Annotated in this window: 54 protein-coding genes and 1 pseudogene (2 of these 55 cut by a window edge); 19 read left to right on the forward strand and 36 right to left on the reverse strand. The window is 61.0% G+C overall.

All coding sequences use genetic code 11. From position 1 onward, the window contains the following. Positions 1-59, reverse strand: the start of a protein-coding gene (locus ACWHVV_RS12490; protein ID WP_447926529.1) for a hypothetical protein. It extends 256 nt beyond the left edge of the window; the window shows 59 of its 315 coding nt (coding positions 1-59); the start codon lies at positions 57-59; the stop codon falls past the left edge of the window. Between the two features lie 93 nt (positions 60-152). Further along, positions 153-908 (reverse strand): ArsR/SmtB family transcription factor, encoded by a 756-nt coding sequence (locus ACWHVV_RS12495; RefSeq protein ID WP_447926530.1) that lies wholly within the window; start codon positions 906-908, stop codon positions 153-155. 71 nt (positions 909-979) lie between these two features. Here ACWHVV_RS12495 and ACWHVV_RS12500 point away from each other — a divergent pair, with 71 nt between their 5' ends. Both ACWHVV_RS12500 and ACWHVV_RS12505 read left to right on the forward strand, forming a co-directional pair. Next, positions 980-1,327: an NIPSNAP family protein gene (locus tag ACWHVV_RS12500; RefSeq protein ID WP_447926531.1), complete on the forward strand. Its 348-nt coding sequence runs from the start codon at positions 980-982 to the stop codon at positions 1,325-1,327. Then, the gene (locus ACWHVV_RS12505; protein WP_447926532.1) at positions 1,324-1,671 is read left to right on the forward strand and encodes an antibiotic biosynthesis monooxygenase family protein; all 348 of its coding nucleotides are present in this window, start codon (positions 1,324-1,326) and stop codon (positions 1,669-1,671) included. The genes ACWHVV_RS12500 and ACWHVV_RS12505 overlap by 4 nt, the downstream gene beginning before the upstream one ends. Here the strand turns inward: ACWHVV_RS12505 and ACWHVV_RS12510 are convergent, their stop codons facing one another. Continuing rightward, on the reverse strand, positions 1,672-2,625 hold the full coding sequence (locus tag ACWHVV_RS12510; RefSeq protein ID WP_447926533.1) for a LysR family transcriptional regulator: 954 nt from the start codon (positions 2,623-2,625) through the stop codon (positions 1,672-1,674). 98 nt (positions 2,626-2,723) lie between these two features. Between ACWHVV_RS12510 and ACWHVV_RS12515 the strand changes: the two genes are divergently transcribed. Continuing rightward, the gene (locus ACWHVV_RS12515) at positions 2,724-3,215 is read left to right on the forward strand and encodes a GNAT family N-acetyltransferase (RefSeq protein WP_447926534.1); all 492 of its coding nucleotides are present in this window, start codon (positions 2,724-2,726) and stop codon (positions 3,213-3,215) included. 42 nt (positions 3,216-3,257) lie between these two features. Here ACWHVV_RS12515 and ACWHVV_RS12520 read toward each other — a convergent pair whose 3' ends face one another. Then, entirely contained in the window at positions 3,258-3,644 is a 387-nt protein-coding gene (locus ACWHVV_RS12520; protein ID WP_447926535.1) for an NUDIX domain-containing protein, read from the reverse strand. Between the two features lie 174 nt (positions 3,645-3,818). On the opposite strand from ACWHVV_RS12520, the gene ACWHVV_RS12525 reads away from it, so the two are divergent. After that, on the forward strand, positions 3,819-4,649 hold the full coding sequence (locus ACWHVV_RS12525; protein ID WP_447926536.1) for an AraC family transcriptional regulator: 831 nt from the start codon (positions 3,819-3,821) through the stop codon (positions 4,647-4,649). A gap of 39 nt (positions 4,650-4,688) precedes the next feature. Beyond that, on the forward strand, positions 4,689-5,303 hold the full coding sequence (locus ACWHVV_RS12530) for a LysE family translocator (RefSeq protein WP_447926537.1): 615 nt from the start codon (positions 4,689-4,691) through the stop codon (positions 5,301-5,303). Positions 5,304-5,331: 28 nt separating this feature from the next. Here ACWHVV_RS12530 and ACWHVV_RS12535 read toward each other — a convergent pair whose 3' ends face one another. Further along, complete coding sequence (locus ACWHVV_RS12535; RefSeq protein ID WP_447926538.1) at positions 5,332-5,799, reverse strand: 2TM domain-containing protein; 468 nt, start codon at positions 5,797-5,799, stop codon at positions 5,332-5,334. 320 nt (positions 5,800-6,119) lie between these two features. Between ACWHVV_RS12535 and ACWHVV_RS12540 the strand changes: the two genes are divergently transcribed. Next, positions 6,120-6,854, forward strand: a complete 735-nt coding sequence (locus tag ACWHVV_RS12540; RefSeq protein ID WP_447926539.1) for an SDR family oxidoreductase — start codon at positions 6,120-6,122, stop codon at positions 6,852-6,854. An 89-nt stretch (positions 6,855-6,943) separates the two neighbouring features. Here ACWHVV_RS12540 and ACWHVV_RS12545 read toward each other — a convergent pair whose 3' ends face one another. The 3 genes from ACWHVV_RS12545 to trpB form a co-directional block, all read right to left on the reverse strand. Continuing rightward, entirely contained in the window at positions 6,944-8,461 is a 1,518-nt protein-coding gene (locus ACWHVV_RS12545) for a Fic family protein (protein ID WP_447926540.1), read from the reverse strand. A gap of 189 nt (positions 8,462-8,650) precedes the next feature. Next, positions 8,651-9,511, reverse strand: a complete 861-nt coding sequence (gene trpA / locus ACWHVV_RS12550) for a tryptophan synthase subunit alpha (protein ID WP_447926541.1) — start codon at positions 9,509-9,511, stop codon at positions 8,651-8,653. Beyond that, positions 9,508-10,725 carry a tryptophan synthase subunit beta gene (gene trpB / locus ACWHVV_RS12555; RefSeq protein ID WP_447926542.1) on the reverse strand — a complete coding sequence of 406 codons (1,218 nt, stop codon included), beginning with the start codon at positions 10,723-10,725 and terminating at the stop codon, positions 9,508-9,510. The genes trpA and trpB overlap by 4 nt, the downstream gene beginning before the upstream one ends. Positions 10,726-10,843: 118 nt before the next feature. Here trpB and ACWHVV_RS12560 point away from each other — a divergent pair, with 118 nt between their 5' ends. Beyond that, positions 10,844-11,743 carry a LysR family transcriptional regulator gene (locus ACWHVV_RS12560; protein WP_447926543.1) on the forward strand — a complete coding sequence of 300 codons (900 nt, stop codon included), beginning with the start codon at positions 10,844-10,846 and terminating at the stop codon, positions 11,741-11,743. 13 nt (positions 11,744-11,756) lie between these two features. Here ACWHVV_RS12560 and mmuM read toward each other — a convergent pair whose 3' ends face one another. The 4 genes from mmuM to ACWHVV_RS12580 form a co-directional block, all read right to left on the reverse strand. Then, positions 11,757-12,713, reverse strand: a complete 957-nt coding sequence (gene mmuM / locus ACWHVV_RS12565) for a homocysteine S-methyltransferase (RefSeq protein WP_447926544.1) — start codon at positions 12,711-12,713, stop codon at positions 11,757-11,759. Continuing rightward, positions 12,710-14,140: an amino acid permease gene (locus ACWHVV_RS12570; protein ID WP_447926545.1), complete on the reverse strand. Its 1,431-nt coding sequence runs from the start codon at positions 14,138-14,140 to the stop codon at positions 12,710-12,712. The genes mmuM and ACWHVV_RS12570 overlap by 4 nt, the downstream gene beginning before the upstream one ends. Positions 14,141-14,379: 239 nt before the next feature. After that, entirely contained in the window at positions 14,380-15,417 is a 1,038-nt protein-coding gene (locus ACWHVV_RS12575; RefSeq protein WP_447926546.1) for a DUF2235 domain-containing protein, read from the reverse strand. A 52-nt stretch (positions 15,418-15,469) separates the two neighbouring features. Then, positions 15,470-16,099, reverse strand: coding sequence for a LysE family translocator (locus ACWHVV_RS12580; protein WP_447893863.1), 630 nt, complete (start codon positions 16,097-16,099; stop codon positions 15,470-15,472). Positions 16,100-16,388: 289 nt separating this feature from the next. Here ACWHVV_RS12580 and ACWHVV_RS12585 point away from each other — a divergent pair, with 289 nt between their 5' ends. Beyond that, positions 16,389-17,324: a glycerophosphodiester phosphodiesterase gene (locus tag ACWHVV_RS12585; RefSeq protein WP_447926547.1), complete on the forward strand. Its 936-nt coding sequence runs from the start codon at positions 16,389-16,391 to the stop codon at positions 17,322-17,324. A gap of 16 nt (positions 17,325-17,340) precedes the next feature. Here the strand turns inward: ACWHVV_RS12585 and ACWHVV_RS12590 are convergent, their stop codons facing one another. The 4 genes from ACWHVV_RS12590 to ACWHVV_RS12605 are packed head-to-tail and all read right to left on the reverse strand — an operon-like array spanning position 17,341 to position 20,906. After that, the gene (locus ACWHVV_RS12590; RefSeq protein ID WP_447926548.1) at positions 17,341-18,264 is read right to left on the reverse strand and encodes a LysR family transcriptional regulator; all 924 of its coding nucleotides are present in this window, start codon (positions 18,262-18,264) and stop codon (positions 17,341-17,343) included. Then, positions 18,265-19,146, reverse strand: a complete 882-nt coding sequence (locus tag ACWHVV_RS12595; RefSeq protein WP_447926549.1) for a dihydrodipicolinate synthase family protein — start codon at positions 19,144-19,146, stop codon at positions 18,265-18,267. Positions 19,147-19,180: 34 nt separating this feature from the next. After that, positions 19,181-20,059 carry an SMP-30/gluconolactonase/LRE family protein gene (locus tag ACWHVV_RS12600; RefSeq protein ID WP_447926550.1) on the reverse strand — a complete coding sequence of 293 codons (879 nt, stop codon included), beginning with the start codon at positions 20,057-20,059 and terminating at the stop codon, positions 19,181-19,183. Beyond that, positions 20,046-20,906, reverse strand: a complete 861-nt coding sequence (locus ACWHVV_RS12605; RefSeq protein ID WP_447926551.1) for an SDR family NAD(P)-dependent oxidoreductase — start codon at positions 20,904-20,906, stop codon at positions 20,046-20,048. The genes ACWHVV_RS12600 and ACWHVV_RS12605 overlap by 14 nt, the downstream gene beginning before the upstream one ends. 166 nt (positions 20,907-21,072) lie before the next feature. On the opposite strand from ACWHVV_RS12605, the gene ACWHVV_RS12610 reads away from it, so the two are divergent. After that, a complete protein-coding gene (locus ACWHVV_RS12610) occupies positions 21,073-21,993 on the forward strand; it encodes a LysR substrate-binding domain-containing protein (protein WP_447926552.1) in 921 nt (306 codons plus the stop codon). On the opposite strand, the gene ACWHVV_RS12615 is transcribed toward ACWHVV_RS12610, so the two are convergent. From ACWHVV_RS12615 to ACWHVV_RS12640, 6 genes and pseudogenes are all read right to left on the reverse strand, one after another. Continuing rightward, positions 21,982-22,803 (reverse strand): hypothetical protein, encoded by an 822-nt coding sequence (locus tag ACWHVV_RS12615; RefSeq protein WP_447926553.1) that lies wholly within the window; start codon positions 22,801-22,803, stop codon positions 21,982-21,984. The two genes, ACWHVV_RS12610 and ACWHVV_RS12615, sit on opposite strands and share 12 nt — an antisense overlap. A gap of 95 nt (positions 22,804-22,898) precedes the next feature. Next, the gene (locus ACWHVV_RS12620; RefSeq protein ID WP_447926554.1) at positions 22,899-23,735 is read right to left on the reverse strand and encodes a hypothetical protein; all 837 of its coding nucleotides are present in this window, start codon (positions 23,733-23,735) and stop codon (positions 22,899-22,901) included. Between the two features lie 59 nt (positions 23,736-23,794). Then, the gene (locus ACWHVV_RS12625) at positions 23,795-24,199 is read right to left on the reverse strand and encodes a hypothetical protein (RefSeq protein WP_447926555.1); all 405 of its coding nucleotides are present in this window, start codon (positions 24,197-24,199) and stop codon (positions 23,795-23,797) included. A 71-nt stretch (positions 24,200-24,270) separates the two neighbouring features. Further along, complete coding sequence (locus ACWHVV_RS12630; RefSeq protein WP_447926556.1) at positions 24,271-25,314, reverse strand: SDR family oxidoreductase; 1,044 nt, start codon at positions 25,312-25,314, stop codon at positions 24,271-24,273. A gap of 165 nt (positions 25,315-25,479) precedes the next feature. Further along, positions 25,480-27,080: pseudogene (locus ACWHVV_RS12635) on the reverse strand (PQQ-dependent sugar dehydrogenase). 101 nt (positions 27,081-27,181) lie between these two features. Next, the gene (locus ACWHVV_RS12640) at positions 27,182-27,448 is read right to left on the reverse strand and encodes a DksA/TraR family C4-type zinc finger protein (RefSeq protein WP_447893875.1); all 267 of its coding nucleotides are present in this window, start codon (positions 27,446-27,448) and stop codon (positions 27,182-27,184) included. 342 nt (positions 27,449-27,790) lie between these two features. Here ACWHVV_RS12640 and ACWHVV_RS12645 point away from each other — a divergent pair, with 342 nt between their 5' ends. Both ACWHVV_RS12645 and ACWHVV_RS12650 read left to right on the forward strand, forming a co-directional pair. Then, a complete protein-coding gene (locus ACWHVV_RS12645) occupies positions 27,791-28,282 on the forward strand; it encodes a hypothetical protein (RefSeq protein WP_447926557.1) in 492 nt (163 codons plus the stop codon). A gap of 154 nt (positions 28,283-28,436) precedes the next feature. Next, positions 28,437-31,247 (forward strand): EAL domain-containing protein, encoded by a 2,811-nt coding sequence (locus ACWHVV_RS12650; RefSeq protein ID WP_447926558.1) that lies wholly within the window; start codon positions 28,437-28,439, stop codon positions 31,245-31,247. A gap of 31 nt (positions 31,248-31,278) precedes the next feature. On the opposite strand, the gene nfsA is transcribed toward ACWHVV_RS12650, so the two are convergent. Further along, positions 31,279-32,016, reverse strand: a complete 738-nt coding sequence (nfsA, locus tag ACWHVV_RS12655; protein ID WP_447926559.1) for an oxygen-insensitive NADPH nitroreductase — start codon at positions 32,014-32,016, stop codon at positions 31,279-31,281. Between the two features lie 184 nt (positions 32,017-32,200). Between nfsA and ACWHVV_RS12660 the strand changes: the two genes are divergently transcribed. Then, positions 32,201-32,989 (forward strand): class I SAM-dependent methyltransferase, encoded by a 789-nt coding sequence (locus ACWHVV_RS12660; RefSeq protein WP_447926560.1) that lies wholly within the window; start codon positions 32,201-32,203, stop codon positions 32,987-32,989. Between the two features lie 83 nt (positions 32,990-33,072). Here the strand turns inward: ACWHVV_RS12660 and ACWHVV_RS12665 are convergent, their stop codons facing one another. Next, positions 33,073-34,134, reverse strand: coding sequence for an NAD(P)-dependent alcohol dehydrogenase (locus ACWHVV_RS12665; RefSeq protein WP_447893879.1), 1,062 nt, complete (start codon positions 34,132-34,134; stop codon positions 33,073-33,075). A 173-nt stretch (positions 34,135-34,307) separates the two neighbouring features. Between ACWHVV_RS12665 and ACWHVV_RS12670 the strand changes: the two genes are divergently transcribed. Further along, positions 34,308-35,201 carry an AraC family transcriptional regulator N-terminal domain-containing protein gene (locus tag ACWHVV_RS12670; protein WP_447529422.1) on the forward strand — a complete coding sequence of 298 codons (894 nt, stop codon included), beginning with the start codon at positions 34,308-34,310 and terminating at the stop codon, positions 35,199-35,201. Positions 35,202-35,234: 33 nt separating this feature from the next. Here the strand turns inward: ACWHVV_RS12670 and ACWHVV_RS12675 are convergent, their stop codons facing one another. Beyond that, entirely contained in the window at positions 35,235-35,660 is a 426-nt protein-coding gene (locus tag ACWHVV_RS12675) for a VOC family protein (protein WP_106373480.1), read from the reverse strand. Positions 35,661-35,922: 262 nt separating this feature from the next. Here ACWHVV_RS12675 and ACWHVV_RS12680 point away from each other — a divergent pair, with 262 nt between their 5' ends. Beyond that, positions 35,923-36,159 (forward strand): DUF3820 family protein, encoded by a 237-nt coding sequence (locus ACWHVV_RS12680; RefSeq protein WP_447926561.1) that lies wholly within the window; start codon positions 35,923-35,925, stop codon positions 36,157-36,159. On the opposite strand, the gene ACWHVV_RS12685 is transcribed toward ACWHVV_RS12680, so the two are convergent. The 5 genes from ACWHVV_RS12685 to ACWHVV_RS12705 all read right to left on the reverse strand — a co-directional run bounded on the left by ACWHVV_RS12685 (position 36,156) and on the right by ACWHVV_RS12705 (position 40,639). Beyond that, a complete protein-coding gene (locus tag ACWHVV_RS12685) occupies positions 36,156-36,494 on the reverse strand; it encodes a hypothetical protein (protein WP_447926562.1) in 339 nt (112 codons plus the stop codon). The genes ACWHVV_RS12680 and ACWHVV_RS12685 overlap by 4 nt on opposite strands. Before the next feature lie 64 nt (positions 36,495-36,558). Then, the gene (locus tag ACWHVV_RS12690) at positions 36,559-37,032 is read right to left on the reverse strand and encodes a metallophosphoesterase family protein (protein ID WP_447926563.1); all 474 of its coding nucleotides are present in this window, start codon (positions 37,030-37,032) and stop codon (positions 36,559-36,561) included. Positions 37,033-37,040: 8 nt separating this feature from the next. Then, positions 37,041-37,667, reverse strand: coding sequence for an SDR family oxidoreductase (locus ACWHVV_RS12695; RefSeq protein ID WP_447926564.1), 627 nt, complete (start codon positions 37,665-37,667; stop codon positions 37,041-37,043). A gap of 80 nt (positions 37,668-37,747) precedes the next feature. Beyond that, positions 37,748-39,787, reverse strand: coding sequence for a methyl-accepting chemotaxis protein (locus ACWHVV_RS12700; protein WP_447926565.1), 2,040 nt, complete (start codon positions 39,785-39,787; stop codon positions 37,748-37,750). A gap of 237 nt (positions 39,788-40,024) precedes the next feature. Continuing rightward, positions 40,025-40,639: a flavin reductase family protein gene (locus ACWHVV_RS12705; protein ID WP_447926566.1), complete on the reverse strand. Its 615-nt coding sequence runs from the start codon at positions 40,637-40,639 to the stop codon at positions 40,025-40,027. A gap of 162 nt (positions 40,640-40,801) precedes the next feature. On the opposite strand from ACWHVV_RS12705, the gene ACWHVV_RS12710 reads away from it, so the two are divergent. Next, positions 40,802-41,749 carry a D-2-hydroxyacid dehydrogenase family protein gene (locus ACWHVV_RS12710; RefSeq protein ID WP_447926567.1) on the forward strand — a complete coding sequence of 316 codons (948 nt, stop codon included), beginning with the start codon at positions 40,802-40,804 and terminating at the stop codon, positions 41,747-41,749. 9 nt (positions 41,750-41,758) lie between these two features. Beyond that, positions 41,759-42,172 carry an alternative ribosome rescue aminoacyl-tRNA hydrolase ArfB gene (gene arfB, locus ACWHVV_RS12715; RefSeq protein WP_447893888.1) on the forward strand — a complete coding sequence of 138 codons (414 nt, stop codon included), beginning with the start codon at positions 41,759-41,761 and terminating at the stop codon, positions 42,170-42,172. Between the two features lie 172 nt (positions 42,173-42,344). Here the strand turns inward: arfB and ACWHVV_RS12720 are convergent, their stop codons facing one another. From ACWHVV_RS12720 to corA, 3 genes are all read right to left on the reverse strand, one after another. Continuing rightward, positions 42,345-43,391: a proline racemase family protein gene (locus ACWHVV_RS12720; RefSeq protein ID WP_447926568.1), complete on the reverse strand. Its 1,047-nt coding sequence runs from the start codon at positions 43,389-43,391 to the stop codon at positions 42,345-42,347. A 31-nt stretch (positions 43,392-43,422) separates the two neighbouring features. Next, positions 43,423-44,586 carry an alcohol dehydrogenase catalytic domain-containing protein gene (locus ACWHVV_RS12725; protein ID WP_447926569.1) on the reverse strand — a complete coding sequence of 388 codons (1,164 nt, stop codon included), beginning with the start codon at positions 44,584-44,586 and terminating at the stop codon, positions 43,423-43,425. Positions 44,587-44,698: 112 nt separating this feature from the next. Then, positions 44,699-45,667: a magnesium/cobalt transporter CorA gene (corA, locus tag ACWHVV_RS12730; protein ID WP_447926570.1), complete on the reverse strand. Its 969-nt coding sequence runs from the start codon at positions 45,665-45,667 to the stop codon at positions 44,699-44,701. A gap of 166 nt (positions 45,668-45,833) precedes the next feature. On the opposite strand from corA, the gene ACWHVV_RS12735 reads away from it, so the two are divergent. Further along, entirely contained in the window at positions 45,834-46,520 is a 687-nt protein-coding gene (locus tag ACWHVV_RS12735; RefSeq protein ID WP_447926571.1) for a hypothetical protein, read from the forward strand. 69 nt (positions 46,521-46,589) lie between these two features. On the opposite strand, the gene ACWHVV_RS12740 is transcribed toward ACWHVV_RS12735, so the two are convergent. The 3 genes from ACWHVV_RS12740 to ACWHVV_RS12750 form a co-directional block, all read right to left on the reverse strand. Next, entirely contained in the window at positions 46,590-48,089 is a 1,500-nt protein-coding gene (locus ACWHVV_RS12740; RefSeq protein ID WP_447926572.1) for a CoA-acylating methylmalonate-semialdehyde dehydrogenase, read from the reverse strand. A 277-nt stretch (positions 48,090-48,366) separates the two neighbouring features. Further along, positions 48,367-49,368: an alpha-E domain-containing protein gene (locus ACWHVV_RS12745; protein WP_447926573.1), complete on the reverse strand. Its 1,002-nt coding sequence runs from the start codon at positions 49,366-49,368 to the stop codon at positions 48,367-48,369. Further along, positions 49,349-50,857 (reverse strand): circularly permuted type 2 ATP-grasp protein, encoded by a 1,509-nt coding sequence (locus tag ACWHVV_RS12750; protein ID WP_447926574.1) that lies wholly within the window; start codon positions 50,855-50,857, stop codon positions 49,349-49,351. The genes ACWHVV_RS12745 and ACWHVV_RS12750 overlap by 20 nt, the downstream gene beginning before the upstream one ends. Before the next feature lie 257 nt (positions 50,858-51,114). Here ACWHVV_RS12750 and ACWHVV_RS12755 point away from each other — a divergent pair, with 257 nt between their 5' ends. Both ACWHVV_RS12755 and ACWHVV_RS12760 read left to right on the forward strand, forming a co-directional pair. Next, the gene (locus ACWHVV_RS12755) at positions 51,115-54,342 is read left to right on the forward strand and encodes a transglutaminase family protein (RefSeq protein WP_447926575.1); all 3,228 of its coding nucleotides are present in this window, start codon (positions 51,115-51,117) and stop codon (positions 54,340-54,342) included. A 33-nt stretch (positions 54,343-54,375) separates the two neighbouring features. Beyond that, positions 54,376-55,567: the 5' end (the start) of a circularly permuted type 2 ATP-grasp protein gene (locus tag ACWHVV_RS12760; protein WP_447926576.1), read on the forward strand. It continues 1,202 nt past the right edge of the window; 1,192 of the gene's 2,394 nt are visible here — the first part of the coding sequence; it begins with the start codon at positions 54,376-54,378; the stop codon falls past the right edge of the window.

The following is a 55,567-nucleotide window of genomic DNA, read 5'->3' on the forward strand; positions in this document are numbered from 1 at the left end:
AAATAAACGCCCGCATAACCCAGTGCCAGCACCCCGATCAATGAAATCAGCTTACCCATGAAAATCCTTTCAAAATTGCCGCACTTGGCGGACAGAGGGCGACGATAATGGCGAGTGTAGGTTAAACAAACAAGCGAAACAGGGCCTGCGTGTTATTCAAGTCCAAGGGCTAACGGCGTTACCGTTTCGTGGGTAAGCGATTGCTCCGCCCTGGCCGATTGCTCACCGGGCAGCGCCAAAGTAGCCCAAAGTGCTTTTTCACCCGCTTCGCTGAACGTGATGATGCGCGATTCGTGTTCACGTCTCGCCCAGCCGAGCGCCTGGATGCGGGTCAGCAGCGCGCTGCCCAAGGCGCCTGCCAAGTGGTGTCGGCGCTCGCTCCAGTCAAGGCAGGTTCGACATAGCGGGCGCTTGGCGCGGGCAAGAATGTCGGCGTCGATGCCCCACTGCATAAACCAGCTGCGACCCTGGTCGGTAAGCGTTAACCCGTCCGTATGCGGCTGCAAGATAGCGGCTTGCAGCATCCGCTCGTACATCGCCACGCCCAACTCCCCCGCCAAATGGTCGTAGCAGATACGCGCCTTACGCAGTGCCGGGTCGCGCGGGCCGGTAAAACGGGGTGTGCTCTGGCTTTTAAACGCCAGGCCCATCAGCGATTCGAGAAGACTTGCCAACTCTGGGCCCGCCAACCTGAAATAGCGGTGGCGGCCCTGCTTTTCCACCGCGAGCAGCTCGGCCTCGAGCAACTTGCCCAAATGAAAACTGATGGTCTGTTTGGTGACCCCGGCGGTATCCGCAAGCTCCGTGGCGGTTAACGCACAGCCGGACATCAGCGCCGAAAGAACTTCGGCTCTGGTGTTATCTCCGATAAGCGCGGCAACGCGCACGATGTTGGGGCCTTCACTCATGGTTCGATTCTAATCGAACCATCCTGGGTCAACAACGCGGTATCGTTCTTGCGACTTCCAAGGAGAACGCCATGACGATTACCTGCATGATTCGCTACGAGATCGACCCTTTCCAGCTTAGTGCTTTCAAGGAATACGCCGAGAAATGGGGCGAGATCATTCCCCGCTGTGGCGGCCATCTCATCGGCTATTTTCTGCCCCACGAGGGCACCAATCATGTTGCCTGGGGATTGGTGGCCTTCGACAGCCTGGCGGCTTACGAAGCCTATCGCGCAAGGCTTCAAGAGGACGACGCTGGGCAGACAAACTTTGCCCTGGCGCAGACCCGACGCTTCATTCTCAAGGAAGAACGCAGTTTCGTGGAAGCGGTACCCGGGACGCTTGGCATAAAACCCCGGGATGCCTGGAGCGCGCTATGATCGCCGTCCTGTTCGAAGCGCTCCCCCACCCGCACCGTAAGAATGATTATTTAAACGCCGCCAGCGCCCTAGCCCCGCACTTGCAGGAGGTCGACGGTTTTATCTCCATCGAGCGCTTCGAAAGCCTTGCCCAGCCGGGCAAGGTTCTATCGCTCTCGTTCTGGCGCGATGAAGACGCGGTCAAGCAGTGGCGCACGTTCGAGGCCCACCGCACCATTCAGAAAGCCGGGCGGGAGACCATCTTTGCCGATTACCGGCTGCGCGTTGCGGCGGTTATTCGCGATTATGGAATGAACGATCGCCGCGAGGCCCCCGTGGATTCAAATACCGCCCACCTTCTCTGATCACGAACGCCGCCCTGGGCCTGTCAAATCCGCATCATTACTCTGCAGTGCGGCCAGCAACTGTTCGCGTATCCATTGGTGGCCAGGCTGGCCGGCGTGACGAACGTGAAAAAGCGCACGCAGCGTGTAGCCTGGCATCTCGAAGGGGACGTCGTGCACGGTGAAAGGCACCGAAGCTACCCACTGCTGGGCGGCTCGGCGTGGCAGCATGAACAGATAATCGGAACGCGCGAGGAGATAGGGCGCGGCCATGAGGCTCGGCAACTCAACGGCGACATCCCGCTGGAGTCCTTGCCGCGTCAAAGCGGCGTCGGCCACGCTAGTCGCATCATTCCAGGGCAGGACGGCGATATGCCGCTCGGCCAGATACTGTTCGAGCGACAGGTACTCATCGATGCGTGGATGACCCTGGCGGGCGATTACCACATAGTCATCCGCCAGGCAGTCCAGCGCTTCGATACCCTCAGGCAGCACCGACTGCCCATGGGAGACGCTCAGCGCGAACTGAACTCGCCCTTCGCGCAGATCGTTGAGCGATTCGCGGTGGGCGGCGTGGATGATCCTAAGATGCAACCAGGGCGCAAGACGCTCCAGCCGAGCGACCAGCGGAGGTAACAGAGCGTAGGCGGTATAATCGGTCGCCGCGAAAGTGAAGGTTTGTACGCTGGTAGCAGGCACGAACGGCTCTGCCCCCACGAGCCTGTCCGACAAAAGATGCAGCGCTTGCGCCACACCACCGGCCATCCGTTCGGCCTGCGCCGTAGGTTGCATGGCGCTGCCGGTACGAACAAAGAGCTCGTCGGCGAGTGCATCGCGCAGGCGCGATAGCGCATGGCTGCAGGCCGACGGGCTCATGGCAAGCTCATCGGCAGCCAGCGTCACGCTGCGGCGGCGGTATAGGGCATCGAAGACCAGCAGCAGGTTCAGATCGAGACGGCGAAGAGTGGAGTGCATGGTGTGCATTACCGCTTGAATAGAATGCAGAGCATACACCTTTGATTTTCTTTATCCTGCTGTCAACGAATCATACGGAACACCAAGGAGCCCACCTTATGAATCAACCCGCCCTGCGCACCGCCACACCCGCCGATGCCGACCGCTGCTACGACATCGAGGCCGCCGCCTACGAGGGCGACGAAGGCGCCACAAAAGAGAAGATCGCCACGCGCATCGCGCAGTACCCGGAGGGGTTTCTGGTCATGACGCTGGACGAAGAAGTCATCGGCTTTATCAACAGCGGCTGCGCGCAGGATGTCGTGATGTCCGACGAGGCGTTCAAGGAGCTCGTGGGCCACGACCCCGCCGCGCCTAACGTGGTCATCATGTCGGTGGTGATCGACCCCGCCTACCAGGGCAAGGGCTACGCCTCTACCCTGATGCGCGCCTTCGTGGAGCGCATGAAAGGGCTTGGCAAGGAAACCATTCACCTGATGTGCAAGGAGCACCACGTCGAGCTCTACCGGCGTATGGGGTATCGCTACGTCAAACCCTCCGATTCCGACCACGGTGGCATGGCGTGGCACGAGATGATGATGGCGTTATAAAGGCGCGTGCCACCGCTAACGAGCCCATGGCGAACAGCGCCGCTACCGGTTAGCGACGCGCCGCCATGCATCAATGGAGCGAACGTAGCCCTTGGGCAAGTTGCCAGGTAACGCATCGACAGGAAAAGTATCGATTTTGGCATGTTCGTGGCTAACCCGCGGCTCAAAGCCGCCCACCAGCCGACAGCCATAGGTCACGATGAACACGTGCTTGCCGGGAATAACCTCGAACAGGTAGCTGTCGATAATGCCCTGAGCGGCTACCTCGACATCCAGCTCCTCTTTGAACTCTCTCTCCATACACCGACAGGAGCTCTCGCCGACTTCGATACGCCCGCCGGGCAACTCCCACTCGTTGCGATCATTGAGCGCCAGCACGACCTCGCTTGAGGGCAGTAGCAAGACGCCTTTAATGGAGACTGGAAACATGCTTTTCCTTGTTATCGATCAGTTAGCCTTGATGGATACGGCATAGCGCCAGGCCTGACGCCATACCACTGACCATACTCGCCCCTTCAAGCCTCATCGATTGAGCAATTATGTACAAGCACAGAATGGCCATGCTGGCTTAAGCTAGCGGGGTAACGCATCAGGGAGCGCGCAATGCCTAACGCTAGCCAATTTCAGTTCATCAAGAGCCAGCACGTGCCAGGCCTGACGGTGCTACACGCGGCCCTCGACGACTTTCGCTACGACCGCCACGCTCACGAAGAGTACGCCTTCGGTGTGACGCTTTCCGGGCGCCAGGATTTCTTTAGCGGCGGGCAGTTTCACAAAAGCCCGCCGGGCAACGTCATTGTGTTCAACCCGGAGGAAGTGCACGACGGCCAACCCGGCGGCGAGCACACGCTGGGTTACCTGATGCTGTACGCCGACCCGGCGCAGGTGAATCCGCTGTTTGCCGAGGTGCTGGGGCGCCATACCAGCGCCGGCTTTCGCTCCCCCAATACGCTCATTCAGGATACCCGCTTGCGCGGCGCTATCATGGAACTGGCGCGGCTGGTGACCCGTAACGTAGGCAGCGCCATCGACCAGGAAAACGCGCTTTACCAGATCGTGGAGCGAAGCGTGCAGCTGGGCGGCGCGCCGTCTACCGATACGCTCACCACACGCCCCGAGGCCCTGCTGACTCGGGCGAAGGCGTATATTCACGCCCACCTGGAACGGGATATTTCCCTCGATGAAATAAGCCAGGCGGCGCATCTTTCCAAGTACCACTTTTTGCGCCTGTTTCGAGCGCATTACGGCATCACGCCGCACCAGTACGTGATCAGCTGCCGCATCAACGCCGCCCGCGCGGCGCTCGCCCAGGGCGTTTCGCTGAATGAGGTCGCCCTGCGTTTTGGCTTTGCCGATCTCAGCCATTTCATCCGCCGCTTCAAGCGCATTTACGCCGTGACGCCCCACCAGTACCAGCGCGACATCGTCCGCTAATCACTCGCCAACCGACCGACCACCGCACGAGGTTTTACCATGCTGGGAATCATTGCCTACGCGCTGGGCGTCATGTACACGCCCGGGCCCGTGAATCTGCTCGGCTTGAATATGGGGGTCAACGGCCAGGCCAGGCGCTCGGTCGGCTTCTGCCTTGGCGTGGGCAGCGCCATGCTGGTTTACCTGTTGGTGCTGGGCTGGGCAGGGGCTGCATGGATCGACGACCAGGCGCTGGTGGCGGTTAGCGCCTTGGGCTGCGCCTACATATTGTACCTTGCCTTCAAAATCGCCCGCGCCAGCGGAAAGCTTGAAACCGAGGCCGCTACCCCGCGCCTTTTGAGTTTTCGCGATGGGCTTTTCATGCAGCTACTCAACCCCAAAGCCCTGGTCGCCACCCTGCCCATCACCACGCTGCAATTTCCCGCAGCGGGTATTCAAGGCGCTAGCCTGGCCGTCTGGGCGGTAGCGCTCGCGCTGCTGGCCGCCGGCGCCCCGGCAAGCTATATGCTGGCGGGCCAGTTGATCGGCCTACGCATCCAAAGCCCTGGCGTCGTGAAGGGCTTCAACGGGGTCATGGCCGGGCTTTTGGCCGCCGTGGCACTATCGATCGGGTTCGAGCACGTATGGCTGCCGCTTGCTACTTCGATCAGCTAGCGAAACGAAGCAGTCGAGAAGAAGCAGCTTACAGCTTTCTGCCCAGCCTCTTCTCGATCTGTTTTTTCTCCCACTCCGGCCCGAAGAAGTTCAGTACTTCAAAAGCACTCAAGCCATGGCTGATAATGCCTATGCCCCACCCCATGGCCGGCCACCATGCCCACATATACCCCGTTCCACTGACGAGATTAATGACAAACAGCAGTGAGATGATCAGCACATAAGAAATAAGATGGGCATAAAAATCCTTGATGGCCCTTACCTTTTCTATAACGGATTTCTCATTGTCGGTTAGTGTGATTTCGCTGTTCATTTCGGGTTCTCTCTCGAGGTCTGCGACATTGATTTCAAATACAGCAGCCAAGGATTTAAGAGACTCAAGCCCCGGTTTATGCCCGCTCTCTATTCGCTGGACGGTTCTAACGCTCAATCCACTGAGTTGAGACAACTGATCCTGGGACCAACCACGCTGCAACCTGAGTTTTCTAACGATCATTGTGTAATCCTTGCTGCTGTTCCAGAAACCATCATCGAAGCCGATAGCGCTTCCAGCAACGTCACCAACACGACAGCGGCCTGACAGTTTATTATTTTCAATAGCTTACTTTGGAAAACTCTTTGAATACGCGGGCCAGGTCTTTCAGACGAGCGCGTTCAGACATGGGGTGTCTATCGTTTAGATAACGCTAAAACGTCTGTACCTGCAATACGCAAATCAGGAGAACCACGTGGCGGTGGCATCGAGGTAATGGTAGTGAAAGGTTTTTCGCCTATGCTGCTACTCATGCCTTCCCCATGCGCTCAATGGAGCACGCAATGCACGAGCAAAAAGTAGCCCTGGTCACCGGTGGCTCGCGCGGTATCGGCGCGAGTATTGCCAAAAAGCTGGCCAGTGATGGCTTCGCGGTGGTCGTTAACTTCACGAGCAACACCAAGGCGGCGGCGCAGGTGGTCGAGGAGATCGAAGCCAGCGGCGGTAAGGCCCACGCCGTTCAAGCGGATATTGCCGATGCCCAGGCGGTACGCGCGCTGTTCGAGGCAACGCTTGCCCAGTGGGGGCGCCTCGACGTGCTGGTCAATAACGCCGGCATCATGAAGCTCGCCCCGCTGGCCGAGATGGACGAAGGTGACGTCGACGCGCAGATCGATACCAACCTGAAAGGCTCGATCAACACCCTGCGCGAGGCAGCGAAACACCTGGAAGACGGCGGTCGCATCGTCAATTTATCGACCAGCGTGGTGGGGCTTAAGCTCGAGAACTACGCGGTGTATGCCGCCACCAAGGCGGCGGTGGAAACCCTAAGTGCGATTCTAGCCAAGGAGCTTCGCGGGCGCAGTATCACCGTGAACGCGGTGGCCCCCGGCCCCACCGCCACGGATCTTTTCCTGAAAGGTAAATCCGACGAGCTGATCGAGCGGCTGGCGAAAATGCCACCGCTCGAGCGCCTCGCGGAGCCCGAGGATATCGCCAATGTGGTCGCCTTTTTGGCCTCCCCGGCCGGGGGCTGGGTGAACGGGCAAACGCTGCGTGCCAACGGCGGCGCTGTTTAGCTTACCGCCTTCTCTTCCCGGCAGTGTTTAACGCTAAAAACTGACACGCGGATGATTGCGTTTATCAGCGTGTCAGCTCAACAAATGATCTATTCTCGTGTATCAGCAGCCTTCTCACTATCTGCGTACTCTTCAAGTACGCGCTTCGCTTCGGCTTCGATCGCTTCTAGAGCATCATCGGGTACCTGATAGCGAAACTGTTTACGGCGGTTATTTGAAAGGCGCCCGTCGTTACTCAGGCACATCATCACAAGGCGCGCCAAGTCGCTACCTCGAATATCATAGGTTTCGTTTATTGCTGCATAAATGCGATCAAAACACGCCAAATAGCGTGTTTCCGTTTTTAACTCATCTTCCAAGGCAGCTTTTGCCATTTTTAGCGTGAACGCCACCGCGGGTGTAGCATCCCAGTATCGGTAAAGCGCATTCAGGCCCTGGTAATTAAAGTGGTATTCATCAGCATCTATCCACCTGACTCGCCAGTATTCGCGAGCTGGTTTCGAAAATTTCTCCAGTGCACTCAGGTAATCATTTTCATGGCGCTTCATGGCCACTGAAATGGGCAACAGATTGTCATGATAGAGCCCGCCCATCCGGCACAGCGTGTGGTGTATCAGAAAGCGTGAAATACGTCCGTTACCGTCCATGAAAGGGTGCAAAAAGACGAAGCCAAAGGAGAGTATCGCCGCAATCACCAGCGGGGAAACACCCTTTTCAGCGTCATGCTCTGAGCATTGATTTGCCCAGTCCATCAGCGCCTTCATTAACGTATGGCAAAGGGTGGGCGGTGGCGGCAGGTAGCTAACACCTAGTGCTCCAGATGAGCCGTTGTGCAGGTAGTTTTGCTCATGTCGAAATGAAGCCGCTTTATCGAAAGCATTGTTGATAGTGCTGTTTTGCAGCTCCACAAGATACGTTTGTGTCAGCGGCTTACGCTCATGAGCCTGGCGAAGAAGCTGCATAAAGCGCTGCTGCTTATCCGGCGTGGGCGATTCTCTTTCAATGGCAAACGACGATTGCGTTTCACTCAGGTAGGCCCACTGAATCGCGCGGTCCAACATTCCCGGGGGCAATGAGTCCATGAAGATGGATGCTTGAGCCAAAATGTCTTCTTCAAGCAGTCCAGCAATCTCGGGCGTACGCCGCACGGTGGCACAATAATCGAGCGTTCCCAGTCCATTGAAATCGATCCGCCAGCGGCTATCGCGCACCGTGGGCCCGGTAATGTAGCGGCCGGGATCAAACAGAGGCACCGCACGACCGCTTACAGCAATCTCGAACGGCAGTGGTTTGACCATCGCCTCGTATAAATAGCCTAACTTTCTTAAATAGATGCCGTTGGGAGAGGCGCCCAGCGCGTCTTGAAGCGGCTTAACTGACAAGTGGGGCAAGGCACCGGCCAGAATGGCCAGATTGATACCTTCGTGCTTAAGGGCGAAAAGTATGTGGTTAAGTAACGAGGCATCAGGAGCGCGCACGGCAGGCACCGCTATCTCTTTTTCCAAAAACATAATGCGCGTAACAGGGCGCACCCTGGCAGGATACTCAGGTGGGCATACGGCCAGATTCAAGTACTCATGAAGGTATGCATAGCCTACCGTTTTCATTGCAGAGCATCCCAAAACCAAAATATTTTGTTCACTTCAACAAGAAAATATTCAGCAAGCAACTAAAACCATTTTTTTTATTAACCCGCACGGCATAACGACACCGTTATTGTTCAAACAACCGCCTACACGCTGCATTAAAGCAGGACAGAACCCGCTTTAACGCAGCACGTATCAAGCACGTATCAATTAACTGATTTGCGGCTCGCGGGCTTCTTCGCGGCAGCGGCGTACGCTCGCCGCCAGTTCACGCACCAGGCCGTGCACCTCGCTCACCGCCTCGTCACCGGTACTGGCCTGCTCGATACGGTCGACCAGCGCGGAGCCTACCACCACGGCGTCGCTGAAGCGCCCGATGGTCGCGGCCTGTTCCGGGGTGCGAATACCGAAGCCCACGCCGATGGGTAGCCGGGTATGGCGTTTAAGATCGGCAACCGCGCGCTCGACATTCTCCGGCGTGGCCGCACCGGCGCCGGTCACACCGGCCACGGAGACGTAGTAGATGAAGCCGGAGGCGTTCGCCAGCACCGTGGGCAGGCGCTTGGCGTCGGTGGTGGGCGTGGCCAGGCGGATGAAGTCGATGCCGTGCCGGGCGGCGGGCTGGCAGAGCTCGTCGTCGTGCTCCGGCGGTAGATCCACCACGATCAGGCCATCCACGCCGGCGCGCGCGGCGTCGGTCAAAAAGCGCTCGACGCCGTAGCAGAAGATGGGGTTGTAGTAGCCCATCAGCACGATCGGCGTGGTGGCGTTCTCTTCACGAAAGCGGCGCACCATCTCGAGAGTTTTGGCCTGGGTCTGGCCACCCTCGAGCGCGCGCAGGGCGGCTTTTTGGATGGCGGGGCCGTCGGCCATGGGGTCGCTGAACGGCATACCCAGCTCGATGATGTCTACCCCCGCTTCCGGCAGGCCGTGCAGCAAACGCCGCGAGGTATCGGCGTCCGGGTCCCCGGCGGTCAGGTAACTGACCAGCGCCGGTCGGTTGTCTTCTTTCAGCGCGGCAAAGCAGTTTTGCAGGCGCGAGGTGGGCGTATGGCGAGCAGCGTGACTCATTTGAATTTATCTCCCAGGTAGTGAGCGACGCTCATCATGTCTTTATCGCCCCGGCCGCTTAAGTTGACGACCATCAGGTGCTCGCGGGGAAGCGTGGGCGCGCGTTTGGCCACTTCGGCCAGGGCGTGGGCGGTTTCGAGCGCCGGGATGATGCCTTCTTGTTGGCAGCAAATTTGGAAGGCCTCGAGCGCTTCGTCATCGGTGGCCGAGACGTACTCGACCCGGCCCTGCTCGTGAAGCCAGGCGTGCTCGGGGCCGATACCGGGGTAATCCAGGCCTGCGGAAATCGAGTGGGCATCGGTAATCTGGCCGTCCTCGTCTTGCAGCAAAAACGTGCGGTTGCCATGCAAAACGCCGGGCGTGCCGCCGTTGAGACTCGCCGCGTGTTTGCCCGTACTCACGCCCTTGCCGCCGGCTTCCACGCCAATCATCTGCACGCTGTCATCGCCAAGGAACGGGTGGAAAAGCCCCATGGCGTTGGAGCCACCGCCAATGCAGGCCACCAGCGAGTCCGGCAGGCGCCCTTCTTTCTCCTGCATCTGGCGGCGGGTTTCATGGCCAATCACCGCCTGAAAATCCCGCACCATGGCCGGGTACGGGTGGGGGCCTGCCACGGTGCCGATGATGTAGAAGGTGTCGTCGATATTACTCACCCAGTCGCGCAACGCCTCGTTCATGGCGTCTTTCAGCGTGCCGGTGCCGGAGGTGACGGGAATGACTTCCGCGCCTAGTAGCTTCATGCGGAACACGTTGGGCTGCTGGCGTTCGATATCCGTGGTGCCCATGTAGATCACACACGACATCCCGAAGCGCGCCGCCACGGTAGCCGTGGCCACACCGTGCATGCCCGCGCCGGTCTCGGCGATGATGCGCTTTTTGCCCATCTGCTTGGCCAGCAGCACTTGGCCGATGCAGTTATTGATCTTGTGCGCGCCGGTGTGGTTGAGCTCTTCGCGCTTTAAGTAGATGCGGGCACCGCCAAAGTGCTCGGTCAGCCGCTCGGCGAAGTAAAGCGGGCTGGGGCGGCCAACGTAGTCGTTTTGGAAATAGGCAAGCTTTCGCTGAAATTCCGGATCATTCTTGGCTACGGCGTACTCGTCCCGCAGCTCGTTGATCAGCGGCATCAGCGTTTCCGCGACGAAACGGCCGCCGAAGCTCCCAAACATGCCGTTGCCATCGGGCAGGCTAGCGGGTGGAGTAAAGGGTTGGTTCATCACGACCTCGAATGCCGAAAGAGAAAGTAGTGGCTTTACGCTAACCCGGGCACGCCGCGATAAAAATCGATAAGATATCGGTTACCTGTGAGTTTTAATCAACTATTTCGAGATTATCATGCACCAGAGCCTGCCGCCGTTAAGCGCGCTGCGCGCATTCGAAGCCACTGCGCGCCTTGGCAGCGTAACCGCCGCTGCTAACGAGCTCAGCGTGACCCACGGCGCGGTTAGCCGCCAGCTCAAAAGCCTGGACGAACACTTCGGCACGGCACTTTTTGGTAAGGCGGGCCGCGGCATTACGCTGACCCACCACGGCGAGACGCTGCAAAGCGGGCTGGGCGAGGCGTTTGGACGGTTGCGCGACAGTTGCGCTCTTCTCAAGCGTGAGATCGACGGCGCGCCCTTCACCCTGGCTTGCCCGGGCAGCCTGCTGGCACGCTGGCTGATCCCCCGGCTTGGCCGCCTGAAAAGCGCCTTGCCCGAACTCAACCTGCAGGTGGTGGTCAGCGAAACCGAGCAGCTCGTCCAACAGAGCACCAGCGCCACGCTTGGCTTTATCGAGCCGCCCTGGCCCGTGCAGGGTGAGGTGACCGAGCTAATGGTCGAGGAGATTTGCGCGGTGGCCACCCCGGAGATCGCCGCCCGCCTCGACCCCAACGCGCCCGCAACGCTTTATAACGCGCCGCTTCTCTACACCGCCTCGCGCCCCCAGGCCTGGCCCGCCTGGGCAAACGCCAAGGGGCTTGAAGAGGCGCGTTTAAGCGAGGCGATTACGAAAGGCCAGGGGTTCGATCACCTTTACTACCTGATGGAAGCCGCAGCCGCGGGGCTGGGCGTGGCCATTGCGCCCAAACTGCTGGTGGAGGACGACTTGAAAAGCGGACGGCTAGTAGCGCCCTGGGGCAGTGTGGAAACCCCTGCCCGGCTCTGTTTATGGCTACCGAGCCAAACGAGACCGCGGGCCGGTGATAGGCTGGCGGCCTGGTTCAAGCAGGCGCTGAACGAGCCAGCGCCTTGAAGCGTCAGTTGGCCTAAAGCGCGCGCCGCCACGCGGCCAGCGCCTGAATATCCGCCGGCGTAGTGCGGCAACACCCGCCAATGCCGGAAGCACCCGCGGCAAGCCACTGCTCGGCGCCCTGGGCAAGCCCGGAAGGCGCGCTGGTGTGATCGCAGGGCGCCGGGTGCCAGGTTTTGGTCACCGGGTCGTACACCTCGCCGGAGTTGGGGTAAACCAACACCGGCAAATCGCAGGCGCGCTTGATCGCCTCGATCAGCGATTCGATATGCGCAAGTGCTGTGCAGTTGACACCAATGGCCGACACCCCCGGGCAGCCCGCCAGCGCCGCCGCGCACGCCTCGATCGGCGTACCGTCGCTGATGTGTTCGCCATCCTTCGCCGAAAAGGTGATCCAGGCCTGAGCGCCGGGGTTTTCGGCCAACAAATCGGTGATCGCCAGCGCTTCCTCCAGAGACGGCAGCGTCTCCACGGCCAGCACATCGGCGCCTGCTTTTAGTAGAAGTTCAAACCGTTCGCGGTGAAAATCAACGAGCCCGGCCCGGTCCAGCTCATACCCGCCCCGGTACTCGCTGCCGTCGGCAAGATAGGCGCCGTAAGGCCCGACCGAGGCCGCCACCAGTGGTTGGGGCCGGTCGGTTTGGCCGGGCTGCCACACCGCATCGCGAGCTTCACGGGCCAGCGTGACCGAACGCTGGATCAACGCGCGCGCCTGCGCCTCGCTTAGCCCCGCCTGCATGAAACCGGGGATCGTTGCCTGGTAGCTTGCGGTAATCGCGCAGTCCGCCCCGGCTTCGAAATACGCCTGGTGCACCTGGCGAATCTTCTCCGGCGCCTGGCTTAAAAGGCGCGCCGACCACAGCGCGTCGTTGAGATCACAGCCAAGCGCTTCGAGCTCGGTGGCCAGCGCCCCGTCGATCACCATGAAAGGCGCATCCGCCAGCAGAGCCTTGATCGGGTTCGACTCGCTCATACGTTTTTCTCCTTGGTGGCGTTGGCTGTGTCTATCCTGGTTGGCGGCGCTGCACGGTGGCGCACGTAGTGCACCAGGTAACAAAGCGCGATGAACGGCACGCCGAAGTAGAGCGCGACGCGCTGCTGCGGATCAAAGGCGATACCGATGCACGCCGCCAGGCACGCCGCGAACGCGATCAGCGGCACCCAAGGGTAGAACGGCGTGCGGTAGACCAGGTCTTCAAGGCGGCCGCCTTCACGCAGGAACTGGCGGCGAAAGTTGAGCTGGCTGATGGCGATCGCCATCCACACCACCACCACGGCCAGCCCCGAAATCGACACCAGCACCAGGTAGACGGTTTCCGGCGCGTAAACGCTCGAGAACAGCGCGCCGAAGCCGCCGATCATGCTGAGCAGCAGCGCGTTCATGGGAATACCGCGCTTGTTGAGCCGGCCAAGCGCCGGGGGAAGCGTGCCTTGATCGGAAAGCGTCCAAAGCATGCGCGATGAGGCGTAAAGCCCGGAGTTGGCCGCCGAGAGCAGCGCGGTGATGATCACGAAGTTCATGATGTCCGCCGCCCCCGGCACGCCCAGGCGCTGAAACACCGCGACGAACGGGCTTTGGCTCAGCCCGGCCTGGCTTTGCGGCAAGAGCGCGGCAATCACGATGATGGTGCCCACGAAAAACAGAATGAGCCGCCAAAGCGTGGCGCGGATCGCCTTGGGCACGTTGCGCCCCGGGTCGACGGTTTCACCGGCGGCAATGCCGATGAGCTCGGTGCCGGAAAACGCAAACATCACCGCCAGCAAGGTGGTGCCGATAGCCAAGAGACTCGGTGACATGGCACCCTCCCCCCAGAAAGCCGAAAGCCCAGGGGATGCCACGCTAGCGCCGCTTGCATCCTGCAGCGGCACCCAGCCGATGATCGCGCCGGCGCCGACGATGACGAACACCACCACCGCGATCACCTTGATCAACGAAAGCCAGAACTCGGACTCGGCAAAAAAGCGCGAGGTAAAGGCGTTAACGCCAAACACGATCGCCGCGAATAGCCCGCTCCAGTACCAGCCGGGAATATCGGGAAACCAGCGCCCCATGAACACCGCCGCGGCGGTAAACTCCGAGCCCAGCGCCACCGTCCAGGTCAGCCAGTACATCCAGGCCACCATATAGCCAGTACCAGGGCCGATATAGCGGCTGGCGTGGGCGCTGAACGCGCCGGAGTCCGGCATATGCACGGCAAGCTCGCCCAGGCACATCATCACAAGCCAGGCAACGATCCCCCCCACCAGATACGCCAATACCGCGCCTGTAGGCCCGGCCTGCTGCACGGTATAGCCAGAGCTTAGAAAAAGCCCGGTACCGATGACGCCGCCCAGCGACAACATCACCAAATGGCGCGTTTGCATACTGCGCTTGAAGTGCGCGCCCTCTTGCTCACTCATGATCGATCCTGATATTTGCATAGCGGCCTCTGAAGGCCTGCGGTCCAACGGGTGTGGCGCGCTATATTAGTGCAAATTCAAGTGGTCAAAAAGGAATTAAAATCGAATCTTATATTCTTCGATAGCATACCAGGTACACTATTGGCCCGGCAGCAAGAGCGGCCAGCAGGTTGCTTTAAGTGATACCCGGCACGAACGGGCGAGCCCGGGTTGATCCGAGAAGGCCTACTAAAATACGCCTAGTGCTCTAGCACGACACCCTCCCAGCCGCGCTCTTCTACCAGCGCCTCGAGCCTGGGGGGCCGGTAGCTTTCGTCGCGCTCGAAACGGGCTTTGACACTAAAATGAATGGCCGTGGGCTTGCTTTCGTTGACCAGCGGACGGTCGAGCTTGCCCCTTAACCGGTACACGTGTTTACGCGATTCATTGAGCACTGCTTGACTGCCATCGGTTAGCTCCTCGAACAAATGAGGTTCGATGGCCAACCCCGCGGCCCGCGCTTCGTTTGCCATCCACTTAAGCGGCGTATCCGAGGCCTGCCGGCCGTTGTCATCCGGTGCTTTGCCGCCGCCTACGTCGCTATGCACGCCAGCAAACCACACCTGTTTCAAATCGATGCCTTCGCGGGCCTCCCAAAGCGTGGGCTCGAAGTCCTCGCGCTTTTCATCAACGGCAAGCGCATGGCGGGCGGTGGCGATATTGCTACCCATCTTGGTGTCGTAAAATTCGTGGTCGTGATTGAAGAGCCCACCCAACAGGCTCAGCGGTATACCGAGTGCGCCTACGGTGTCCCACACGCCAATGAAGTGAACCCGCCGCGAGGGGTGGCAATAGGCCTCGCGAAATGCCTTGGCGGCTTCCCCACCGGGCCAGTTTTCGTCAGCGTCGTCCCGGTACATCTCCCAGGCCTGGGTGATCCGGTCCGCCTCTGAGCGCTTCAGAATGCCGCAATTATTGATCAGCCCGCTCAAGGCACGCACGTTATAGGCGCCGCGGCTAAAGCCGAACAGGTAGATATCGTCGCCCGGGGCGTAATTTTGAACGATGTAGCGGTAGCCATCGATGATGTTCTTTTCGATCCCGGCGCCGGTCAGCGCGCCGGTCAGCCGGTTATCGTGGGAGCCCACGCCCCAGCCGTAGGAGACGTGCTGGCGCGCCTCGCCGCTAAACGGCGAAATGGCTCGCGCCAGCTTCAATACGTTGGTCGGATGATCCTCTTGCAGGTCTTCTTCGGGCTGATTCCAGGTGCCGTCGGCACAGATGACGAGATTGGCCAAAGTGTCACTCCTTGACGCCCGGGCGAGTGAGCATCACCAGCGTTAACGCTGCCTACTGGTTCGAGGCGATCAGCGTGCCGCCGGCGGCCATGAACAGGCCGCCGGTCGCCCGGTTGAACCGCTTGTAGCGGCGCGGGCTTTGAAACCAGCGGCTAATGCTGGAGCCAAGACCCGCATAGGTCGACATAAGCGTGAAATCGATTGCAAGCCAGGTCAACGCAAGAATAATGAACTGAATGAACTGGGGTTGGCTCACATCGATGAAGTTGGGAAACAGCGCGGCAAAAAAGAGCAGATCCTTGGGATTGCTAATGCCCACGGTAAAGCCCCGACGAAAGAGCGTTTTCACCGACATCCCCGGGCGCCCCTCGGGCGTTGGATTTTCGAGCGCCAGGCCCGAGGCGTCCCGCCAGGCGGCAATGCCCAGGTAGATCAGATACGCCCCGCCTACGAGCTTCAGGATATAAAAGGCGTGTTCCGACGCCGCCAGAACCGCGCCCAAACCAAGCGAAGAAACCATCATCAACACCAGGGAGGCAGATACTCCGCCCAACACCGTCGCGGTGGTCTGCTTTCGGCCGAATTTAAGCCCGTGGCTGGTGCATAAAAGTGCGACCGGGCCGGGAAAGATGATCAGGGCAAAAATAACGCCTACATAGGTCAACCAGGTCAGCGCGTCCACGCACGGCTCCTTGTAATCGGTTTGGGTGCGGCTTTTCAAGCCAAAGTGAATAACCTCTCATTCAACCACACCCCAAACCGGGTGTGGACTTAAACAAGCAAAAACTGATCTTTATTAATAAGACGCTACAGGCCGATTCCAACCCTTCGCCTCACCGACCTAAAAAAGCGCAAGTGCTGATCGAGTGCCTGGCCGATGGGCGTGATGCGGGCCACGCTGAGCCGTGGTTTGGAAAGCCCCTTAAAACCCTGTAGGGTCATTGATCGTATATTCAATAAAAGGATTGATCATGCAACGTCTTGCGATCGTTTCCCTGCCTTTGGGTCTTTTAGCAGGTGCTCTGGTTTCCCCAAGCGTGCTGGCCGACACCACGCCGCTGGAGCAACAGCTAAAGGATCTGCAGTCGTTTCAGGTCATTGCCCACCGCGGCGCCAGCGGCCATGCGCCGGAAAGTAGCATGGCCGCACTGGAACTGGCCCAAGAATGGGCCGCGGATTACCTGGAACTCGATATCCAGATGACCGCTGATGGCGAGCTGGTCGCTTTTCACGATGACACCCTCGAGCGTACCAGCGACGGCGAGGGTCATATTAACGACCATACCCTGGCCGAGCTGAAAGAGCTGGATACCGGCGCCTGGTTCAACGAGGAAAACCCGGCGCTTGCCGATGAAGCCTTCGAAGGCGCGCAGATTCTCACGCTGGAAGAAGTACTCAACCGCTTCGGCGAGGATGCCCGGTTTTATCTGGAAACCAAGTCGCCGGAACTCAACCCGGGCGTAGAAGAGGGCCTGGTGCGCCGCCTGGAAGCGTACGACATGATCAACACCGGGCGCGTGCTGATCCAATCCTTCGATCAGGAAAGTCTTCTGAAAATTCACGACCTGAACGCGGATATTCCGCTGATTCAGCTCGTGTGGTACTCCCCGGACGATGAAAACGACGGCCAACTGAGCGAGTGGACCGGCGTCACCCCGGCCCCTCAGGACACCACCGACGAGGATTTTCAAGCGGTGGCCGAGTACGCGGTCGGTTTGGGCACCAACTATATTTATGACGGCGAAGAGGTGATCGACGAGGAGTACGTTCGCCGCGCCCAGGACAACGACCTGGCAGTGCATATCTACACGGTCAACGAGTTTGATGACATGCAGCACCTGCTCGACTGGGGCGTCGATGGCCTGTTCACCAACTACCCGGATCGGCTGATCGAACTGACCGAGTGATGCTTGAGAAGTGCGGCTATCGGCCGCTCAGCCTTTCCTGATGGCGGCTGACCAGCTCGGTCAGAAAATCCGCTACGGCGCGAACCCGCCCGGTTTGGCCAAGATCGCTCTGGCTGACCAGATAGATGGGCTGGGTCACGCCGATGTCGCTTGCCACGCATTCGAGCCCCGCGCTTGACGCCACGATGTGTGGCAGCACGGCATGGCCCAACCCCGCTTTGGCCGCCGCCACCTGGGTAGCGACAGAGGTGGTGGTTAGCGCCGGCGCGCGTCCTTCCAATATACGTGCACACCACTGGGCTGCTGGCAGGTGGGCGTACTCTTCGCTCCAGGTAATAAAAGCGTTCTCGCTGATATCGGTACGCCGCTGCCCAGCGACCTCGGCGCTGGCGTAAACCCCGTAGCCAAGCGTGCCCAATCGGCGCAGCGTTACGTTACCCCGGGTCGGCCTGACCATGCGAAGCGCCAGGTCGGCATCCCGCCGATGCAGATTGAGCGCGGCAATATCGGTGACGAGTTCGAGATGAATGCCCGGGTATTGCCGGTAGAATTCGGGTAGCGCAGGCAGAACCAGCTCGGTGGCGAGATTCTCCGCCGTGGCCAAACGCACCGTTCCCGTAAGCCGCGCAGGGTGGGCCGCGCCGGTAGTGAAAGCGGCGGCCGCCGCCTCCATCGCTTCGGCACTCTGTAAAAGCCCCAATCCCTCTTCGGTGAGCCGATAGCCCGACTGAAGCCGGATAAACAGCGCCACGTCGAGCGCATGCTCCAAGCGTTCGATGCGTCGTGAAAGCGTGGCAAGGCCCAGATGAAGCTCCACCGCCGCCCCGCTTAGCGTGCCGTGGCGCGCCACGGCCAAAAACGCCCGGGTGTCGTCCCACACCCAACTGCGCGGCAGGGTCTTTTCGACAGAGCGGCCTGGCCCGTTCTTTTGCCCCGTCATCTATAGCGCCTCGACCACCTGGGCGAGGTTTTCCCGGTGAGGGCCTTCGAGGGTTTTGAGCGGCAGCGGCAAACACGGCGCATTGACCCGCCCCATTAGCTCCGCCGCGGTCGCGATGACCCTAAGGCTTCCGTGTTCGCGAAAGAGCGCCCAAAGCGGCTCGAGCTCGCTGGACAGCCGCTGAGCTTTTTCAGCATTGCCTGCCTGGGCGGCGCGAGTGATGGCCAGCGCTTTTTCCGGCAACAACCCGCCGAGCACCGAATACCAACCGTCGCAGCCGGCAGTCAGGGCGGTGGCTGCGACGAAGTCGCCACTAATGCCAAGAGTGACATCGTCTGGAATCAAAGCGCGCAGCCGTGTGATGCGCGCACTAACCGCGTCGATATCGCCTGCCACTGGCGGTATCTTGATCGACTTCACTTGGGAGAGTTCGGCAATACGCCCATGCAGCTCGTCGCTGAAGGTGAAGTGCGTGGTACCCGGGTTGTCGTAGACGCAGAGCGGCACGTCCAGCGTTTCACCCACTGCTTTGTAGTGCTCGAATACCTCCGCCTCGGTAAGCGTTTGATAGGATACCGGCGCCAGCAGCACACCGCTCGCCCCGGCCTTCTGAGCGTCTTCCGCCAGTTCGATCACCTCGCGGGTGCGCAGCGCCCCAATGCCAATGAGGGCCGGCACATCGGCGGCGTTTTCCACCGCCAGCCGTGTAACGCGCTCGCGCTGCTCGCGGGATAGATACATGTAGCTGCCGGTCGAGCCCAGCACGCCGATAGAGTCCACCCGGGCAGCGGCCAGGCGCTGGATCAGGGCGACGAATTCATCTTCGCGAATCCCCTGCTCGTCCATGGGCGTTAACGGAAAGGCACTGAGACCGGTGAACATGGGGATCTCCTTCAATATGAAACGAATGGGCGGGCTAATGTGCCTTGAAACGATAACGCGGTACGCCGGCCACGGGCAGGCGTACCGCGAATAGATCGCCCGACTCGGGGTAGCGTTCGAGCGCCTCCGCGCTCATGCCAAACCGGGCGGAGGTCACGAAAAGCGTCTTCATGTCGTCGCCCCCGAAGCAGCAGCTGGTGGGCCGGGGCACGGACGCCGGTAATCTATCGGTCAGTTCACCATAAGCGTCATAGCGCAGCAAGCAGGCGCCGTTAAACTGGCACACCCAGATGCCGCCTTCCACATCCATGGCGAGCCCGTCGGGTCGCCCAAGATGAGCTGGGGTCTCCGCGAAGGTAGCGATATTGCTCAGGGCGCCGGTGCTCGGCGAGTAGTCCGCCTGCAGAATGCGACGCGCCACGGAGTCCACGAAGTAAAGGCTCCCCGCCCGGTTCCACGCCAGGCCGTTGGGCAGGCCCATGCCCTCATGAATACGCGTGGCCGTTAATCGATCATCGAAGCCGTAGAGCCGCCCGCTTCCACTTGCGTGGTCTTGATCCATCAAACCGCTCACGAAGCGCCCCTGGGGGTCGCAGGCGCCGTCGTTGAAGCGGTGATTCGGGGCCGTGCTTACCGCCTCCGAGGTTCGGGTAACGTGCCGAGTCTGACGGTCGAGCAGCGCGACCCGCGAGCCTTCGGCGAATATCAGATCACCGGTTTCGGTGAGCGCCAGCGCGCCGATGGGCTGGCTTGACGTGTAGCGCGTCTGAAGCCCGCCGCCTGGCTCAAAAGCGTGTAGGCGCCCGCCAGTAATATCGACGAAATAGAGCGTGCCGGTGCGCTCATCCCAGACCGGGCTTTCGCCAAGCTCGGCCCCCACCTCTGCCCATCGGCTCAGGTTACCGATATGCATGGGCGCGCTCCTTGATCGCGTTCCACCGCTCGGCCACCTCGTCGATGCTGGCCGCACGCACGCGGTTCAAATCCCGCGGGTAGTCGACGCCGACGTTCTCCTCGAACCGGGTGGCGCTGAACTGGCCGTTGCTGGCGCGCAGAATATAGCCGCTGTCCCGGCACGACTCGCTTGCCAGATACAACACCCCCGGCGTCACCCATTCGGGCTTGAGATCCGACGGTGTACCGGTTTCGCCCCACATGCGCGTTCTGGCCACCGGCGAGACGGCGTTCACCAAAATGGCGTGCTCCGCGCCCTCGAAAGCCAACGCATTTATAAGGCCGACCTGGGCCATCTTGCCCGCCGCGTAGGCGGTCAAGCCCTTCTGGCCGTAGCCCAAGTACATGGCGCGGTCAGACGTGGTCAGCACGATGCGCGGCGCCGAGGACATCTTGAGATAAGGCCAGGCGTGTTTGGCAAGCCAGGTCGGCGCCCAAACGTTGATGGCCAGCGAGCGCTCGAGAAACGCCGCCCCGGCGTGCTCAATTGCCTGGTAGCCGACCCAGCCGGCGTTGTGGATGATGATATCCAGCCCACCGAACGTGGCCTGGGTGCGCTCGATGAGCGCCCGACACTCGGCTTCCTCCTCCAGCGCCCCATGGTGGGCGATGACGCGATGCCCTTCCTGCTCGAGCGCCGCCGCTGCCTTTTCGACCACATTGGCGTCGCTGCCGTCGCCGTCCCGGCCAGCCCCGCTATCGCTGATCACGACGTTCGCCCCGGCGCGGGCGAGCTCTCGGGCGTAGGCCCAGCCGAGCCCCCGGCCGCCGCCGGTAATGATGGCTGTCTTGCCTTGAAATGACATGCTTCGTCTCCTCGATCTGGCGTGTGTGAACACCATCAAGGTACGCTTTGAATCATTTTTATCTAATATTAATCGCAAGCGCATGTGATACGTACACGATATTACCGATGGCGCTAACGATCATTTAAAGTATCAGGATCGCGGCCCCTACTGACGAGACCCTTCAATGATCGAGACCCGCCTGCTCAAGCAGTTCATCGTCGTGGCGGAAGAACTCCATTTCCACCGGGCCGCCGCGCGGCTGCACATGGCTCAGCCGCCCTTGAGCCAAGCCATTGCGAGGCTCGAAGAGCGCCTGGGCTTTGCGCTTTTTCTCCGTAGCCGGCGAAGCGTGACCCTGACCCCGGCCGGCCGCGCCTTACTGGAGGCCGCTTACGCCACCCTCGAGCAGTTGGACGTCGGCATCGACCGCGCGCGCCGCGTGGCCAATGGCGTGGCAGGTCGGCTGACCATCGCCACGCTGTCGCTGGCAGGCTATACCCCGGTCCTCAAGACGCTTCGCGCGTTTCGAAGCGCACTGCCCGAGGTCGAGCTCGACCTTCGCGAGATGCCCTCGGCCCGCCAGCTCGAAGCGCTGTTGGCCGGCGAGGTCGACGTGGCGCTGATGCGCGAACTGCCGCTGCCGCCGGTGATCGACTCCCGCCCGGTGCTGGAAGAAGCGATCATACTGGCGCTGCCCGCCGACCACCCCGAGGCGAGTAGCGGCGAGCCGGTGTCTCTTGCGGCGTTTGCCGAGTGCGATTTCGTATTCACCCCACGGGCGCTGGGGCTGGGCTATCACCACAGGCTGATGGCGCTATGCCAGGCGGCAGGGTTCACGCCCGCCATCAAGCAGGAGGCGGCCCAGCTTCATACTCTGCTGGGGCTGGTAGCAAGCGGGCTGGGCGTTGCGCTGGTGCCCGCCTCGCTGGCGCGATCAATACGTTTGGACGGGGTCGTGTTTTGCGCGCTGGCGCCGCTTTCGGGCGGGCCCGATTCGACTCTGGCGCTCAACGTGAATTGGCATCGTGAGAACACTTCGCCACTGGTCGAGGATTTCATCGGCCGGCTCGCGTTTCAGGCCGGTGAAAAGGTTCTACCCCTTTAGCCGCTCCTCGTGGGTTTTGACGTAATCGGGGTTGATCAGCTTGCGAAGCCTCAAACACAGGAAATAGACCAGCGACCCGGCGGCGAAGGCGATGGCAATGGGCACGAAGATGGCCAACAACCCGGTAAATAACCCGAGCCCGTAAGCATCGGCGAGCGGAACCGAGTAACGGATCATCAGCACCAGGCTCAACAGTATCGAAGGCCCGATGATCAACGCGTGGGCCAGGAAGTAGCGATAGAAATAGTGTCGGCCGTATCGGGTATAGACGCCGTCGATGTCGACCTTGATCTCATCCCCCTCCTCGCTCGCAAGCTTGAGCAGTATGGCCTCGCGCTTGTTTCTCAACGCCAGTGGCGCCCCATCGGGCGTCTCAAAAGATAGCTCGACCACGTGCGCCTCGAAGGGCTTCCCGACGAAGAACATGAAAATGACTTCCGTATCCAGTGGCCGAATGAACTCGAAGTCGCCGATGCTATGGAAATACAGAGTGGTCCTGCCGTTATAGGTGGCATAGCTGACCGCCTGCTGCTCCATTACGCCCTTGATCATCCTCACCTGAGTCGCCGTTTTGAGCCTTCGCTTGGTGCCTTCGCGGATCATCCCTCGCGCGACATACCCCAGAAGCCCTGTCGTTGCCGCCGCAATCAAAAAGCCCACGATCTGAAAGCGGATCAAAAGCCCCAGCGTAAGCACTAAAAGCGCGATGCCCATCAGCCCGAAAACCGCGCCGACCAGTGCGGTGACGTGAAGCCCCATTCGCTTGTAAAGCGCCACCTGCCTTACGTGAAACCGCTCGTATGCCGTCATGTCACGCTGTCCGAGAACGCATGCCTCGTGGCTTGCGGTATCGACCAGGGGTTTCTGTTTTTTCATGGTCTCTGTTGCCTATTTCTTCGACGAGCCTAGCCCTTGAGCATCTCTTCCAGCGTCAGGCCCTGAAAATCGGGGTCGAGTTTCTTTCTGAGCTTTTTGTAGAGGTACTCGAACAATTCGTACATCAGCCCCCCGGCGACGATCGATGCCACGAGAATTCCCATCAACGCCCAGAAAGTGAAGATTTCGTACTTGAAGATGAGGTAAAAGCCAAGCCCGAGGCACAGGAGCATGGGCGGGCCACTTAGAAGGTTGAAGCGCCAGGCATCGCGTTTGAACATCTTTCGCCCGTACTTCTCGAAGGCGCCGTTCAAGTCGATTTGGTCGTTGAGGTTGAACAGCAGCGCCTCCTCAATCCCCTCATACCGCTTGCTCAGGTTCAGCGGTGGATACATCCGCAAAAAAAGCGCATGTACATCGATGACCCGGCCATGGCATTTTTCGAGAAGGTAGTACGACCCCGGCGGGCCGTGCAGCAGGGCATTGCCGATGTAGTACTCGTTTACGTAGCTAACCCCGCCGGTGTTGCTGGGCACGCGCTTTTTACGAATGGTCAGGATACCCCGGATGATGGAGACGCGCGGGTCGAAGCGCACCCGGCGTTTATAGCCCAGCCAGAACATCCAGACACCGGCCATCATCGGCCCAAGCGTCAGAAACGCGATGAGCGAAAATCCGATCCAATCGAGCGTTAGCGACCCCATGCTGAAAGCGATCGGAAGCCCCGCCCCCATGCAAAACGTGATGACGCCGCTGCCCATCAAAAACCAGAAGAGGTAGCGATGCCCGGCCACGACTTTTTTCGCATAGGCGTATTCGTGGTCGGTCATCAAGCGCTCGTCGATGATCGCGCCGTGATACGTCATTGAAAGCCCCTCACCGGACACTGGATTGGATCAATCGAAGCTTGAAGGTGAAAGCGGGATCAGTTTTTGAAGGGGCGGTGCTTTTCATACAGAAATTCGACGGAGTGCTCGAAGAGCTCCTGAATATGCGTTTTGGCGGTATCGGGCGTCACGAGATAGAAGTGTCGGATCAGCGCCTGGCGGCCCAGCAGATTGAAAACGCCTTTTTTAGCGACGATGGAAAGATCGAGAATGCCCTTGTCCGCCTCGACGGGAATGAAATGATAGTGCGCGTGCTGGCCTTTGAGATCACCCAGCAGGAACTCCAAACCGCCCCCTTCGCCCAGCTCCTCGAACATTTCGGCTTCGCGCTGATAGGGGTACTCATCGATGATGTCGCTCGCTGTCTCGAAGCGGTCGGTAGTAATCCGGCGATGAACGAACTCGCGATCATCGGTGTGGTGGGAATAAACAATCTGGACCATCGAGCAGCCTGCGGGTGGATATAATTAAGCGGCTCATTATATACCATCATCCCCCGCAGGCCGAGCCAGTATCAGGGCTGACCACTGCCCCCTGCCGCGCCATACACGTGCCCGGTGGTGAAGCTCGATTCCTGGGAGGCGAGCAGCACGTACACCCCGGCAAGCTCCGCTGGCTGGCCGGGGCGGCCGAAGGGCGTGTCTTCGCCGAAGTTCTGCACGGCGTCGTCCGGCTGGCCGCCGCTGGGCTGTAGCGGTGTCCAGAACGGGCCCGGTGCTACGGCGTTGACGCGAATACCCTGCTCGGCGACCTGTTTGGCCAGGCCTTTGGTGAAGGCAATGATCGCCGCCTTGGTCATGGAGTAGTCGAGCAGTACCTTGGGCGGGTCGTAGGCCACCACCGAGGAGGTGTTGATGATCGCCGCCCCCGCTTCCAGATGCTCCATCGCCGCCTGGGTGATCCAGTACATGGCGTAGAGGTTCGTCTTCATGGTGGCATCGAAGTCGTCGTGGGAAATATCGGTGATCGACGGCTTCCACTGCTGACGCGCGGCGTTGTTGACCAGAATATCCAGCCCGCCCAGGCGCTCCACCGCGGTCTCGACCAGCTCCCGGCAGAATGCCTCGCTTTGAATGTCGCCGGGAATCGCCACCGCCGTGCGCCCTTCCGCCTCGATCAGCTCGATCACTTCGCGCGCGTCGGACTCCTCCGCTTCGAGATAGTTGATCGCCACGTCGGCGCCTTCCCGAGCGTAGGCAATGGCGGCGGCGCGGCCGATACCGGAGTCACCGCCGGTAATCAGCGCCCGGCGCCCTTCCAGGCGGCCGCTGCCCCGGTAGCTCTCTTCGCCGTGGTCCGGGCGCGGTTCCATTTCGCTTGCCAGGCCCGGCCACTCCTGTGGCTGTTCGGGAAACGGCGGTGCCGGGTACTGGCTGGTGGGGTCCTGCATTTTGAGCGCTTCGCTTGCGCCTTCGCCCCCGTTGGACCCCGCGCGAGACTGACTTGAAGCAGTCGATGACTGACCAAAGGCGGGCGTGGCCATGGCCGCGGCGACCCCGGTGGCCAGGCCGCCAACCACTTTACGCCGTGTCGGGTCGAACGTGTTGATAGGCTTCATCGTAACCTCCTTGTCCAAAGTCATTGCGGCCCGATTGCGTAACTCGAGCGCGGTCCCGTTCGTACAGGTACTCTATTGACTTTAGTCTTGATCGAGGAAATCACAAACTCACCCGCTTTGGATGTGCCGCGCGGCGAGAGCGGTGTGACCCCAGCGGCCTCGGCGTCAAGGTGCGGCGGGCGTTACGCGAACAAGGCGCCCCTGGGGGCTATCGGTGAGTAGATAAATCGCGCCGTCCGGGTCGGTACGGACATCGCGGATGCGCTCGTCGAGCTCGCCAAACAGGCCTTCGACATCGTCGGCTTCGCTGGCATCATCGGAGAGCGTAACGCGGCGCACTTGTTGGTCCACCAGCGCGCCGACCAGCAAGTCGCCCTGCCACTCGGGGAACAGTTCGCCGTCGTAGCGAGTCATGCCCGACGGGGCAATCGAAGGCGTCCACTCGAGAAGCGGTGACTCGGTGCCGGGATACTCGGTAAACGGCGTGACCCGGGCGCCGGTGTAGTCGAGCCCCGTGGTGGCGATCGGCCAGCCGTAGTTGGCGCAGGGGCGATGATGTTGATCTCGTCACCGCCGCGCGGCCCGTGTTCGTGGGTGATGATGCGGTTATCGCGGTCGACCACCAGGCCCTGAACGTTACGATGCCCGAAACTGTAGATCTCCGGGCGGACGCTTTTATCATTCACGAACGGGTTGTCCGCCGGGACGCTGCCGTCGCGATTCAAACGTACGATCGTGCCGATATGATTGGCGTTGTTTTGCGCCTGCTCGCGGTAGTCGAACCCATCGCCCAGGGTCAAAATGAGCGTGTCATCGGCAAGCCAGGCCAGGCGCCCGCCAAAGTGGGCAGCGCCGCGTTTGGCGGGGCTTACGCGAAAAATCTCCTCCACCGGCTCCAGCGTTTCACCTTCCAGGCGGGCGCGGGCAAGGCAGGTGTGGTTGGCCTCCTCCTCGCCACAGGCGTAGCTTAGAAAAAGCGTTCGATCCTGGCCAAAGCGGGGCGAAAGCAGTACGTCGAAAAGCCCGGATTGGCCGGCGGCGTATACCGCCGGGACATTCTCAATAGCGGACAGGTGTTCCCCCTCCGGGGTTAAAAGCCGCAGACGACCGGGGCGTTCGGTCACCAGCATGTAGCCATCGGGTAAAAAGGCCAGCGACCAGGGATGCTCCAGGCCTTCGGTGAGGGTCTCCAACTGGTAGGCCGGTGTGGCGCTTTGGGCCAGCGCCGGCGGCGGCGTAGTCAGCAAAGGGCTTGCAGCGGTTAAAAGGATCGCTGCCGTTTTAGCCACTTGTGCTGCGTGGCGGTGGTAATGGCCGCGCCCCCTTAATAGCGCCAGTACCAGCCCGGCAAACCCCGCACTCGAGAGCATGGCGACGAAACCAAGCGTTGTGCGGGTCGCGGCTATGAGGGTGGGCATCGGCGCAAAATAGTTCACCAAATGGAAGGTGATGAACAGCGCCGCGATCGCTAGCAACGGGCAAAGCAGCAGCCGGTAGCGGCCGGCCCACAGCAGCCGGGAGGTAAAAAGTGCCACGCTTTGGGAGACGATGAACCCGACGGAGAACAACAGCGCATACACCGGCGAGAAGGTCACCAGGTCCCAAAGTGTCGTCATCCCGCGCCGGAAAGCGGATATGTCGACGCCCATGTGCCCAAGCGCCGCTAGATTGATTTGAGTTTGGATAACGCTGCCCAACACAATACCCGCCAGCAGCGCGATGGCGAAATGGATGAGAATACGGGACCAGGTAGGTCTTTTGCGCATGGTAAGGGCCTTTCAGGGCGTGGCGGGCGCCACGCGAGAGATGGTCTTTTACACTAGCGCAATCGTCGAAGGTTTTTAATACGCCGGGTCAACGCAGCGGGCTAACGTAACTGGCTATCCTTACTGCCGCGGCGGTTGTAGCCGCTGGCACTGGTGGCCTTTTTATCCTCGGCGGCTTGGCAGGCGATGCAAAGTTTGACGCCGGGCAGGGCCTTGCGCCGCGGCTCGGGGATCACCGCGTCGCACTCCTCGCAGTGCGTGTTGCTCTCGCCGCTCGGCAGCTGACTTCGCGCCCGCTCGACACCATCTTCCAGCGTGCTCTCGATTTGCTCTTGCTCGGCGCCATCTTTTGCCCATCCACCGGCCATGGTGACTCTCCTTTGTCATGGTCGCCGCACCCAAGGCGCGGCGGTATCGATTCTTTTTTAGTGTAGCGCCCGCCAGCGATCTGCGCTTTAAACTCATGCAAGCGGATGGGGCGGCGCCCGCTCGCGGTTCACGCCCATAAAGGGGTACGCCCTATCGCAAGTCGGCATTAGCTTAATACACATTCGTCTATTTTCGTCATACGTAAAAGCCTATAAGCTTAATAATCAATCGTTAATAAAAAGTGTTTTGGAGGGCACCATGTCCAACGTTGCTGACGCGCGAATGCGTGGATGTATGCCGCCCAAGGGGGCATCCCAAAGGTTTGCCGAGCGATGCATGAAATGCGCTTTCAACCGATTTATGGCGTGATCACGCCTTTCTTGAAAAACGGGGTGACGTTCGCCGCGGGCATCGCGCTGTTTTTGGCGCTTTGGCTATGTTTAAGCGATGTCCACGCTCAAACCCGGGCATCCGAAGATATACTGCTGGTGACGCATCCCGGGGTGAGCACTTCCAGCCTAAGCCGCGATGGCGTTCGCGCCCTTTTTTCCCTGCGCCAGCAAACCTGGCCGGATGGGCGCGTGGTTCAGGTGTTCGTGCTGCCTAACCGCCACCCGGCGCACACGCGCTTCGCTAAAGAGTGGCTGGATGTTTATCCGCATCAGCTCCAGCTTGCCTGGGATCGGGTCGCGTTTTCAGGTATGGGAGCAGCGCCCCACCGCGTGCGCGATTTACCCGAAATGCGTGAAAAACTGGCCACGACGCCGGGCGCACTTGGCTATCTCGAACGACGCTGTGTGGATGACACGGTTCACGTTATTTCCATCGATTAACACCGCCTTCCAGGCGCGCACGGCAAGCCAACACGGGATACGCTCTTGTGACATTTTTCACGACGCCTAGGCGTTGGTTACCGGGAAACGACAATTCATGCAGCCTACGGTACCTCGGCGAGCGCCCCGCTGGTTAAGTTTGACATGGCGGGTAGTGGCTCTTAGCAGCCTTTTGCTGCTGGCATTGATGGCGCTTTTTGTATGGCTTGGGCAACACTACTTGACCCGCCAGTTGGAATCCGCACGCCAGGAGCAGCACGAGCGCCAGCAGCGCGAGATACACCTGGCCATGCAGCGCTCGAGCAATAGCCTGCGTCAGCTAACGGGGCTGGCGGCGGCCGCACCCGAGCTTGGCGCGGCGCTCGAAAGCGGCAGCGAAAGCCAGCTGCGCGCGCTGTTGAGCGCCCAATGGCCAACGCTGCAGCTTGAAGGCGGCGTGGACAATGTTTTCGTCTTCGATCGATTGGGGGACCAGGTACTTCACTTCGGCGTGGGAGACGAAGCGCCGATCTTCCCTGCTCGGCGCTGGATCAATGACGTCCTTACCATGGAAGCGCCGCTGACCCGGCTTCGCTGCGCGCTGACGTGCCAGCAATTTGCGGCGGTGCCGGTACTGCTGGAGGGGCAAAGCAGCGGCGTGGTGATCTTTTCCCGGGATTTGGCCGACGTAATGCGCGAAGTCAAAGCGGTATCGGGCAGCGACCTCGCACTAATGGTTACCGGCGGCGCGGAGACCCAAAACGCAGCGCCGGCGCGTAACATTCCCGAATGGGAGGGCCGCGTTATCGCCATGACCCATTTGGAGCAGGCCCTGCCCGTCATCGAAAGCGTTGCGAAAAAAGTCCCTATCTACCGGCTGGTGAATGCCCCCTACAGCGTCGAGCACGATAACCGTCACCTGGAAGTCAGCGCGGTCTATATGCAGGACGACGGTGACTGGCGCAGTACAGGCTACTTTTTACTGGTCGCCGACACGTCACTACAGATAGCCTCCATTCGAACCGCGACCCAAACCCTGCTGCTGGTCGGCGTTATCGGTTGGGTACTGGCGGAGCTTTTACTGCTGATCATCTTGCTCGGACCGATGGGCAGGCTTCGCCACGTGGCGCATTTGCTCCCTTCGCTGGCCCGCGGCGAGTTCGAAAACGTGCAGGGCATGCTGTTACCCGCCCCCGCGCGCTGGCGCAACGAGATCGACGTGTTGGAAGAGGCAACGCGAGCGCTGGCGCTGCAGCTACAGGCGTTGGAAAACGATGTAAAAGAGCGCAGCGACGAGCTCTGCGTACGTGTGGACGAACTCGCCTGCGAACGCGATTTCGTCAATAGCCTGCTCAATACCGCTCAAGTCTTCATTGTCGGCCAGGACCGCCAGGGCTATATCCGTCTGGCCAACAGTTTTACCCACGAGGCCCTGGGCTGCCAGGAAGGGGCACTGATCGGCCGGCATTTCAACGCGGTGTTCAATCAGCCCGAGCCGATGCCGGCCCCGGTTTTGGAGCGCGCTCATCCAAGCCCGGCGGGCAGCGATGAGCGGCCGGGGCCTGAAGAGAGCACGTTTGAAGCGCTCGACAAGCGTCGTACTACCGTTGCCTGGTATCACGCGCCGCTTCAGCACGCCGCCGACGGGGCCCTGGCGTTTATTACCGTGGGGTTGGATATTACCCAGCGCAAGGCCGCCGAGGCGCGCCTGGTGTGGCTTGCCGAACGCGATACCACGACCGAGCTTCACAACCGGCGTTACTTTTACGAGGCCCTTGTAAAAGCGCTCGAGGAGCACGCCGAGGTCGCCGTTTTACTGCTCGACCTGAACCGCTTCAAGGAGATCAACGAGCTCAGCGGCCACCACGTCGGTGACCGGCTGCTCAGGAAAGTCGCCTTTACGCTCAGCGCCAACCTGGGTCAGCGCAGTACCATTGCGCGCCTGGGCGGCGACGAGTTTGCGCTGCTGATGAGCGATATTTCGAGCGAACAGGCGATCCGTGTGGCCGAGTATGTCATCCAGCTCATCAACGCCATCGACTTCAACGCCGCCGGGCGCAAGCACCATATTGGCGCAAGCGTGGGGATTGCGCTCTCCCCCTTGCACGGCAGTACGCCGGCGGATCTTTTAGCCAGCGCCGATATCGCCATGTACAAAGCCAAGGAGCGCGGCGACCCCCACTGGTACGTACTCTCGACCGCGGACGACGCCCGGGGCGAACTTCAAGAGCGGGTGTACTGGGTCGAGCGGCTTCGCCAGGCCCTGGACAACGACGCGTTCGATATCTGGGTGCAGCCCATCGTGTGCCTGGCGGATCATTCCGTTAAGCACTATGAAGCGCTTCTGCGGATGCGCGGCGCCAATAATAGCCTCGTGCTGCCCGCGCACTTCATCCCTATCGCCGAGCAAAGCGGGCTGATCACTCAGTTGGACCGGTGGGTGATTCATCACAGCCTGAAAGCGCTTGGCACGCTTCAAGCCCACGGCATTTCGCTGGCGCTCAACCTCTCCGGCCAGTCGCTTCACGACCAGGAGCTGAGCCAGTACTTGACCGAGGAGCTTCACACCCACCGGGTCGACCCCTGCCGCCTGATATTGGAAGTCACCGAAACCGCCGCGATCACCGATTTTTCGGCCGCTCACAACGTGCTTCAAAAGCTTCGCGAACTGGGCTGTAAAACGGCGCTGGACGACTTCGGCGTCGGTTTTAGCAGCTTCCACTACCTGGGGCAGCTACCGGTGGACTACATCAAGATCGACGGCTCTTTCATCCGCAACCTGCTGACCAACCCGGACAGCCAAACCATCGTCAAAGCCATTGCCGATATCGCCAAAGGCTTTGGCAAGCAGACCATTGCGGAATTCGTCGACCAGCCGGCACTGCTTCCACTTTTGCAGGCCCACGGCATCCACTACGCCCAGGGCTTTCACCTGGGCAAGCCGATACCGCTGGCCACCCTATTGAATGACTTGTCGCCAACCTGAGCGCCGGCCATGGCGGGCCGACGCCAGGGCGTTACTTCATTTCGAAACCGCGCTCGATGAGAAATTCGCGCATATGGGCGCGCAGCTTGGTATCGAACAGCGGCGTCAGATTGTGCGACCAGTCGGTGTCCTTGTTGGCACTGCTACGCGCCTGGTAGTACGCCTTCATGGTCTCATCGAACGCCTCGACCTGGTCGCGGTCTTCGCTGTAGTAGTCTTCCTTGAGCACCGCTTCGACGGGCAGGCGCGGCTTCACCTCGGGGATCTGATCCGGCTCGGGATAACCGATGCACATGCCAAACACCGGGTAGACGTGCTCGGGCAGGCGTAAAAGCTCGCTGACCGCGGCGGGATTATTGCGCAAGCCACCGATATAGCAGATGCCCAGGCCTTCCGACTCCGCAGCGACGGCCACGTTTTGTGCGACCAGCGCGGCATCCACGGTGGAGACCAGTAGCTGTTCGGTCATGCCACGGACGACCTTCGCCCCGGTGCGCTCGGCGGCTTCGGTGGGCCGTTTCATATCGGCACAGAAGACCAAAAACGTCGACGCCTGGTGAATATAAGGCTGCCCACCGGCAAGCTCTGCGAGCTTTTCGCGGTTTTCCGGCGCCTTGACGTGAATGATGCTGTACGCCTGCACGTGGCTGGAGGTCGCCGCGCCCTGGCCCGCTTCGATCAGCTCGACCAAAAGCTCCCGGGAGATCGACTGATCGCGAAACTTGCGAATCGAGCGGTGAGACGTCATTAACTTGATCGTGTCGTTCATACTTCCTCGATGCGGATACGAATTCGAAAATCGGCCTTCTACAGTAGAAATCCCATCCTACAGTGAGGCCATAACGTAGCAAAAATAGAGCAAGGCAGCGTTAATTGCTTGCTCATCACGCCGCCGGTAGCGGACTATACTGTGCTTGGAACACACTTTCTCTTTTTACGCTCGGAAGCCCACCATGTCCGATACCTTTGAAGATCAACATCAGCAAGGCCCGGGCCAGCGCTGGAACGCCCAGGATTACGCCGAGCACGCAAGCTTCGTGCCGGCGCTTGGCAACGACGTGCTGGATCTTCTGGCCGCCAGGCCTGGCGAGCGTATTCTCGACCTTGGCTGCGGCGACGGCGCCTTGACCGAGCGTATCAGCCAGCTGGGTGCCGACGTCGTCGGCGTGGACGCCGCCGAAGAAATGGTCGAAGCCGCCCGTCAGCGCGGTCTCGATGCCAGGCACATCGACGGCTACCAGCTCCCCTTCGATCAAGAGTTCGATGCGGTGTTCAGCAACGCCGTTCTGCACTGGATGCTCGACCCGCAAACGGTGTTGGCTTGCATCAAGCGCGCGCTGAAACCTGGCGGACGCTTCGTGGCCGAGTTTGGCGGTCACGGTAACATCGCCGCGATTTGCACCGCGCTGATCGCAGCGCTCCAGTTTCGTGGCATCAGCGCTCGGGGCCGCCATCCCTGGTATTTCCCTACTGCCCAGGAGTATACCCACCTGCTCGAAACCGTCGGCTTCAAGGTCGATAGCATCGAACTGGTAGCCCGCCCAACGCCGCTGCCCACCGGCATGACCGGCTGGCTCGACACCTTTGCCGGGCCCTTTCTGCACGGCCTCGATGAGAACATGAAGAACACCGTGGTGGATAACACCCTGAACCTTCTTTCTCATAGCTTGAGCGACGGCCAGGGCCACTGGAGCGCCGACTATGTGCGCCTGCGCGTCGTCGCCCACCTGCCTGAGGTTTAAAAAGCGTTTTGCAAAACGCTACGTAAAAAACCGCCCAAACGAGGTGGGCGGTGGATATCAGCTACGTGTCAACGCGGTAGCAATCAGGCTTTATCGCCTTTCAAGGTGGCCATGTCGATCACGAAACGGTAGCGCACGTCACCTTTTTCCATACGCTCGAAGCCTTCGTTGATCGCGTTGATGTCGAGCATCTCGATATCGCAGGTGATGCCCTGGTCGGCACACAGCTTCAAGAACTCTTCGGTTTCGGCGATGCCACCGATCAAAGAGCCGGCCACGACACGGCGCTTGAACACCAGGTTGAACGCTTCGATAGCGGGCTCGATCGGCTCCAGCAGACCCACGATGATGTGCGTACCGTCATACTTGAGCGAGGTCAGGTAAGGGTTCAGGTCGTGCTGGACCGGCACGGTATCGAGCATGAAGTCGAAAGTTTCCGCCACCGCGTCCATCTGCTCTTGATCGCTTGAAACCACGACGTGGTCGGCACCATTGCGCTTGGCTTCTTCTATCTTGGCGCTCGAGCGGGTAAAGAGCGTGACTTCGGCGCCCAGCGCTTTAGCCAGTTTCACACCCATGTGGCCCAAACCGCCCATGCCGATGACACCGACCTTGTGCCCTTTACCTACGCCGTGGTGCTTGAGCGGCGAGTAGGTGGTGATACCGGCGCACAAAAGCGGCGCGGCGGAGGCAAGATCGATGCCGTCGGGCATTTGCAGTACGAAGTGTTCGCTCACCACGATGGAATCGGAGTAGCCACCCTGGGTGACGGTACCGTCCTGGCGGTCTTCGCTACCATAGGTCATGGTGAAGCCTTCCAGGCAGTACTGCTCGACGCCATCCTTACAGGCGCTGCAGCTGCGGCAAGAATCGACCATGCAGCCCACACCGACCAGGTCGCCTTGTTTGAAGCGGCTGACCTTGTCGCCCACCGCCGTCACGCGGCCCACGATTTCGTGGCCGGGCACGACCGGATACTGGCTCATACCCCAATCGTTACGGGCGAAGTGCAGGTCGCTGTGGCAAACGCCACAGTAGAGAATTTCGATGGCGACGTCGTCCGGGCGCGGTTCGCGGCGCTCAAAACTAAACGGGGCCAGCGGCTTATCGGCGGCAAAAGCGGCATAGGAGTGTGCCTGGGTCATAAACGCTCCGAGTGGTCGAATGAAAGTACCTTCATTATTGACCCTATTGGGCCATCTTGCGATGAAGGAAGCTCCACCGTTTTTGCCTTTTTCTCCAAAACCCTGCAATCAAGTAACAAAAAACCGTGCAAAAATGGCACAATCCTCGTTAAACGGCCTTTTGGAACCCGATCATGGTGACCTCTTCTGCCCCATCGAGCCCGCTTGCTCGGCTCATCGAGCCGCTGGTACGCCACGAAGGCTTCAATGCCTCGCTGCTCGACCAGGTCTCGCTGCTCTATCTGCCGCGCCGCCAAGCGCGCACGCCGCTCATGTACGAACCCAGCCTGATCATCATTGCCCAGGGGCGAAAAACCGGCTACCTGGGTGACCGGGAAATCCACTACGACCCGGGCCAGTACTTGGTGCAAACCCTACCGCTGCCCTTCGAGTGCGAAACCGACGCCAGCCCCCAGGCGCCGCTGCTGGGCATTTCGATCAAGCTCGACCCAGCGCTACTGGGGGAGCTCGTCACCGCCATGGGCGGCTGTGCGCCGCAAAACGCCGCCCCGCGCCCCATGGCATCCGTCGCCATGAACGCCGCCATGCAAGGCGCGGTGGCGCGGTTGATCGACACCCTGCACGAAAGCGAAGCGTGCAGCGCCATGGGCGCGGCGCGCATTCGCGACGTCGTCTACGAGGCGCTCAAGGGCGAACAGGGCCCGGCGCTGCGCGCGCTGGTTCAGGGGCACGGCCACTACGCGCGTATCGTGCAGGTACTGGCCAGGTTGCACGACCACTTTGCCGAGGAAGTCAGCGTCGAGGCGCTGGCCCGCCAGGTAAACATGAGTAGCTCCGCGTTTCACCTGCACTTCAAGCAGATAACCCGGGCATCCCCGGTGCAGTACATAAAGCGCCTGCGCCTGCTCAAGGCGCAGCAGCTTCTCACCCAGCAAAGCCATAACGTGAACCAGACGGCGCTGGCGGTGGGCTACCGCAGCGCCGCCCAGTTCAGCCGCGACTACAAGCGCTATTTTGGTCACCCACCTCTACAGCACCGCCAACGCGAAAAGGCGCCGGGGGTTTAACCCCCGACGCCCAGTGCTACATCGAATAGCGACTTATTTGGCGAATATCTGGCTCTTGTCCTTGAACGCCTTGAACTCGAGGGCGTTACCGCAGGGGTCGAGCAAGAACATCGTCGCCTGCTCGCCGACCTGGCCTTTGAAGCGTACGTAGGGTTCGATCACGAACTCGATGCCCTGCGCTTTCAGCCGCTCGGCCAGCGCCTCCCATTCGTCCCACTCCAAAAGCACGCCGAAGTGCGGCACCGGCACGTCGTGGCCGTCGACCGGGTTGGTGTGCGCGCTCTCCTGGCCCGGCGTTTTGGGATGGCCGTGAATCACTAGCTGGTGGCCAAAGAAGTTGAAGTCCACCCAGTTCTCGCTGGAGCGGCCCTCCTCCAGGCCGAACACGTCGTTATAAAACGCACGCGCCAGCGCCACATCGTAGACGGGAATGGCAAGGTGAAACGGGGAAAGACTCATGGCAAACTCCTTGAATATTACGCCACTACTTGGCGAGGGTCGTTTGGCTAACGTGCCGCTTTGAAGCCATGCTAGGCGGCTTTTTACGAAAACAAAATCATATTTTTGGGCCCGATTCGAAAAACACTCTATTCGAAGGCTTTTGACAGGAAGAATAAATGGCCCAGACGCGGAAGCGCCTGGTATCCAGACGCGCTGATTATCGACCAATGCCTAACGCCATTGGTCTTCGACGACTATCAATAAGTGAGAAAGGCTGACCGTGAACCCCGACGATCTTGAAAAGCTGGTGACCTACACGATGCCGTTCGGCAAACACCACGGCTGGCTCATTGCCGACCTGCCAGGGCCGTACCTTAACTGGTTTGCACGTGAAGGCTTTCCTTCGGGCGAGATTGGCCAGCTTCTCCAACTGATGCACGAAATCGATCACAATGGCTTGAGCGGGCTGCTCGACCCGCTACGCCGCTCTCCCCCAGGGCATGCTCGCAAGCATTAGCGCGTAGCGAGTGCTTTAGCGTATTCCGCCTGGTAGGCGGCGCGTTGGCGGGCGGGGTCGTGAGGAAAGCGCTCAAGGGTGGTGGCCAGCTCGAAAAATCCTGTCGCCGGTATAGCGTCGCGCCGGCTGACCACCAGCGCGGCGATAAACGGCCGCTTTGCCGCCGCATCCTCACGCATTAGCTCCTCGAGCGCTTGGGTCACTCTTGCAATGGTGCGTGGTGGGGTAAGGCCTAACTGCTCTGCAACCTGCTGGTAGGTGAACGGCAATTGGCTTTCAGGGGCGCTCGCCAGCAGCGTTCGAACGGCGCAGGCAAGCGAAGTGGGTGGGAGCATCGCTCTCTTCTCGTTTTCAAGCACCCGTTTTGAAGTGCTTGGCCGGTGGTCTACCGGGCAAGCGCTACAAAGGCAGATGGATAATAGCGCGCTGGATATGACGCTCGCCAAGCCAAAGCTTGCCAAGCGTCAACGGCAGTTTGAAACGGCGCTTACCCGCCGCTCCCGGGTTGAACAAAAGCCTATCGCCTTGCCATTCGTTGCGTGGTTTGTGCGAGTGGCCGTGGAGTACCACATCGCAGGCAACCGCCTCGTCGAAGTCCGCGAGCCGATGCACCAGGTGCAGCCGCCAGCCGTTGACGAGCAGCGTTTGCGTGACGGGCAGTTTTTCACACCAGTCCGCGGTATCGATATTGCCCCTGACCGTGTAAAGCGGCGCGAGCGCTTCGAGCCGGTCGAGGATCAAAGCATCCTCGGGCTTATTACCCACATCGCCCAAGTGCAAAATCGCCCCACAGCCTGCCAAAAGCGTCAGCGCTTCGTCGCGCAGCAGGCCGTGGGTGTCGGCGATTACGCCAACGGGGGCGTCGAGTTTCATACGAGCGGCTAGCTAAACAGCGCGTCGATGGAGCGTTCGCCGTTTAGTAGCGTCACGGATTGGTTTTTCAGCGCCGGGTTTTTGACCACGTGAAGAAGCGCGTAGGCGACGTCCGCGCGGGTGACCGCCCCTGCACTCGCCTCCATCGAGTCGCTAAACCCATGCGTCGGCGCGTCATTGGTCAACGGCCCGGGTTTTAGAATCACGTAGGGCAGCCCGGCGCTTTGTAGATGCCGGTCGGCGGCGAACTTGGCCGCCATGTAGGGGCGCATCTTCTCCGGCGCTTCGAGCGGCTGCTCGGCGCGGATCGCGCTGACCATGACAAACCGCTCGAGGCCTTTCTCTTTGGCGATATCCGCCGTGCGAATCGCGCCATATAAATCGATCAATAGCGTCTTGTCCGGCCCGGTGTGCGGGCCCGAGCCGGCGGTGAAGACCACCTCGTTGCAGCCCTCGAAGGCATGGGCCATCTCGCCTTCGAGATCGCCGATGACGACCTCGATACCGCGGGCCTTGAACCACTCGGCCTGCTCCTCGCGGCGCACCATCGCCTTGACGGCTACGCCATCCTGCTGGGCCTGTTCGCAAAACTGCTTACCGATTTGACCGTTGGCACCGACTACGAGCGTCGTCATACTTCACTCCTTGTGTATCGCTTCAACTGTTCAGCAGTAGATGCCGACGCTGGCAGGCGAATTCAACCCCGGGTCGACGCTCAAGCCAGTTGCGGGGCTTTCTCGCTAGCGGGTAGCGTTTTGGTTTCAGCGTAGCCACTGACCTGGAACCGGCTCATCAGAGCGTGCATGTCCCCGGCCCGCTCATCCAGTCGTTGGCTTGCCTGAGTCGCCTCCTGTACCAGTTTGGCGTTTTGATGGGTGACCTGATCGAGCTGGGCGATCGCCTCGTTGATCTGCTCGATACCCGAGGACTGCTCGGAGGTGGCGTTGGCGATATCGCTGACGTAATGCGTCACCTCGCCCAGACTATCGATGATGTCTTGCAGGTGATTGCTCGAGGCGTGAACCAACTGCTCGCCTTCGCTGACTTTTTTGACGCTGTCATCGACCAGATGGCGAATCTGCGCGGCCTCATCGGCACTGCGTCCGGCCAGCTTGCGCACCTCCTGTGCTACCACGGCAAAGCCGCGTCCTTGCTCACCGGCGCGCGCGGCTTCCACCGATGCGTTGAGGGCAAGCAGGTTGGTTTGAAAGGCAATATCGTCGATCGCTTTGACGATCGACGTAATCTGCTCGCTGGAATGGCGAATATCGCTCATCGCCTCGGCGCTTTGTTTGGCCACACCGCCGGCGGCGCGGGCGCGCTGATCGACGTGATGGCTCGCCTTTTTCGCTTGTTCGGCGTAGTCCGCCGTCTGCTTCACCGTGGCGGTCATCTGCTCCACGCTCGAGGCCGTCTGCGCCAGTGAGCTTGCCTGCTGATCCGTACGCCCGGACAGGTTTTCATTGCCCCCGGCAATCTGGCCACTGCTGTGGGCAATGTCTTCGGCGCTTTCGCGCACCTGGCGCACCATGGCTTCGAACGTATCCATCATTTGATTGAAGGCAAACGCGGCCTTACCGACTTCGTCGTCATGCTTGAGCGCCAGACGTTTGGAAAGATCCGCACGCTCTCCGTCGTCGCCACCAATCGTCTCCATTTGCCGGCGCATCAGTACCAATGGGCCCAGTACGCGAACCAGCGTGCGCCAGCCAAATATGGCCAGTAGCGCAATGACGCCCAGGGTTACCAATATCAATAGCGTGCGCCCGGTATCGGCCAGGCGCATGGCGGCGGTGGCGGCACCGCTGGCTTGGGTGGTGATATAGCTGTTGATATCGTTTAGATCATCCTGCATCGACGCCAGGGCGGTGGTGGTGTCGGCAAGCGCCGCCTGGGTGCGTGCATCCAGCGCAAGCTGCGCTTCGCGCAACGCGTATACCGAGTCCGGGTCTTCGACCATCAGCTCGTTGAGTTCGGTGATCTCGTCGGCCAGCGCTGCGATGACGGCGCGTTGCTCCACTTCGGTACTGGGCGCCTCGGCAATGGCCGCCAGCGACTGAAGCGCCAGCGCTACCTGAGGGACGATGACATAGTTACGCAGATCCATCAGCTCTTCGATGTCGCTGGCATGCAGCATTTGACGGCTTAAATCCGCAAGCCTTGCAATGGCCACTCGCGCCTCGCCGCTCAGCCTACCGATATCGACGCGGGGGGCGTACAAGTCATCCAAAAGCTGGGTCGGGAGGGAGGTGGTCCCCTCTTCTCGCCAGGCCTCCATCATATCGCGCTGGGCCGCCTCGCGGCGCGACTGGGTGTAAAGCGTACGATCGGATACGGTTTGCGCGCTTTGGATGACGCTGTCGATGCGCTGCTCCATCTCGTCGATTTGCGCTGCGATTCGAATGCGCAGGCTCAACGTGTCCCGACGCACCCTATCCAGTGCGTTGTCACCTTCGAGCAGCTTTTCATAGCTTGTATCCAGCGACGCCAAACGCGCCACCTGGTCTGCGTGGGAGAGACGCGACAGGTCTTCCCGGGCACGCTGATAACGCTCATTCAATACGTCCTGTGAGGTGACCGCCCCCAGCCCCGCGGCGCTTTGCGCCGCCAGCATATCGGCGTGGCGCTGACCAAAGGCCCCCAATGTCAGCACCAGGTGGCGGCTAGCTTCCTGAAGGGGCAATACATCCCCGGTAATATAATGCTGGGCGTTGACGAGGCGCTGGTTGGTGAACCAGCCCGTCGTTGCGAGCACACAAGCCCCCAACACGGCCGCCGTAAAAAGGCCAATCAGCATAGCGCGGATACTTAACGACTTTTTCATTCTTCGTGTTCGCTTATAGTTAAAATAAAGAGCGTGGCCATATCGTTTGGACATCACGTTCGCTGCCCCTCATGGACATCGGGCGCAGTGCGCTACTCTTATCGGCCGAGGCTCGTTAAACTTAAGCGAATTTTACGACGAAGGGTGCAATAAAAAGTCCTCTCTCGATTAGCTCGGCCGCTCGATCACGAAGCGGTCGGTGATGCGCACGTAGTCGTTGCCGGCCAGCCGGCCGGTGGGTTTGAGCGTTGCCATGTCTACGTGGCGCCCGTCCCATATCTGCTCGTCGATGTGAATGCTCACTACCTGCACCAGCACCAGCGAGCCCGCCAAGGGTTTATCGCCAAAGCGGATCACATCGTAACGTTGGCAGCCAAAGGCGACCGGGGCGTCCTTGATGCGCGGCACGCTAACACCCGGCATTTCGGCTTTTTCGAGCCCGGCAAGCGTGAACTCGTCCTCCTGGGCGTCGAGCGTGGCGCTGGTCGCGTTGAGCGCCTCGATCAAATCCTCGCTGCCCACGTGCACGACGCACTCGCCCACCGCCTCGATGTTGTTCACCGTGTCCTTGGCCTTGCCTTCGCCATCCAGCAGCGGCGCAAACGCCAGTATCGGCGGATCGACGCTTGCCACGTTGAAAAACGAAAACGGTGCGAGATTGGCCCTCCCCTGGGCGTCGCGGGTGGCCACCCAGGCGATCGGGCGCGGGCAGATCGTGCCCGAGAAAAGCCGGTAAATCGTACCCGCGCTTAGTTCATTGTCTTCCATCACGTAGTGGGCCATGGCGTTCTCCTTCTTGCCTGACGGTGGACCGGCCGCTAAAGGCCGCATTATTTGAAACGTTTTAAAACGACAGTGGTTAAAGGGTAGCGGTCAATACCGCCTGATGTCTGTGCTTTAATAGTGAAAGACGTTTATCGATTCAAAAGTTCAAGGAAGACGCCCGTGCATATAGTGATACCCGATGACTACCAGGACTGTGTTCGCCACTTGGGCGCCTTTCAAAAACTCGACGGACTGACGGTGACCATCTACAACGACACCGTGACCGAGCTCGAAGCCCAGGTAGAGCGCTTCAAGGACGCCGACGCCCTGGTACTGATTCGCGAGCGCACACCAATGACCCAGGCGCTCATCGAGCGCCTGCCAAAGCTCAAGGTGATCAGCCAAACCGGTGGCGGCGCGGCGCACGTGGATATTGCGGCCTGCAAGCGCCAAGGGATCACGGTGATGGCCGGCAAGGGCTCGCCGGATGCCGCGGCGGAATTGACCTGGGCGCTGATACTGGCGGCGATGCGCCATATTCCCGAAGAGGTGGAAAACCTCAAGGCCGGGCGCTGGCAGCGCACCCTGGGCACGGGCCTCAAGGGGCGCACGCTGGGTATTTTTGGCTATGGCCGTATCGGCAGCGTAGTCGGCCGTTACGCCCAGGCGTTTGGCATGAAAGTGTTGGTGTGGGGGCGCTCCGGCAGCCGGGAGCGCGCGATCGACGCGGGGCTCGGCGTGGTGCAAAACCAGCAGGCGCTTTTCGAGCGCGCCGACGTGGTGAGCCTGCATCTTCGCTTAAACGACAAGACCCAACACATCGTCACCGAAGAGCACCTAACGCGCATGAAACCCGGCGCGCTGTTGGTCAACACCAGCCGCGCGGGGCTGATTGCCCCGGGGGCTTTGGAGGCGGCTCTTAAAACCGGCCGGCCCGGGCGCGCGGCTCTGGACGTCTTCGACGAGGAGCCCCTCACCTCGCACCCGCTTTTCGAACTGCCCAACGTCATCGCCACGCCGCACCTGGGCTACGTTGAAAAAGACAGCTTCGAGCTCTACTTTAACGATGCCTTCGACAATCTGTTGGCCTTTATCGACAACCAACCGGTGACCAACCTGGCGGGATAACCCCTAACGATGCTTCAAATTTCCAACAACGTGACGCTGGCGGACTGGGAAATCGTGATCAGCCAGATCCGCGCCCAGGGCGCGGGCGGCCAGAACGTGAACAAGGTCGCCTCGGCGGTGCATTTGCGCTTCGATATTTTGAGCTCCACCCTGCCCGCGGGGTACAAGGAGCGGCTGATGGCCTTTTCCGATCAACGGATCAGCAAGGAAGGCGTTATCATCATCAAGGCCCAGAGCCATCGCACTCTGGAGCTTAATAAAGAGGATGCGCTGGCGCGGCTCAAAGCGCTGATTCTGGAGGCGGTCACGCCGCGCAAGGCGCGCCGCCCGACCAAACCCAGCAAAGGCGCCAAGCGCCGGCGGGTGGACAACAAGACGCGCAAAGGCACGGTGAAATCGCTGCGAGGCAAGGTGTCGCCCTAGTAACGCCCCGGCTCTTTGAGCCATGATCGATCGAGCACGTCGTCAGCGCTCAGGAGCTGCCCGTAGCGGGGGTCTTTCGCCAGGGATGGCGAAAGTAGCCTACAGGGAGGTATTCATGGCGCCCCCGCGTAGGGCTGCTCCTGAGCCCACTGTCGCGCCGCTGTAGCGAACACTACTCGCCACCGTGGCGGTCGCTCAAGATATGGTGAAGCTCGCCGCAGGCGACCAACGGGTCGTCGCAGTTGATCACGATTTGCGAGGTAGCCAGCACGTAGCTGCGCCCGGTAATGGTGTTCTCCACTACCTGGTAGGCGCCTTCCTGATGGGTGCCGATAAAAGTACCGATGAAACCGGTTTCGCGAAGTGAAATGGTTTCGAGCTTGTCCCCGACGTTGAGCCGCCCTTCGTACTGCATCAACGCAAGGCGTGCCGAGGTGCCGGTGCCCGTGGTACTGCGACAAATCACGCCGGGGTGTACGTAGGTGGTCGAGCGCGAGCGAATATAATCCTCGCCGACCTGCTCTTCCGGCCCCAGGAAGTGTAAAAACGGCAGCGGCCCCACATCCCCCAGGGTGTAGTGGGAGAAGCCGCGCTTGGCCTTGATCGCCTCGACGATTTTATAAGCGCAGGCGGCAAGCGCGGCCTCCTCCTCGCGGACCAGCTTGAAGCCCAGCGCCTCGGCGTCGACCAGCGCGTAGAAGCCGCCGCTATAGGCGATCGAGTAGGTGACCTCGCCGATCCCCGGCACCGCGACGCTTTCGCGGTAGGTATCGATATAGCTTGGCAAGCCGCCGCAGGTGACGGATTCCACCACGCCGTTATGCACCCGCGCCTCGATCTGCACGAGCCCCGCCGGGGCCTCCAGGTTGAAGCGCTGAATCCCCTCCTGCTTGGCCACCAGGCCGCTTTCGAGCACCGCGGTGGCCGTACACAGCGTGTTGGAGCCCGAGTAAATGGGATACCCCATGACCTCCATGATGATATAGCCCGCTACCGCTTCCGGGTGGACCGCGGGCACGAGCAGGTCCACCGACATTTCAGGGATGCCGTAGGGCTCCTCGAGCAGCAGCCGACGCAAGCCATCGGCATCGTCGCGCAAATACTCCATTTGCTGGCGCACGCTCATCCCTGGCAGCGCATCGATACCGCCGGTGACGATGCGGCTGACATCGCCGCCGGCGTGGGTGTCCATCAGTTCAATGGTATGGCGTTTTTTCACGGCACGGCTCCTGGTCAAGTGGTCACGATGCTCAATTTGATTCGAGCGCGAACGCCGCGCCGTGAGCCTCCCACTGGGCATCGGGGACGATTACGATCTTGCCCAGGTAGCTACTGGCGCGGTTCATGAAGTAACGCTCGGCGTCGTGAAGCGCGGAGAGCTTGAACGCGGCGTGCAGTACGGGCTTGAGCTCACCGCTTTTGATCCACGCCATCAGCTGCGCCGCCTCGTCACGGGTGCCGTGAGAGACGCCAAAGATCTGCACCTGATAGAGATAAATACGCGTCCACATGATTTCACTGACGTTGCCGCCGCTGGCGCCGGCAATCGACAGCCGCGGGTAGGTCGTGCGCGCCTGCATATCGCCAATCATGGTGTCGATGAAGAGATCGGTCATCTGCCCGCCCACCAGGTCCATGACCGCGTCGATGTTCGCGCCCTGGGTGGCCTCGAGCACACGCTCGACGAAGCTTGCAAGATCGCCCCGGTCGATCACCGCCTCGGCACCGAGCGCAATCAGCGCATCCGCTTTGTCCGGCTGGCTCACCGCAAAGGGAATCGCCCCGACGATGCGGCAAAGCTGGATCAGCGCGGTGCCCACGCCGCCGCTGGCGCCACTGACCAGCACGCGCTCCCCCGCGCGCACGTTGGCGGCGGTCATCATGTGATAAGCGGTTTGATACGAGCACATGCCCATCGAGGCGAGTTCGGCGTCGCCAAGTCCTTCGTTGGGGATGTGGTAGAACTGATCCGAAGGCAGCGCGACGTACTCGGCGAAGCCCCCGTCGGCGCCGTGGCCGTAGTAGTCCGGGGTCAGGTTGATATCCCCGCGCTCATCGGCGTAGAGGTTGAAATCCAAAAGCCCACGCTCACCGATGCGCGAAGCATCGACGCCCTCGCCCACCGCGACGACCCGCCCGGCCACGTCCGCGCCCTGAATACGCGGAAAGCCAAGGGTCGGCGCACCGCCCATCGCAAAGGAGGTCACTTCCTCCTTGCCTTTGGTCGGGTAAAGCCCTTCGCGGGCCTTGCGGTCGGTATTGTTCTTGGCGGTCGCGGTGACCCTGACCAGCACCTGCCCCGGGCCCGGCGCGGGGGTAGCGACGTCCTCTCGATACTCGAGCTTGTCGACATCGCCGTGGCCAGTCAGCAGCATGGCGGCCATGGTATCCGAAACGGAGCGCACATCGGCCATAAACGGCCTCCTGTGGTTGAGTTCAAACCCGTCAAGGTCTGAGTGGGTTTAAAAGACCCTATCAAATTTAAAGGCCCCCTCAATCCCCCCCGCGCCGAATCTTTCGCCGCGGTTAAAACCACCCCTTGCGTTTGAACAGCCAAATCAACACGCCCGCGATGCCAAGCATTGCGCCCCACACGAAGAAGTAACCGTAGCGCCAGCCAAGCTCTGGCATGACCTCGAAGTTCATGCCGTAGATACCGGCAATAAAGGTCAGCGGTACGAAAATCGCGGTAATCACCGTGAGCACGCGCATGGTGATGTTCAGCTGGTGTGAAGAGATCGAGATGTAGCCATCGACCAGGTCGCCGCAGATCTCGTAGTACATCTGGGTCAGGCTATACAAGCGCTCGAAGCGCTCGGCCACGTCGTTGATCGCGTGCAGGGTTTCGCTTTGATCCCGCGGCAGGTGCTCGTAGTCGTAGGCGGTCAGCTCCTGGGTAATGCCCTTGTGGTAGCTGAAAATACGGCGCATTTTGACCAACCGGGACCGGTAGGTAATGATTTTACGCATCAGCACATCGTTGCCGTTGTCCAAAAGCTCGTCTTCCAGGTCGCTCAGCGCGGTTTCGAACTCCAGCAGGCTGTCGCTATAAAACCCCGCCGAGGTGTACATGACTCTGAGCGCGGCGCGCTCCGGCGACTGCGCCAAAAGCGCCTGGCCCTGGGCGTTGAAAAGCCGCTCGACGCTCATTGCCTCGCCCGGGTGCAGCGTGATCAGAAAGCGTTCACCGATAAAAAACGCGATCTGCTGCGGGATGAAGTTGAGCTCGGCATCGAAGGAGGAAATACCCCGGTAGATGATCAGCGTATGCTGCTCGAACTCTTCGATCTTGGGCGGGTGGCGCTCCTTGTGGGCATCCTGAATGGCCAGCGGATGGCACTCGAAGCGCTCGAGCAGCGTGCGCTCGGTCTCCTGCGTCTCGCCCTGCAGGTCGATCCAGATGTGGCTCTCCGGGTTTTGCTGCCACTGCGCGAAGAGCTCCTCGCCGCCGGTCTGAAACGTGCCGTCCGGCGCTGTCAACATACTGCGAATCATCGCTTTGCATCCTGAAAAAACGTTAAGAAGTGCCATAACCCGGCGTAAAGGCTGATAACTTTAGCCTACGTTGAATCCAGGCGTTAACGGATAGATGCGATAATTAATGCTATTGCGGCTAAAAAGCCATACTTTTAGAGGAAACCGTGCCCTTGAGGAAAACATCATGACCTTCACCGAAGCCAAAGAACACGTTAACGGACGGTTGCACGGTCTGTTTGCCGCGCCCTATCAAGCTTTCGAGAACAACACCCCCGAGCGCGAGCTGCATATCAAGGTCGCGCTTTATATGCTGCTGGGTCGGCCGATGACCCGCGGCCAGGTGACGCTCAGGATCGTACACGGTTGGGAAAACGGCGGCTGTGAACCCAATGACCTGGAACACATCGATTACCCGCTTGCCTCGCTCGAAGACTTTCGCGCCGCGGCCAGTGGCTTCGGGCAGTCGCGCCAAAGCACGCCCCAGCCTTCAAACGAAGGCGCGCTGCTGGCCAGGCCGCTCTCGGAGGCCATCGCCAACGCCGTGGCCAAGGGGGTCGCGCTCGACGACGACATTCAGGCAACGCCGGCGCGCTGGCCCGCTTTCGAAGGCGGCCTTGCGCTCTATACCCAGTTCAAGATGTACCACCGCCTGGTCTACGGCGAGGACGACACCTACCGCTGCTCGCTTTGTGAGACCGCTGAAGGGCTGCGGGAGATTCACGAATTTCACCTCGAAGAAGGCGAATTCGCGCTGCTCACCCCGCTTAGCGAACAGCGCGGTGGCGGTAAAACACTGTTGATCCTGCACGAAAGCCAGCTCGGCCCGATCGAACAGCTGTTCGAGCAAAGCCTGCCGCTTTTGGAGCGTTAAAACACCTTCGACGATGGTTCGAGCTCGTATCGGCGCCGCCCCCGCGCCGATACGTTTCGAGGGTGAGCGCTAGCTCAGCGAGATCGTGCTGTTGATGCCGGCGGAGACGTTTTCCGGCTCGAACCAGCGGGCGGTAACGGTTTTGGTCTGCGTCCAGAAGGCAATCGCCTGCTTGCCGTTGGGCCCCAGGTCGCCAAGTTTGGAGCCGCGCGAGCCGGTAAAGCTGAAATAGGCCACCGGGACCGGAATGGGCACGTTGATGCCGATCTGGCCCACGTCGATATCAGACTCGAAGCGCCGGGCCACCCACCCGGCGCTGGTGAAAATCGAAGTGCCGTTGCCGTTGGGGTTAGCGTTGATCAACGCAATGGCCTCATCGAGGGTCGCCACGTTCACCACGCATAGCACCGGGCCGAAAATTTCCTCCTGATAGATGCGCATGGTCGTGGTCACGCCGCTGAAAAGCGTGGGGCCAACGAAGTTGCCTTCCGGGTAGCCCGCGACCGTGTAACCACGCCCGTCGAGTTCGAGAGTAGCCCCCTCATTGACACCCTGCTCGATGAGCGCTTCCACCCGCGCTTTGGCCTGGGGGGAAACCAGCGGGCCCAGGTCCGCATCGCGCTGGGTGCCGGGGCCCACGCGCATGTTTTGCGCGCCCTGGATGATATCCTCGAGCCAGGTTTGTGCCTCGCCCACCAGCACCAGGACAGAGTTGGCCATACAGCGCTGGCCCGCCGCGCCAAAGGCCGACCCCAAGAGGCTATTGATCGCCTGGCTGCGGTTGGCGTCCGGCATCACGACGCAGTGGTTCTTGGCGCCCATCATCGCCTGCATACGTTTGCCCGCCGCCGCGGCGCGCTGGTACAAAAGCGACCCCACGTGAGACGAGCCGATGAACGAAAGCGCCTTGATGCTCGGGTGATCCGCCAACTGGTTGGCGACCTCCGGCCCCCCGTGCACCACGTTCAATACACCGGGCGGAATACCCGCCTGGTGGGCAAGTTCGACCAGGCGCAGAGTGGCGCTCGGGTCCTGCTCCGAAGGCTTCAACACGAAGGTATTGCCCGTGGCGATTGCCAGCGGAAACATGAAGCACGGCAACATGATCGGAAAATTGAACGCCGTGATGCCTGCGCCAACGCCCAGGGGCTGGTGCAGGGTATACACATCCACATCATTGGCCGCGTTTTCGGCCAGTTCGCCAAGCTGCAGCGAAGTGATCGAGCAGGCGTGCTCGACCACTTCGAGCCCGCGACCGACTTCACCTTCCGCATCCGGCAGGGTTTTGCCGTGCTCCTCGGTAATCAGCGCGGCCAGTTCGCCGGTATGCTCGCGAATCAGCGCCGCCAGCGTCATCATGATGCGCATGCGCTTGTTCAAGGGCACCTTGCGCCACTGCTTAAACGCTGTCTGGGCGCTTTGAATGGCCCGCTCGACCTCTTCCGGGGTGCAAAAGGGCACACGGGCAACGACCTCCTGGGTGGCCGGGTTGATCACATCGCGCCACTCCCCGCTTTGCGAGGTGACGGCCTGGCCGTCGATAAAAAGAGGAATCTCGCGTAGAGCCACGGCGTTTCTCCTGATGCTGTTGTTATTGCTTTATAGAGGGCGCCCGCGCCAGCGTGATCGTTTTTATCGTTATGCCGATGCTATCGCCGCCTACCCGGGCAGGTATTGCCGCCAAGATATAGCAGCAAGTTAACGTAAACGTCAATTGGCGCTTGGGCGCTGAACCACGAATGCGCGTTTGGGGGGTGCCCCGGCAGCTTTGGCGCCGCCGGGGCGCGGCAAGCGTTCGTACCGGCACGCGCTCATCGCCGGTGCCGGTGTCCGGTCAAAGCCTGGGCTAGTCGCTATCCTGCTCTCCGCTATGGCTGCTTTGCGACTGGCTCTGAGTGACCCGGGGAACGTCTTCGCTATTCACGAAATAGGTGGTGCTCAACGTCTGATGGATTTTGGCGAAGCCGACCTGCAGCTCGTCGACAAAGGCGTGTAGCTTGCTGGGCGAGTGCGCCAGCGTCTGGATATCCGCGTCGACGACATCTGCGCGCACCATCGATACCGTCGCGACCACGCGGTCCTGACGCGGCAGCCACTGAAGCTCGTGGGCGAGTATTTCGAGACTGCAGGCGATCGCCCGCGGCAGATGCGTGTCCTGGAGCAAAAAGCGCAGCACGTCCGGGCCGCGCACCCGCAGGCGAACCTGCTGGCGGTACATCTGGTAGGCGGTCAGCGACTTCAGCACGCTCATCCACTGCAGGTTCTCGAAGGGTAAAAGCTCCTCCGGGTTTTGCGGCAAAAGACTCGCCGAGCGCACATCGAGAATACGGGTGGTCATGTCGGCCCGCTCGAGCTGGCGACCAAGCTCGATGAAGGTGCGCGCCGGTCCGTGGCTCAGCGTTCCCTCGATCAGCCCGGTCAAGGTCTGGCAGCTGCGAATCACGTTTTTCAAGAAGGTGTCGCGCCGGCGCGGGCTTACCGCGTTTTCGGCGTGATCCGCCACGCTCAAATAGAGATGATTCACCTCTTCCCATATTTCTCGGGGAACCACGTCGCGGGTGGTGCGCAGGTTCTCGCGGGCGCTGGCAAGCGCGGAAAGAATCGAGCTCGAATTTTGCGTATCGGCGCACAAAAAGTGCACCACGCTCTTCTCATCGAAAGTATCGAAACGCGCCTGGTAATCTTCGAGGGTGCCGGTCATTTCGATCAGCGGCGCCCACCCAAGCGGCAGGTTGTGCGGCAAATCGAGCATCAGGTGGCTATTGACGCTCAAAAGCCGGGCGGTGTCCTCGGCGCGCTCGATGTAGCGCGCCATCCAGTAAAGATTCTCAGCGACCCGTGACAGCATGACGCTCTCCTTTCGATGGCGCGGCGCTCGCCTCGTCCTGTTCGTCCACTTCGACGATCCAGGTGTCCTTGCTCCCCCCGCCCTGGGAGGAGTTCACCACCAGCGACCCTTCCACCAGTGCGACCCGGGTGAGCCCGCCGGTGGTCACGTAGGTGTCCGGCCCGGAAAGAATGAACGGGCGCAGGTCCACGTGGCGCGGCTGCGGCAATCCGCCGGCAAGCGTTGGCGTGGTCGAAAGCGCGATGGTCGGCTGGGCCATGTAGTTACGCGGGTTGGCGCGAATCAGGTCGGCGAACTCCTCGCGGGTCTCTTTGGTGGAGCGCGGGCCGATCAACATGCCGTAGCCGCCGGATTCGTTGGCGGGCTTGACCACCAGTTCGTCCAGATGCGAGAGCACATACGCCCGATCTTCTTCGAACATGCACAGATAACTCGGTACGTTGGGCAGCAGCGGCTCTTCCCCCAGGTAGTAGCGAATCAGCTCGGGCACGAAGGCGTACACCACCTTGTCGTCGGCCACGCCCGCACCCGGGGCGTTGGCCAGGGCCACGTTGCCCGCCCGCCAGGCCCGCATCAGCCCCGCCACCCCCAGCTTCGATTCCGGGTTGAAGACCTCCGGGTCGAGAAACTCGTCGTCGACCCGACGGTAGATCACGTCCACCCGGCGGCGCCCTTCGACCGTGCGCATGTAGACGACATCGCTTTCGTCGACGAGCAGGTCGCTGCCCTGCACCAGCTCCACGCCCATTTGCTGGGCAAGATAGGCGTGTTCGAAGTAGGCGGAGTTGTAGATGCCCGGGGTGAGCACGACCACCTGGGGGTCGTCCCCCGGGCGCGGCGACATCGCCGCCAGCATGTCGTAAAGCTGGGCCACGTAGTCGTCCACGGGCAAAATCTTGCCGGAGGCAAATAGCTCCGGGAGTACGCGCTTGGTGACGTTGCGGTTTTCGAGCATGTAAGAAACGCCCGAAGGAATGCGCAGGTTGTCCTCCAGCACGTAGAGGGTGCCGTCGGCGCCGCGCACCAGGTCCGAGCCGCAAATATGCGCCCACACCTTGTGCGGCGGGTCGATGCCCACGCACTGCGGGCGAAAATTGACCGACTGCGCCAGCACCTCGGCGGGGAGAACCCCGTCCTTGACGACGTTCTGGTCGTGGTAAAGATCGTCGATAAAAAGATTCAGTGCCTTGACGCGCTGCTTGAGGCCGGCCTCGGTTTTACGCCACTCCTGGGCCGAGATGATGCGCGGGACGATATCGAAAGGCCAGGCCCGGTCGATCATCGCGCCTTCGGAGTAAACCGTAAACGTAATGCCCATGGTGCGAATGGCGACTTCGGCGGCGGTTTTGCGCTCGGCAAGCTCCGCGGCGCTGAAGTCGGCCAGCATGTTGCAAAGTTCGAGCGCCGAGGCGCGGGGCTGGCCCGGGGCGGCGATCAGTTCGTCAAAGTAGTCGCGGCAGGCGTATTGATTCCAGTTCACTTGGCTCATAGGCGCTCTCCTGGCGCGGCGACGGACGCATGGGTCCGATCAATTCAGTTTAGGCCCATCCACGGTAAAAACACTTTATTGGGTAACGTTCTGTAAACGCTCTTCAACTATCCCCCCATTAAACGCAAATTCTGCTGCAAAGTGCCTAAGCTAAGGGGATACTGACTCCCACCCATCTTTAACCAGCGACAGGTTCCACTGCCAGGCCGGTACGCTTCAGGCTTTTGACCGATACCCGCTCAACTCAAGGGTGGCCCATGACCATTCGCGTTGCCTTGCACCACCGTACCACCTATCGATTCGACCGGGCCGTTCATTTATCGCCCCACGTGGTTCGCCTGCGCCCGGCGCCGCACTGCCGCACCCATATCGAGTCCTACTCGCTCGATATCTCCGGCAACGACCACTTCGTCAATTGGCAGCAGGACCCGTTTGGCAATTTCAACGCGCGCATCGTTTTCCCCACCCCGCGCAACGAACTCACCATTGCCGTCGAACTCATCGTCCCCATGACGGTGATCAACCCGTTCGACTTTTTTCTCGACGATATCGCCCAGACCCTGCCGTTCGTCTACCCGCAAGCGCTTGCGCGCGAGCTAAGCCCCTACCTCGAGGTGGAATCTCCGGGCCCACGACTCACCGAGTGGCTGGCCCAGGTGGACAAAACCCCCGCGGCCTGCGTGGATTTTCTCGTCGCGATCAACCAGCGCCTGCAGGGTGACATCAGCTACAGAGTGCGCATGGAGCCCGGCGTGCAGAGCTGCGAAGAGACGCTGACCCTTGGCAGCGGGTCATGTCGCGACAGCGCCTGGCTGCTGGTGCAAATTTTCCGGCACCTGGGATTGGCGGCGCGCTTTGTCTCCGGCTATCTGATTCAGCTCGCCCCGGACATCAAGGCGCTGGACGGCCCGAGCGGCACCGAAACCGACTTTACCGACCTGCACGCCTGGACCGAGGTATTTTTGCCCGGTGCGGGCTGGGTGGGGCTCGACCCGACCTCGGGGCTATTTGCCGGCGAGGGGCATATTCCGCTGGCCGCCACGCCCACCACGGGCAGCGCGGCGGCGATTACCGGGTTCTCGGAAAAATGCGAGGTCAGCTTCGATGTCACGATGAGCATCGAGCGTATCCACGAAGACGCCCGGGTCACCCGCCCCTATTCCGAGGCGCAGTGGGCGCAGATTCTCGCCCTCGGTGATCAGGTGGATGACGCCCTCCACCGCGAGGACGTTCGCCTGAGCCTGGGCGGCGAGGCCACTTTCGTGTCGGTCGACGACGTCGAAAGCCCGCAGTGGAACACCGAGGCCTTGGGCACGCACAAGCGCGAGCGCGCCGAAGCGCTTTTGAACCGGCTGCAAAACGCCTTCGCAAGCGGTGGCGTTTTGCAGCAGCAAGGCGAATGGCACGCCGGCGAGGCGTTGCCCCGCTGGGTGCAGGCCTGCTACTGGCGCAAGGACGGCGTGGCCCTCTGGCGCGACCCAAAGTGGCTAGCTGGAACGCAAGACGCGCCCAGGGTATACGCCAACGACCTGCTGGCCAAAAGCTTTACCCACGCGCTTGCCGAGCAGCTGGGGGTCGAGGCGCGCTTCTGGATGCCGGCCTTCGAGGACGCCGCCTATTACCGTTGGAAAGCGCAAACGTTACCCGCCGATATCGACCCGCGCCAAATCGATCCAACCGACGCTGCCGAGCGACACCGCCTGGCAAGGCTTCTGGAGCGTGGGCTGGAGGCGGTCGTCGGCTATGTCCTGCCCCTGCGTCACGCCACTGCCCAAGGCCACCGTTGGGAAACCGGACGCTGGCCGCTCGAGCGCGACCACCTCTACCTGGCGCCGGGCGGCTCGCCCATGGGCCTGCGCCTGGCGCAGCCTGCCAAGCCCTGGGCCGCCGAGCGCCCTGCTTACGCGACCCCGTACTCGGCGCAAGACGAATTGATGCAGCGCCAGCCCAGCACCGGGCAGGCGCGGGACGAAAGCCTAGTGCATACGAGCCTTTGCATCGAGGCGCGCGACGGGCGCCTGTGCATCTTTTTACCGCCGCTGACCCATTTGGAGCACTTTTTGGCGTTGCTCGAAAGCATCGAAGAGTGTGCCCGGGAGATTGGCTGCCCGGTGGTGATCGAAGGCTACGCCCCGCCTGACGACCCGCGCCTTGAACGCTTTTTGCTCACCCCGGAGCCCGGCGTGATCGAGGTCGACGTTCCGCCCGCGGTTAGCTGGCAAACGTTGGTGGCGCAAACCGAGGGGCTTTACGAGCAGGCCCGCCAGGCGCGACTGGGCACCGAAAAGTTCATGCTCGACGGCCGCCACACCGGCACGGGCAGCGGCTATCACGTAACCCTTGGCGGCCTCACCCCAGAGGATTCGCCGTTTTTACGCCGCCCGCAACTGCTGGCAAGCCTGGTCACTTTTTGGCAGCACCACCCGAGTCTTTCGTATCTATTCTCCGGGCTTTTTACCGGCTCGGAAAGCCAGGCCCCGCGGGTGGATGAAGCGCGCTTCGAAGCGCTTTACGAGCTGGAACTCGCCCTTCAACAGATACCCCAGGACGACGCGGCAGAACCCTGGCGTGCCGAGGGGCTGCTGCGCCATCTGTTGACCGACTCGACCGGCAACCCCCAACGCGCCGAGCTCTGCATCGACCAGCTTTACCCGTTGGATAGCGATAGCAAACCGCAAGGGCTTTTAAAGCTTCGCGGCTTCGAAATGGCGCCCCACGCGCGTATGGCCCTGATGCAGATGCTGTTGATCCGCGCGCTGGTGGCCAGGTTCTGGAAAGCACCTTACCGTGCCAAACCGGTGCGCTGGGGAAGCGCGCTACAGGACCGCTGGGCTCTGCCCCACTATCTGTGGGAAGACCTGAACGACGTGCTGGACGATCTTCGCCGTCACGGTTTCGACTTCAAGCTCGAATGGTTCGAACCCTTCCGCGAATTCCGCTTTCCGGTGCACGGCCGCCTGCATACGGCGGCGCTGGATATCGAACTGCGCCAGGCGATCGAGCCCTGGCACGTGCCGCGCGACGTTGACTTCGCCGGCGCTACCGCGCGCTACGCAGGCTCCCCGGTCGAGCGCCTGGAGGTCCGGGTAAGCGGCATGAGTGGCGAGCGCTATATCGTGACCTGCAACGGCCGTCGCCTACCGCTGAAAGCCACCGGACGCAGCGGCGAAGCAGTCGCCGGCGTGCGCTACCGTGCCTGGCAGCCGCCCTCGGCGCTGCACCCGCATACCCCCGCCCAGGCGCCGCTGATATTCGACGTGATCGACACCTGGAACGAGCGCTCGGTCGCGGGCTGCACCTACTACGTGGCGCGCCCTACCGGGCGCAATTTCGAGACCTTTCCGGTCAACGCTTTCGAAGCCGAAGCGCGCCGGCTCGGCCGGTTTAGCGCAAGCGGTCATCGGCAAGGCTTTCAAATGCCCGCGATGGAGATGCCAAGCATAGAGTTTCCGTTGACGCTGGATTTACGCCGGGCTCCCCAGTAACGGGTTACTATTCCCCCTTTTAGGAACCTTTGTATGACGGCCTCTGTTACATCCTCGCCCGCCGGGCTGGTCGAGGGATATCTTGAACAGCCAGGCAACACAGTGCCCGCAGTTTTTGACGCCATGATGGATCAAAAGGGCCAGCTGCGCCCCGGCTGGCAGGAACTGCTCGATTGCCTCGACGCACTTGGCGAGCAGGGCCGCTACCGCCAGCAGGAGGATATCCAGGCGCTGCTGGCCGAAAACGGCGTGATCTTCAATATGCACGATGAGGGTCAGCGCCGGGCCTGGCGGCTCGATCCGCTGCCCTGGGTGATCGACCAGGCCCAGTGGCAGGCGCTCGAGGCGGGGCTCGTTCAGCGAAGCCGTCTGTTCAACGCGATCTACAACGATATTTACGGCGCGCGGCGCCTGTTCGACGCCGGGCTGTTGCCGATTCAGGCCCTGCTGGCTTCACCGGATTACCTGCTGCCCTGCCACGGCGCTCAGCCCGGCGGGCGGGCGCCGATCGACTATCACGGCGTCAACGTCATTCTGGACAGCGAAGGCCACTGGCGGGCGGTGAGTGACCGCCTGCAAACGCCTTCGGGCACCGGCTTCGCGCTGGAAAACCGTATTTTGATGGGCCGGGCGCTGCCGCAGATGTATCGCAACGCACCGTTAAAACGCCTGGCGAGCTTTCTGGATGCCCATCACCGAACGCTCACCGTGCTGGCCTACCAGCATCGCGATAACCCCACCGTGGTACTGCTGACGCCGGGGCCGCAAAGCCCGCGCTACTTCGAGCACGCCTACCTTGCCAACTACCTCAACATCGCGCTGGTCAAGGGCCAGGACCTGGTGGTACGGGATGGCCAGCTCTGGCTACGTACCCTGGGCGGGCTAAAGCCTGTCGATGTGGTGCTGCGCTACTGCCGCGACGCCGAGTGCGACCCGCTGGAGCTCGACGACGGCTCCGACATCGGCGTGCCCGGGCTTTTACAAACCGCGCGCACCCAAGGGGTGGCGGTTTCAAACGCCCTCGGCGTTGGGGTACTCGAAAGCAGCGCGCTGGCCGATTACCTGCCGGCGCTTTGCGAGCACCTTCTGGGAGAGCCACTATTGCTGGCCGCCGCCGATGCGCAGACCGCCTCGGCAACGCTGCCGGTATTCGATGAAAAGCTCAAAACCCTCGGCCCGGCCACGTTCAACCTGCGCTGCTTCGTGGCCCGCACGCCCAGAGGTG

It is taken from the genome of Vreelandella sp. EE27, assembly GCF_968206495.1.

Excerpts from the sequence above, each read along its gene's own strand:
- ACWHVV_RS12695 (WP_447926564.1), bottom strand. The coding sequence starts at position 37,667 with ATGACGACGCTCGTAGTCGGTGCCAACGGTCAAATCGGTAAGCAGTTT.
- ACWHVV_RS12660 (WP_447926560.1), top strand. The coding sequence starts at position 32,201 with ATGTCCGATACCTTTGAAGATCAACATCAGCAAGGCCCGGGCCAGCGC.
- ACWHVV_RS12645 (WP_447926557.1), top strand. The coding sequence starts at position 27,791 with ATGCGCTTTCAACCGATTTATGGCGTGATCACGCCTTTCTTGAAAAAC.
- ACWHVV_RS12600 (WP_447926550.1), bottom strand. The coding sequence starts at position 20,059 with ATGCATATCGGTAACCTGAGCCGATGGGCAGAGGTGGGGGCCGAGCTT.
- ACWHVV_RS12530 (WP_447926537.1), top strand. The coding sequence starts at position 4,689 with ATGCTGGGAATCATTGCCTACGCGCTGGGCGTCATGTACACGCCCGGG.
- ACWHVV_RS12545 (WP_447926540.1), bottom strand. The coding sequence starts at position 8,461 with ATGAAAACGGTAGGCTATGCATACCTTCATGAGTACTTGAATCTGGCC.
- ACWHVV_RS12670 (WP_447529422.1), top strand. The coding sequence starts at position 34,308 with ATGGTGACCTCTTCTGCCCCATCGAGCCCGCTTGCTCGGCTCATCGAG.
- ACWHVV_RS12735 (WP_447926571.1), top strand. The coding sequence starts at position 45,834 with ATGACCTTCACCGAAGCCAAAGAACACGTTAACGGACGGTTGCACGGT.
- ACWHVV_RS12705 (WP_447926566.1), bottom strand. The coding sequence starts at position 40,639 with ATGGCCCACTACGTGATGGAAGACAATGAACTAAGCGCGGGTACGATT.
- ACWHVV_RS12525 (WP_447926536.1), top strand. The coding sequence starts at position 3,819 with ATGCCTAACGCTAGCCAATTTCAGTTCATCAAGAGCCAGCACGTGCCA.
- ACWHVV_RS12750 (WP_447926574.1), bottom strand. The coding sequence starts at position 50,857 with ATGAGCCAAGTGAACTGGAATCAATACGCCTGCCGCGACTACTTTGAC.
- ACWHVV_RS12725 (WP_447926569.1), bottom strand. The coding sequence starts at position 44,586 with ATGGCCGATGTGCGCTCCGTTTCGGATACCATGGCCGCCATGCTGCTG.
- ACWHVV_RS12520 (WP_447926535.1), bottom strand. The coding sequence starts at position 3,644 with ATGTTTCCAGTCTCCATTAAAGGCGTCTTGCTACTGCCCTCAAGCGAG.
- ACWHVV_RS12535 (WP_447926538.1), bottom strand. The coding sequence starts at position 5,799 with ATGATCGTTAGAAAACTCAGGTTGCAGCGTGGTTGGTCCCAGGATCAG.
- ACWHVV_RS12675 (WP_106373480.1), bottom strand. The coding sequence starts at position 35,660 with ATGAGTCTTTCCCCGTTTCACCTTGCCATTCCCGTCTACGATGTGGCG.
- trpB (WP_447926542.1), bottom strand. The coding sequence starts at position 10,725 with ATGAACCAACCCTTTACTCCACCCGCTAGCCTGCCCGATGGCAACGGC.
- ACWHVV_RS12755 (WP_447926575.1), top strand. The coding sequence starts at position 51,115 with ATGACCATTCGCGTTGCCTTGCACCACCGTACCACCTATCGATTCGAC.
- arfB (WP_447893888.1), top strand. The coding sequence starts at position 41,759 with ATGCTTCAAATTTCCAACAACGTGACGCTGGCGGACTGGGAAATCGTG.
- ACWHVV_RS12745 (WP_447926573.1), bottom strand. The coding sequence starts at position 49,368 with ATGCTGTCACGGGTCGCTGAGAATCTTTACTGGATGGCGCGCTACATC.
- ACWHVV_RS12510 (WP_447926533.1), bottom strand. The coding sequence starts at position 2,625 with ATGCACTCCACTCTTCGCCGTCTCGATCTGAACCTGCTGCTGGTCTTC.
- ACWHVV_RS12615 (WP_447926553.1), bottom strand. The coding sequence starts at position 22,803 with ATGACGGCATACGAGCGGTTTCACGTAAGGCAGGTGGCGCTTTACAAG.
- ACWHVV_RS12690 (WP_447926563.1), bottom strand. The coding sequence starts at position 37,032 with ATGAAACTCGACGCCCCCGTTGGCGTAATCGCCGACACCCACGGCCTG.
- ACWHVV_RS12515 (WP_447926534.1), top strand. The coding sequence starts at position 2,724 with ATGAATCAACCCGCCCTGCGCACCGCCACACCCGCCGATGCCGACCGC.
- ACWHVV_RS12500 (WP_447926531.1), top strand. The coding sequence starts at position 980 with ATGACGATTACCTGCATGATTCGCTACGAGATCGACCCTTTCCAGCTT.
- ACWHVV_RS12640 (WP_447893875.1), bottom strand. The coding sequence starts at position 27,448 with ATGGCCGGTGGATGGGCAAAAGATGGCGCCGAGCAAGAGCAAATCGAG.
- ACWHVV_RS12625 (WP_447926555.1), bottom strand. The coding sequence starts at position 24,199 with ATGGTCCAGATTGTTTATTCCCACCACACCGATGATCGCGAGTTCGTT.
- trpA (WP_447926541.1), bottom strand. The coding sequence starts at position 9,511 with ATGAGTCACGCTGCTCGCCATACGCCCACCTCGCGCCTGCAAAACTGC.
- ACWHVV_RS12630 (WP_447926556.1), bottom strand. The coding sequence starts at position 25,314 with ATGAAGCCTATCAACACGTTCGACCCGACACGGCGTAAAGTGGTTGGC.
- ACWHVV_RS12590 (WP_447926548.1), bottom strand. The coding sequence starts at position 18,264 with ATGACGGGGCAAAAGAACGGGCCAGGCCGCTCTGTCGAAAAGACCCTG.
- ACWHVV_RS12605 (WP_447926551.1), bottom strand. The coding sequence starts at position 20,906 with ATGTCATTTCAAGGCAAGACAGCCATCATTACCGGCGGCGGCCGGGGG.
- ACWHVV_RS12620 (WP_447926554.1), bottom strand. The coding sequence starts at position 23,735 with ATGACGTATCACGGCGCGATCATCGACGAGCGCTTGATGACCGACCAC.
- ACWHVV_RS12585 (WP_447926547.1), top strand. The coding sequence starts at position 16,389 with ATGCAACGTCTTGCGATCGTTTCCCTGCCTTTGGGTCTTTTAGCAGGT.
- corA (WP_447926570.1), bottom strand. The coding sequence starts at position 45,667 with ATGATTCGCAGTATGTTGACAGCGCCGGACGGCACGTTTCAGACCGGC.
- ACWHVV_RS12665 (WP_447893879.1), bottom strand. The coding sequence starts at position 34,134 with ATGACCCAGGCACACTCCTATGCCGCTTTTGCCGCCGATAAGCCGCTG.
- ACWHVV_RS12495 (WP_447926530.1), bottom strand. The coding sequence starts at position 908 with ATGAGTGAAGGCCCCAACATCGTGCGCGTTGCCGCGCTTATCGGAGAT.
- ACWHVV_RS12540 (WP_447926539.1), top strand. The coding sequence starts at position 6,120 with ATGCACGAGCAAAAAGTAGCCCTGGTCACCGGTGGCTCGCGCGGTATC.
- ACWHVV_RS12570 (WP_447926545.1), bottom strand. The coding sequence starts at position 14,140 with ATGAGTGAGCAAGAGGGCGCGCACTTCAAGCGCAGTATGCAAACGCGC.
- ACWHVV_RS12595 (WP_447926549.1), bottom strand. The coding sequence starts at position 19,146 with ATGTTCACCGGTCTCAGTGCCTTTCCGTTAACGCCCATGGACGAGCAG.
- mmuM (WP_447926544.1), bottom strand. The coding sequence starts at position 12,713 with ATGAGCGAGTCGAACCCGATCAAGGCTCTGCTGGCGGATGCGCCTTTC.
- ACWHVV_RS12685 (WP_447926562.1), bottom strand. The coding sequence starts at position 36,494 with ATGCTCCCACCCACTTCGCTTGCCTGCGCCGTTCGAACGCTGCTGGCG.
- ACWHVV_RS12610 (WP_447926552.1), top strand. The coding sequence starts at position 21,073 with ATGATCGAGACCCGCCTGCTCAAGCAGTTCATCGTCGTGGCGGAAGAA.
- ACWHVV_RS12560 (WP_447926543.1), top strand. The coding sequence starts at position 10,844 with ATGCACCAGAGCCTGCCGCCGTTAAGCGCGCTGCGCGCATTCGAAGCC.
- ACWHVV_RS12505 (WP_447926532.1), top strand. The coding sequence starts at position 1,324 with ATGATCGCCGTCCTGTTCGAAGCGCTCCCCCACCCGCACCGTAAGAAT.
- nfsA (WP_447926559.1), bottom strand. The coding sequence starts at position 32,016 with ATGAACGACACGATCAAGTTAATGACGTCTCACCGCTCGATTCGCAAG.